Origin of the sequence: Actinoplanes sp. CA-051413 (assembly GCF_050955795.1) — a bacterium.
In the GTDB taxonomy this organism is placed as follows: domain Bacteria; phylum Actinomycetota; class Actinomycetes; order Mycobacteriales; family Micromonosporaceae; genus Actinoplanes.
The window spans coordinates 4,313,745-4,370,294 of record NZ_CP192100.1; the positions used below are offsets into that span (position 1 = coordinate 4,313,745).

50 protein-coding genes and 2 pseudogenes (2 of these 52 running past the window's edge) are annotated in these 56,550 nt (G+C 72.3%); 29 read left to right on the forward strand and 23 right to left on the reverse strand.

Annotated features, from left to right (window positions below):
• From ACQP2Y_RS20060 to ACQP2Y_RS20070, 3 genes are all read right to left on the reverse strand, one after another.
• A protein-coding gene (locus ACQP2Y_RS20060) for an N-acetyltransferase family protein (protein ID WP_433730430.1) crosses the window boundary here: on the reverse strand, positions 1–504 show its 5' portion. The gene continues 21 nt to the left of window position 1, outside the view; only the first 504 of its 525 coding nucleotides appear in the window; its start codon is at positions 502–504; its stop codon lies beyond the left edge, outside the window.
• A gap of 85 nt (positions 505–589) precedes the next feature.
• Positions 590–2,536, reverse strand: a complete 1,947-nt coding sequence (locus ACQP2Y_RS20065) for an ATP-binding protein (protein ID WP_433730432.1) — start codon at positions 2,534–2,536, stop codon at positions 590–592.
• Positions 2,537–2,567: 31 nt separating this feature from the next.
• On the reverse strand, positions 2,568–4,418 hold the full coding sequence (locus tag ACQP2Y_RS20070) for a sensor histidine kinase (RefSeq protein WP_433730434.1): 1,851 nt from the start codon (positions 4,416–4,418) through the stop codon (positions 2,568–2,570).
• A 95-nt stretch (positions 4,419–4,513) separates the two neighbouring features.
• On the opposite strand from ACQP2Y_RS20070, the gene ACQP2Y_RS20075 reads away from it, so the two are divergent.
• The 3 genes from ACQP2Y_RS20075 to ACQP2Y_RS20085 are packed head-to-tail and all read left to right on the forward strand — an operon-like array spanning position 4,514 to position 5,747.
• Entirely contained in the window at positions 4,514–5,062 is a 549-nt protein-coding gene (locus ACQP2Y_RS20075; protein ID WP_433730436.1) for a TetR family transcriptional regulator, read from the forward strand.
• 14 nt (positions 5,063–5,076) lie between these two features.
• On the forward strand, positions 5,077–5,421 hold the full coding sequence (locus ACQP2Y_RS20080; RefSeq protein ID WP_433730438.1) for a DMT family transporter: 345 nt from the start codon (positions 5,077–5,079) through the stop codon (positions 5,419–5,421).
• Positions 5,418–5,747 carry a DMT family transporter gene (locus tag ACQP2Y_RS20085; RefSeq protein WP_433730440.1) on the forward strand — a complete coding sequence of 110 codons (330 nt, stop codon included), beginning with the start codon at positions 5,418–5,420 and terminating at the stop codon, positions 5,745–5,747. The genes ACQP2Y_RS20080 and ACQP2Y_RS20085 overlap by 4 nt, the downstream gene beginning before the upstream one ends.
• Positions 5,748–5,756: 9 nt before the next feature.
• Here the strand turns inward: ACQP2Y_RS20085 and ACQP2Y_RS20090 are convergent, their stop codons facing one another.
• Positions 5,757–7,376: a methyl-accepting chemotaxis protein gene (locus ACQP2Y_RS20090; protein WP_433730442.1), complete on the reverse strand. Its 1,620-nt coding sequence runs from the start codon at positions 7,374–7,376 to the stop codon at positions 5,757–5,759.
• A gap of 129 nt (positions 7,377–7,505) precedes the next feature.
• Here ACQP2Y_RS20090 and ACQP2Y_RS20095 point away from each other — a divergent pair, with 129 nt between their 5' ends.
• Positions 7,506–8,195, forward strand: coding sequence for a DUF4190 domain-containing protein (locus tag ACQP2Y_RS20095; protein WP_433730444.1), 690 nt, complete (start codon positions 7,506–7,508; stop codon positions 8,193–8,195).
• Between the two features lie 40 nt (positions 8,196–8,235).
• Here ACQP2Y_RS20095 and ACQP2Y_RS20100 read toward each other — a convergent pair whose 3' ends face one another.
• The gene (locus tag ACQP2Y_RS20100) at positions 8,236–9,273 is read right to left on the reverse strand and encodes a hypothetical protein (RefSeq protein WP_433730446.1); all 1,038 of its coding nucleotides are present in this window, start codon (positions 9,271–9,273) and stop codon (positions 8,236–8,238) included.
• A gap of 187 nt (positions 9,274–9,460) precedes the next feature.
• Positions 9,461–10,486 (reverse strand): LacI family DNA-binding transcriptional regulator, encoded by a 1,026-nt coding sequence (locus tag ACQP2Y_RS20105; RefSeq protein ID WP_433730448.1) that lies wholly within the window; start codon positions 10,484–10,486, stop codon positions 9,461–9,463.
• A 301-nt stretch (positions 10,487–10,787) separates the two neighbouring features.
• Here ACQP2Y_RS20105 and ACQP2Y_RS20110 point away from each other — a divergent pair, with 301 nt between their 5' ends.
• From ACQP2Y_RS20110 to ACQP2Y_RS20125, 4 genes are all read left to right on the forward strand, one after another.
• On the forward strand, positions 10,788–12,116 hold the full coding sequence (locus ACQP2Y_RS20110) for an ABC transporter substrate-binding protein (RefSeq protein ID WP_433730450.1): 1,329 nt from the start codon (positions 10,788–10,790) through the stop codon (positions 12,114–12,116).
• 92 nt (positions 12,117–12,208) lie between these two features.
• Positions 12,209–13,171, forward strand: coding sequence for a carbohydrate ABC transporter permease (locus ACQP2Y_RS20115; protein ID WP_433730452.1), 963 nt, complete (start codon positions 12,209–12,211; stop codon positions 13,169–13,171).
• Positions 13,168–14,013 carry a carbohydrate ABC transporter permease gene (locus ACQP2Y_RS20120; protein WP_433730454.1) on the forward strand — a complete coding sequence of 282 codons (846 nt, stop codon included), beginning with the start codon at positions 13,168–13,170 and terminating at the stop codon, positions 14,011–14,013. The genes ACQP2Y_RS20115 and ACQP2Y_RS20120 overlap by 4 nt, the downstream gene beginning before the upstream one ends.
• Positions 14,014–14,039: 26 nt before the next feature.
• Positions 14,040–15,548 (forward strand): alpha-N-arabinofuranosidase, encoded by a 1,509-nt coding sequence (locus ACQP2Y_RS20125; RefSeq protein ID WP_433730456.1) that lies wholly within the window; start codon positions 14,040–14,042, stop codon positions 15,546–15,548.
• Here ACQP2Y_RS20125 and ACQP2Y_RS20130 read toward each other — a convergent pair.
• The 3 genes from ACQP2Y_RS20130 to ACQP2Y_RS20140 all read right to left on the reverse strand — a co-directional run bounded on the left by ACQP2Y_RS20130 (position 15,534) and on the right by ACQP2Y_RS20140 (position 17,198).
• Positions 15,534–15,959: an adenylyltransferase/cytidyltransferase family protein gene (locus tag ACQP2Y_RS20130; RefSeq protein WP_433730458.1), complete on the reverse strand. Its 426-nt coding sequence runs from the start codon at positions 15,957–15,959 to the stop codon at positions 15,534–15,536. The genes ACQP2Y_RS20125 and ACQP2Y_RS20130 overlap by 15 nt on opposite strands.
• Positions 15,956–16,657 carry a hypothetical protein gene (locus tag ACQP2Y_RS20135; protein ID WP_433730460.1) on the reverse strand — a complete coding sequence of 234 codons (702 nt, stop codon included), beginning with the start codon at positions 16,655–16,657 and terminating at the stop codon, positions 15,956–15,958. Before ACQP2Y_RS20135 ends, ACQP2Y_RS20130 begins: the two co-directional genes overlap by 4 nt.
• A 76-nt stretch (positions 16,658–16,733) precedes the next feature.
• Positions 16,734–17,198, reverse strand: coding sequence for an Lrp/AsnC family transcriptional regulator (locus ACQP2Y_RS20140; RefSeq protein WP_360553559.1), 465 nt, complete (start codon positions 17,196–17,198; stop codon positions 16,734–16,736).
• Between the two features lie 131 nt (positions 17,199–17,329).
• Between ACQP2Y_RS20140 and pdhA the strand changes: the two genes are divergently transcribed.
• The 6 genes from pdhA to ACQP2Y_RS20170 all read left to right on the forward strand — a co-directional run bounded on the left by pdhA (position 17,330) and on the right by ACQP2Y_RS20170 (position 24,513).
• Positions 17,330–18,424: a pyruvate dehydrogenase (acetyl-transferring) E1 component subunit alpha gene (gene pdhA / locus ACQP2Y_RS20145; RefSeq protein ID WP_433730463.1), complete on the forward strand. Its 1,095-nt coding sequence runs from the start codon at positions 17,330–17,332 to the stop codon at positions 18,422–18,424.
• On the forward strand, positions 18,421–19,422 hold the full coding sequence (locus ACQP2Y_RS20150; RefSeq protein ID WP_433730465.1) for an alpha-ketoacid dehydrogenase subunit beta: 1,002 nt from the start codon (positions 18,421–18,423) through the stop codon (positions 19,420–19,422). Before pdhA ends, ACQP2Y_RS20150 begins: the two co-directional genes overlap by 4 nt.
• On the forward strand, positions 19,419–20,669 hold the full coding sequence (locus ACQP2Y_RS20155) for a dihydrolipoamide acetyltransferase family protein (protein ID WP_433730467.1): 1,251 nt from the start codon (positions 19,419–19,421) through the stop codon (positions 20,667–20,669). The genes ACQP2Y_RS20150 and ACQP2Y_RS20155 overlap by 4 nt, the downstream gene beginning before the upstream one ends.
• A 113-nt stretch (positions 20,670–20,782) precedes the next feature.
• Entirely contained in the window at positions 20,783–23,077 is a 2,295-nt protein-coding gene (locus ACQP2Y_RS20160; protein ID WP_433730469.1) for a rhamnogalacturonan lyase, read from the forward strand.
• A gap of 72 nt (positions 23,078–23,149) precedes the next feature.
• Positions 23,150–23,644, forward strand: coding sequence for a SigE family RNA polymerase sigma factor (locus ACQP2Y_RS20165; RefSeq protein WP_433730471.1), 495 nt, complete (start codon positions 23,150–23,152; stop codon positions 23,642–23,644).
• An 11-nt stretch (positions 23,645–23,655) separates the two neighbouring features.
• Positions 23,656–24,513: a hypothetical protein gene (locus ACQP2Y_RS20170; protein WP_433730473.1), complete on the forward strand. Its 858-nt coding sequence runs from the start codon at positions 23,656–23,658 to the stop codon at positions 24,511–24,513.
• Positions 24,514–24,520: 7 nt separating this feature from the next.
• On the opposite strand, the gene ACQP2Y_RS20175 is transcribed toward ACQP2Y_RS20170, so the two are convergent.
• From ACQP2Y_RS20175 to ACQP2Y_RS20190, 4 genes are read right to left on the reverse strand one after another with little or no spacing between them, the layout of a single operon-like run.
• Positions 24,521–25,984, reverse strand: a complete 1,464-nt coding sequence (locus ACQP2Y_RS20175) for a protein adenylyltransferase SelO (RefSeq protein WP_433730475.1) — start codon at positions 25,982–25,984, stop codon at positions 24,521–24,523.
• 21 nt (positions 25,985–26,005) lie between these two features.
• The gene (locus ACQP2Y_RS20180; protein WP_433730477.1) at positions 26,006–26,881 is read right to left on the reverse strand and encodes a bifunctional helix-turn-helix transcriptional regulator/GNAT family N-acetyltransferase; all 876 of its coding nucleotides are present in this window, start codon (positions 26,879–26,881) and stop codon (positions 26,006–26,008) included.
• 32 nt (positions 26,882–26,913) lie between these two features.
• Positions 26,914–27,135, reverse strand: a complete 222-nt coding sequence (locus tag ACQP2Y_RS20185) for a hypothetical protein (protein WP_433730479.1) — start codon at positions 27,133–27,135, stop codon at positions 26,914–26,916.
• A gap of 9 nt (positions 27,136–27,144) precedes the next feature.
• Complete coding sequence (locus ACQP2Y_RS20190; RefSeq protein WP_433730481.1) at positions 27,145–28,017, reverse strand: LysR substrate-binding domain-containing protein; 873 nt, start codon at positions 28,015–28,017, stop codon at positions 27,145–27,147.
• Positions 28,018–28,115: 98 nt separating this feature from the next.
• Here ACQP2Y_RS20190 and ACQP2Y_RS20195 point away from each other — a divergent pair, with 98 nt between their 5' ends.
• The 5 genes from ACQP2Y_RS20195 (at position 28,116) to ACQP2Y_RS20215 (ending at position 35,033) form a co-directional block, all read left to right on the forward strand.
• Complete coding sequence (locus tag ACQP2Y_RS20195; protein WP_433730483.1) at positions 28,116–29,474, forward strand: NtaA/DmoA family FMN-dependent monooxygenase; 1,359 nt, start codon at positions 28,116–28,118, stop codon at positions 29,472–29,474.
• On the forward strand, positions 29,471–30,475 hold the full coding sequence (locus ACQP2Y_RS20200; RefSeq protein WP_433730485.1) for an LLM class flavin-dependent oxidoreductase: 1,005 nt from the start codon (positions 29,471–29,473) through the stop codon (positions 30,473–30,475). The genes ACQP2Y_RS20195 and ACQP2Y_RS20200 overlap by 4 nt, the downstream gene beginning before the upstream one ends.
• 1 nt (position 30,476) lies before the next feature.
• The gene (locus ACQP2Y_RS20205; RefSeq protein WP_433730487.1) at positions 30,477–31,214 is read left to right on the forward strand and encodes an alpha/beta hydrolase; all 738 of its coding nucleotides are present in this window, start codon (positions 30,477–30,479) and stop codon (positions 31,212–31,214) included.
• Positions 31,215–31,591: 377 nt separating this feature from the next.
• Positions 31,592–32,764, forward strand: coding sequence for an acetamidase/formamidase family protein (locus ACQP2Y_RS20210; protein ID WP_433730489.1), 1,173 nt, complete (start codon positions 31,592–31,594; stop codon positions 32,762–32,764).
• Between the two features lie 202 nt (positions 32,765–32,966).
• Positions 32,967–35,033: a cellulase family glycosylhydrolase gene (locus ACQP2Y_RS20215; protein WP_433730491.1), complete on the forward strand. Its 2,067-nt coding sequence runs from the start codon at positions 32,967–32,969 to the stop codon at positions 35,031–35,033.
• A gap of 338 nt (positions 35,034–35,371) precedes the next feature.
• Here the strand turns inward: ACQP2Y_RS20215 and ACQP2Y_RS20220 are convergent, their stop codons facing one another.
• Complete coding sequence (locus ACQP2Y_RS20220; RefSeq protein WP_433730493.1) at positions 35,372–36,628, reverse strand: M20 metallopeptidase family protein; 1,257 nt, start codon at positions 36,626–36,628, stop codon at positions 35,372–35,374.
• Between the two features lie 266 nt (positions 36,629–36,894).
• On the opposite strand from ACQP2Y_RS20220, the gene ACQP2Y_RS20225 reads away from it, so the two are divergent.
• The gene (locus ACQP2Y_RS20225) at positions 36,895–39,576 is read left to right on the forward strand and encodes a M14 family zinc carboxypeptidase (RefSeq protein ID WP_433730495.1); all 2,682 of its coding nucleotides are present in this window, start codon (positions 36,895–36,897) and stop codon (positions 39,574–39,576) included.
• A gap of 180 nt (positions 39,577–39,756) precedes the next feature.
• Here ACQP2Y_RS20225 and ACQP2Y_RS20230 read toward each other — a convergent pair.
• From ACQP2Y_RS20230 to ACQP2Y_RS20240, 3 genes and pseudogenes are all read right to left on the reverse strand, one after another.
• Positions 39,757–40,092: pseudogene (locus ACQP2Y_RS20230) on the reverse strand (DedA family protein); the annotation flags it as partial.
• Between the two features lie 441 nt (positions 40,093–40,533).
• Positions 40,534–40,779: a PspC domain-containing protein gene (locus ACQP2Y_RS20235; RefSeq protein ID WP_360826075.1), complete on the reverse strand. Its 246-nt coding sequence runs from the start codon at positions 40,777–40,779 to the stop codon at positions 40,534–40,536.
• Between the two features lie 198 nt (positions 40,780–40,977).
• Positions 40,978–42,486, reverse strand: a complete 1,509-nt coding sequence (locus ACQP2Y_RS20240; RefSeq protein ID WP_433730497.1) for an FAD-dependent oxidoreductase — start codon at positions 42,484–42,486, stop codon at positions 40,978–40,980.
• A 245-nt stretch (positions 42,487–42,731) separates the two neighbouring features.
• Between ACQP2Y_RS20240 and ACQP2Y_RS20245 the strand changes: the two genes are divergently transcribed.
• Together ACQP2Y_RS20245 and ACQP2Y_RS20250 are read left to right on the forward strand one after the other, a co-directional pair.
• The gene (locus ACQP2Y_RS20245) at positions 42,732–44,129 is read left to right on the forward strand and encodes a PepSY-associated TM helix domain-containing protein (RefSeq protein ID WP_433730499.1); all 1,398 of its coding nucleotides are present in this window, start codon (positions 42,732–42,734) and stop codon (positions 44,127–44,129) included.
• Positions 44,126–44,971: an aldo/keto reductase gene (locus ACQP2Y_RS20250; protein ID WP_433730501.1), complete on the forward strand. Its 846-nt coding sequence runs from the start codon at positions 44,126–44,128 to the stop codon at positions 44,969–44,971. Before ACQP2Y_RS20245 ends, ACQP2Y_RS20250 begins: the two co-directional genes overlap by 4 nt.
• Here ACQP2Y_RS20250 and ACQP2Y_RS20255 read toward each other — a convergent pair.
• Positions 44,968–45,651, reverse strand: coding sequence for a DivIVA domain-containing protein (locus ACQP2Y_RS20255; RefSeq protein ID WP_433730503.1), 684 nt, complete (start codon positions 45,649–45,651; stop codon positions 44,968–44,970). The two genes, ACQP2Y_RS20250 and ACQP2Y_RS20255, sit on opposite strands and share 4 nt — an antisense overlap.
• A 109-nt stretch (positions 45,652–45,760) precedes the next feature.
• Positions 45,761–47,146 (reverse strand): AI-2E family transporter, encoded by a 1,386-nt coding sequence (locus tag ACQP2Y_RS20260; RefSeq protein WP_433730505.1) that lies wholly within the window; start codon positions 47,144–47,146, stop codon positions 45,761–45,763.
• Between the two features lie 205 nt (positions 47,147–47,351).
• Between ACQP2Y_RS20260 and ACQP2Y_RS20265 the strand changes: the two genes are divergently transcribed.
• The 5 genes from ACQP2Y_RS20265 to ACQP2Y_RS20285 are packed head-to-tail and all read left to right on the forward strand — an operon-like array spanning position 47,352 to position 52,003.
• Positions 47,352–48,053, forward strand: a complete 702-nt coding sequence (locus tag ACQP2Y_RS20265) for a ThuA domain-containing protein (protein ID WP_433730507.1) — start codon at positions 47,352–47,354, stop codon at positions 48,051–48,053.
• Positions 48,038–49,132 carry a Gfo/Idh/MocA family protein gene (locus ACQP2Y_RS20270; RefSeq protein WP_433730509.1) on the forward strand — a complete coding sequence of 365 codons (1,095 nt, stop codon included), beginning with the start codon at positions 48,038–48,040 and terminating at the stop codon, positions 49,130–49,132. The genes ACQP2Y_RS20265 and ACQP2Y_RS20270 overlap by 16 nt, the downstream gene beginning before the upstream one ends.
• Positions 49,132–50,262 carry a hypothetical protein gene (locus ACQP2Y_RS20275; protein ID WP_433730511.1) on the forward strand — a complete coding sequence of 377 codons (1,131 nt, stop codon included), beginning with the start codon at positions 49,132–49,134 and terminating at the stop codon, positions 50,260–50,262. The genes ACQP2Y_RS20270 and ACQP2Y_RS20275 overlap by 1 nt, the downstream gene beginning before the upstream one ends.
• Positions 50,259–51,173 (forward strand): ABC transporter ATP-binding protein, encoded by a 915-nt coding sequence (locus ACQP2Y_RS20280; RefSeq protein ID WP_433730513.1) that lies wholly within the window; start codon positions 50,259–50,261, stop codon positions 51,171–51,173. The genes ACQP2Y_RS20275 and ACQP2Y_RS20280 overlap by 4 nt, the downstream gene beginning before the upstream one ends.
• Positions 51,170–52,003 (forward strand): ABC transporter permease, encoded by an 834-nt coding sequence (locus tag ACQP2Y_RS20285; protein ID WP_433730515.1) that lies wholly within the window; start codon positions 51,170–51,172, stop codon positions 52,001–52,003. Before ACQP2Y_RS20280 ends, ACQP2Y_RS20285 begins: the two co-directional genes overlap by 4 nt.
• On the opposite strand, the gene ACQP2Y_RS20290 is transcribed toward ACQP2Y_RS20285, so the two are convergent.
• Positions 52,000–52,767: an esterase/lipase family protein gene (locus ACQP2Y_RS20290; RefSeq protein ID WP_433730517.1), complete on the reverse strand. Its 768-nt coding sequence runs from the start codon at positions 52,765–52,767 to the stop codon at positions 52,000–52,002. The two genes, ACQP2Y_RS20285 and ACQP2Y_RS20290, sit on opposite strands and share 4 nt — an antisense overlap.
• Positions 52,768–52,813: 46 nt before the next feature.
• On the opposite strand from ACQP2Y_RS20290, the gene ACQP2Y_RS20295 reads away from it, so the two are divergent.
• Positions 52,814–53,851 carry a Gfo/Idh/MocA family protein gene (locus ACQP2Y_RS20295; RefSeq protein WP_433730519.1) on the forward strand — a complete coding sequence of 346 codons (1,038 nt, stop codon included), beginning with the start codon at positions 52,814–52,816 and terminating at the stop codon, positions 53,849–53,851.
• A gap of 7 nt (positions 53,852–53,858) precedes the next feature.
• On the opposite strand, the gene ACQP2Y_RS20300 is transcribed toward ACQP2Y_RS20295, so the two are convergent.
• The 3 genes from ACQP2Y_RS20300 to ACQP2Y_RS20310 are packed head-to-tail and all read right to left on the reverse strand — an operon-like array spanning position 53,859 to position 56,271.
• On the reverse strand, positions 53,859–54,935 hold the full coding sequence (locus ACQP2Y_RS20300) for an amidoligase family protein (RefSeq protein ID WP_433730521.1): 1,077 nt from the start codon (positions 54,933–54,935) through the stop codon (positions 53,859–53,861).
• Positions 54,932–55,756, reverse strand: a complete 825-nt coding sequence (locus tag ACQP2Y_RS20305) for a hypothetical protein (RefSeq protein WP_433730523.1) — start codon at positions 55,754–55,756, stop codon at positions 54,932–54,934. The genes ACQP2Y_RS20300 and ACQP2Y_RS20305 overlap by 4 nt, the downstream gene beginning before the upstream one ends.
• A complete protein-coding gene (locus ACQP2Y_RS20310) occupies positions 55,753–56,271 on the reverse strand; it encodes a SigE family RNA polymerase sigma factor (protein WP_360553526.1) in 519 nt (172 codons plus the stop codon). Before ACQP2Y_RS20310 ends, ACQP2Y_RS20305 begins: the two co-directional genes overlap by 4 nt.
• A gap of 105 nt (positions 56,272–56,376) precedes the next feature.
• Between ACQP2Y_RS20310 and ACQP2Y_RS20315 the strand changes: the two are divergent.
• Positions 56,377–56,550, forward strand: a pseudogene (locus ACQP2Y_RS20315) (HAD family acid phosphatase); its annotated part runs 84 nt beyond the window's last position; the annotation flags it as partial.

Below are 56,550 nucleotides of genomic sequence, written 5' to 3' on the forward strand. Positions count from 1 at the left end.
TGACTCCGGGCTTACGTACACCCAGAGGTCGAGGACCGTGCCGTCGTCGAGGGCGGGATGCAGCTCACCGACCCTGTTCCAGCCCTCCGACTCGTAGAGGGCGATCGGCGGCGCCAGCGTCTGACCGACGTCGAGCACCGCCCGCTGCCCGAACGCCCGCGCCTGTCCGGCCGCGTGCCGCAGCAGCACCCGGCCCAGGCCGTTCCGGCGCAGGTCCGGCGCGATGAACAGCCGCGACACCAGGGCCAGCGCGTCCGTCGGCAGGCCGGTCGCTGCCGCGGCGACGGTCAGCGTCGGGTCCTCCGAAGGGCAGTGCAGGGCGACGTGCCCGACGATCCGGCCGTCCCGCTCGGCCACCCACGCGGCCTCCTCGTGCTCACCGGCGAGGAAGCCGGGGACCTCGTGCGGCCCGAGGTGCAGCGGATAGTTGTCCTGCCGGTGCACCTGCAGCAACAGGTCGACGCAGCCGGCGGTGTCCGCCTCGGTCTTCGCTCGGATCAGCACGGCCAGAATTTTACTGATCACGGCCGGTCGTGGCCTCGGCCGTTACGACCGCGTCCCAGTGTCGCTCACCACGCGGTCGTGGCGGTTACGACCGCGTCGTGGTGCTGCTCAGCACGCTGCTGACCCGCCGGAGCAGGTCGTCCGCCGTGAACGGCTTCTCGATGAACGCGATGTCCGGGTCCAGCACGTGGGTCGACCCGAGCAGCCCGTTGCTGTAGCCCGACATGAACAGCACCGGCAGTCCAGGGTGCCGGGCCGCCAGCAGCTCCGCCAGCCGCGGACCGGACATCCCCGGCATGATCACATCGGTCAGCAGCAGGTCACAGCCCTGATCCCGGTCCAGTTCCAGCGCCTCCGGCCCGGACGCCGCCGACAGCACGCGGTAGCTGCCCTGGCTCAGGATGCGGGCGACGATCCGGCCGAGCGCCGGTTCGTCCTCGACGACCAGCACCGTCTCCTGGTGTCCCTGCGGCACGGCCGCCTCGACGGCGCGGGTGACCATCGTGTCCTGCGCCGTCTCGGCCAGGGGCAGGTACACCCGGAAGGTGGTGCCGACCCCGGGCTCCGAGTACACGTTGATGCTGCCGCCCGCCTCCGTCACGATGCCGTACACGGTGGACAGTCCCAGGCCGGTGCCCTGGCCTCGCGGCTTGGTGGTGTAGAACGGCTCGAAGATGTGCGCGGCGACCTCCGGCTCGATGCCTTCGCCGGTGTCGCTGACCTGCAACCGGGCGTACGCGCCGGGCGCCAGCTCGGGGTGCATGTCGAGCTGGTGCTCGTCCAGCCGGGCCCGGTCCGCCTCGATCACCAGCGTGCCGCCCTGGGGCATCGCGTCGCGGGCGTTGAGGGAGAGGTTCAGCAGCACCTGCTGGATCTGGCCCGCGTCGGCGTGCACCGTCAGCGGCGCCGGGGCCGGCTGGGTCCGCAGGTCGATGTCCTCGCCGATGGTGCGGTGCAGCATCGCCCGGACCTCGTCGATGGACGCGTTCAGGTCGATGTCCTGCGGCTGGATGGTGTCCCCGCGGGTGAAGACCAGCAGCTGGTGGGTGAGGCTGATGGCCCGGTCGGCGGCGATCCGGACGTGTTCCAGGTCGGCGCGTACGGCGGGGTCGGCCGACTGCTCGGCCGCGAAGTCGGTGTAGTTGACGATGATCGCCAGGATGTTGTTGAAGTCGTGGGCGACTCCGCCGGCGAGCTTGCCGAGGCTCTCCATCCGCTGGGCCTGGTGGGTGCGTTCCTCCACCTGCCGGCGGCGCTCGGCCGCCTGTTTCGCGGCGGCGATGTCGCGGGCCACCACGGAGACCCCGATGATCGTGTCGTCGCGGCCCCGGATGGGGGCCACGCTCACCGCGATCTCGAGCGGCGAGCCGTCCTTGTGCACCCGGGTGGCCTCGTAGTGCACGCTGCGCTCGCCCGCGGTGATCCGGGACAGGACGTCGGACTGCTCGCCGAGCCCCGCGCTGTCGGCCAGCATCGACGCCGGGCGCCCGACCACCTCCGCCGCGGTGTAGCCGAAGAGACGTTCCGCGCCGCCGTTCCAGGCGGTGACCGTGCCGGCCGGCGTGACGCCGATGATCGCGTCGTCGCTGTGCTCCACGACGGCGGTGAGCGTGGCGCGGTGGCTCTCGGCCAGGTCCTGAGCCGCTCGCTCGCTGGCGTCGGCCACATCCAGGCGTTGCTGGTCCTGGGGAGCGACGTACATTGCTCCCCGGCGTAGCAGGACGCCATATCCGCGCCGGAGCGTCCAGTAATAGACGCCGACGGCGGCCGTGAACAGATCCCAGGAGGCTGCGGCCCAGGAGCCCGCGACCATCCCCGGGTGGGTCTGCCCGGAGATGAGGGCCCGGTAGGTCATGACCGAGTGGAAACCGTGCCCGACGGCGCAACTGAAGAAGATCAGCGCGGTTGCGGTGGCCAGCCGGTTGGTGCGCAGCTGTCCGGCGCGGGCCACCGGGACGGCGATCGCGACGGAGATCGCCGCGTACGCCACCATGATGACGGTGTTGCCGAGGAGAAAGACCTGGTCCGGCACACCCGTCTGTTCGGACCGGAAGCTGCGGTACTTAGCGGGCGGCGCCGGTCCGTTCGGCGGTGGCGGTGCTCTGCCCGTCCGGGGGAGTGGCCGGCACGGTGAACCAGAACCGGCTGCCGCCGCCCGGGTTCTCCCGTACGCCGACCTCGCCGCCGTGGCGTTCGATGATGCGGTGCACGATGGCGAGCCCCAGCCCGGTGCCGTGGTACGGCTGGCTGCCGTCCGCCCTGATGAACGGGTCGAACACGGTCGCGCGCTGGGCCGCCGGGATGCCGATGCCCCGGTCGGCGATCTCGATGCACCAGCCGCCCGCCTCCAGCGCCGTACCGGTGATCTCGAGGCACGGCTGCTGCCCGGCGGGGGTGTACTTCAAAGCGTTGCCGACGAGGTTGTCGACGACCTGGCGCAGCAGGACCGGGTCCCCGTCGACGCTGGGCAGCAGGCCGACCACGATCGTGGGCTGCTGGCCGCCCGTGCCGCCGACCCGGTCCCGGATCACGTCGGCCACCAGCCGGTTCACATCCACCTCGGTGCGCCGTAACGTCCGATTGTCCGCTGTCGCGTAGTTCAGCAGGTCGTCGATCAGCGACTGCATCCGCTGGGCGCCCCCGTACAGGCGCTCCAGGAACTCGCGGTGCTCCGGCTCGAGCCGGGGCGCGGCCTCCTCACGCAGGAAGTCGGCGTAGCCGGTGATCCGCGCCAGCGGGCTGCGCAGGTCGTGGGCGACGACACCGGCGAAGCCGACCAGTTCCTCCTCGCGCCGGCGCAGCTGCTGCTCGACCGCCTCCCGGCGGTTGATGTCGTCGCGCAGCGCCGCGGTGGCCGCGTCGACCCGGCGCAGCGCGCGGTCGCGGGAGCTGACCACCGTGCCGGTCAGGGCCGCGAGCAGCGCGGTGATCAGCGTGCCGATCAGGGCGGCGACGACGTCCAGGTGCAGCGCGGTGCCGGCCAGCACCAGGCCGGTGGGCGCGACGGTGACCTGCCAGGTGCGCTGGGGCACCGGGATCGGCAAGGTACGGGCGGGCCGGCTCTCGTCGATCGCCGCGCTCGGCAACCGGCGCCCGACCGGGGTGGCGACGCCGTTCGACGCGTCCGAGAGCGTCACGGCGACAGTTTCCCCGGCGATCCGGCTGATCGCGTCCTGGAGGAAGTCGCCGCCGCGCAGCGCCATCACCATCCAGCCGCGGAACTGGCCGGCGTCGCTCGCCGACGGTGAGGTGGAGTAGACCGGCGCGGCCAGCGCGAAGCCCAGCTGCTGGGCCTCCTGGGGTACGGCGGCGTCCTGCAGCAGGCGGTAGCTCGCACTGATGGCGACCTGGTGACCTTCGCGGGCCTGGCTGAGCGCGGCTGCCGCCTCGGGTGCCGCCGCGAGGTCCTGACCCGCGGATGAGCCGCTGCCGTCGATGGCCCGGTTCAGGACCACGAACAGATGCTCGGAGGTGTGCCCTGGCGCCGGCTGCAACCGCAGGTCGGGGCTGCCGGCGCGGCGCCATTGGGCCTGGACCCGGGGAACCTCGGCGCCGGTGGCCGGCACGACCAGCGCCACTCCGGTGGCCCCGGGCAGCCGTTGCCGGTCGGTCGCGGCGGTGATGGCGTCGAACTCCGGTCTCGACAGCTGCCCCTGGGCGCCGACCGCGGCGGCCAGGTCGAGCAGGGAAGTGGTGTAGCGCCGCATCTCGGCGGTCAGGGTGCGCGCGACCATCGTGGTCCGCTGCTCCAGCGCCTGATCGAAGCGGTCCTCGGCGGCCCGCCGGAGCGCGCCCACCGCCAGCACGGTGCCGATCATGCCGAGCGCCACGACGAGGGCGACGATCCGCGACCGACGTCCCCGGGCGCGGGGTGCACCGCCGGCCGGGGTCTGCACCGTCGGCGCGGGTATCACTTGGCTCAGGCTACGCGGCCGGGCGCCTCGGCACGGGCGGATCGGGCGAATCGGCGCCCTGGTTACTTTACCTTCCGGACGGTAAAGTAACGGCCATGAGACCCAGCCAGCGGACCGCCCTGCTCGACGCCTCCCTGCGGCTGATGCGGGGAGCGGACGGCGCCGACATCACCCTGGACGCCGTCGCCCGCGAGGCCGGGGTCACCAAACCCGGCCTGATGTACCACTTCCCGAACCGCGAGGCGCTGATGCTGGCGATCGTCGACCACGCCGCCGCCAGCCTGGAGCGCGCGATGGCGGAGATCATCGGCGGGCCGCTGGAGCAGGCGACGCCGGCCGACCGCATCCGCGCCTATGCCGCCGTCGCCGCCCGGGGCGCGGACTGCCGCGCGGAGTACGCCATCTACACCGAGGCCGCGTACCGTCCCGGCCTGTCCGGGCCCTGGCTGGAGCGGATGGCCCGCTGGTTCGAGCTGCCGGCCGGGCTCGACGGGCGTACCCGGGTCGCCCTGACCGTCGCCCGCCTCGCCGCCGACGGTCTCTGGGCCGCCGAGGCGACCGGGGTCTTCCCGCCCCGGCCCGGGGACCGCGACGCCGTGGTGGCGTTGATCCGTTCCCTCACGGCGGGCGGGGCGGACCGATGAGGCAGGGCCAACCGATGAAGAAGTGGTTCACGCTGGCCGCGGCGATCGGCAGCGAGGTCGCGGCGACCCTCGCGCTCAAGGCCGCCCTCGACCACCCCGCCTGGTACGTCCTCGTCGTCGCCGGATACGTCGCGGCGTTCGCCTTCCTGGCCGTGGGCCTGCGCCTGGGCATGCAGATCGGCGTCGCGTACGGCATCTGGGGCGCCGGCGGTGTCACCGTGACCGCAGTCCTGTCCGCCGTGATCTACGGCGAACCGCTGACCGCCCTGATGGGTCTGGGCATCGCCCTGATCATCGCCGGGGTGCTCACCGTCGAGCTCGGTTCCCAGCACGCGCAGCGCCCGGAGGCGTCGGCATGAGCTGGGTGTTCCTGATCGGCGCCATCCTGTCCGAGGTCGGTGCGACGATGTCGCTGCGCGCCTCGGACGGCCTGGCCCGGCGGCGCTGGATCCTGCCCGTCGCGGCGGGCTACATCCTCGCCTTCATCCTGCTCAGCTTCGCGCTTTCCGCCGGGCTGGCGCTGGGTGTGGCGTACGGCGTCTGGGCCGCCTCGGGCGTGGCCCTGACCGCCGTCCTGGCCCGGCTGATCTTCCACGAACCACTGACCCGCACGATGGCCGTCGGGATCCTGCTGATCTCCGCCGGCGTCCTCGTCGTCGAACTCGGCGCCCAGGCAGCCCGCTGACCGCGGCGGTCAGTAGCGGAAGGTACTGACCAGCCCGTTCAGCGTCGCCGCCGCGTCGACGAGCGACCGGGCGGTCGTCCGGGTGGTCTGCGCGCCCGCGCTGGCCTGCTCGGCGGCCTGGGCCACGCCGACGATGTTGGTGGCGATTTCGCCGGCACCGACGGCCGTCTCGCCGACGTTGCGGGACATCTCCTGAGTCGTCGCGGTCTGCTCCTCGATGGCCGACGCGATGGTCAGCTGGGTGTCGTTGATCTCGGTCACCACGGTGGAGATCCGGGCGATGACGGCCGCCGCCGCGCCGGAGCCCTGGCTGATCGCCTCGACCTTGCGGGCGATCTCCTCGGTGGCCGACGCGGTCTGCTGCGCCAGTTCCTTGACCTCGCCGGCGACCACGGCGAAGCCCTTGCCGACCTCGCCCGCGCGGGCGGCCTCGATGGTGGCGTTCAGGGCGAGCAGGTTGGTCTGCGCGGCGATGTCGGTGATGAGCTTGACCACGGTCCGGATCTCGGCCGACGAGGCGCCGAGGCGGGTCACGGTCTCGTCGGCCTCCCGCGTGGCCTGCACGCCGCCGCGGGCGATGTCGCTGGCCCGGGAGGCGCTGCGCGAGATCTCCGCGATGGAGGCGTTCATCTCCTCCGCGGAGGCGGCCAGCGTCGACACGATGGTGGAGACCTCCTCGGCGCTGGCGCTGACCACCCCGGCCTGCGCGCTGGTCTCCTCGGCGCCCCCGGCGAGCTGGGTGCTGACCGTGCTGAGCTCGTCGGCCGCGTCCGACACCTGCCGCGCCCCGGCGGCGACCGCGGCGACCAGCTCCTGCATCCGGTCGGCGAAGCGGTTGAAGCCGCCCGCCGCCTCGGCGATCTCGTCCCGGGCGTCGTCGTGGATCCGCTGGGTCAGGTCGCCGTCGCCGTCGGCGATCTCGGCGAGCCGGTGGTTGAGGGTGCCGAGCGGCCGGATGATGGACCGGATCAGCACGAAGGCGAGCACGGCGCCGAGCAGGACGGTGAGCGCGCCGGCCGCGACCATGACCACCGAGGAGCGGTCGGCGGCGGCCGAGGCGTCGGTCATCGCGGCGGCGGACCGGGCGTCGATCGAGGACGTGAGCGCGTCCACGTTCGCGGCGATCTCGTTGAAAATCTTGATCTCGTCGACGGCCACCAGCTGGTTGGCCCGCGCGACCTGCGTCGCGGCGCTGCTGCGGTACGCCTCGACGATGGTGCGGTCCAGCGCGGAGAACTCGTCGAAGTGCTGCGTGACGCGGTCGATCAGCTCCGTCTCCGCGGCGGTGATGCGGGCACCGCGGAGGGCCTGCAGCTCCTGGCGGAACGAGGCGGCCGAAGCGAGGAACGCGGCGCGCGCCTCGGCGGTGTCGGCTGCGGCGCCGTCGACCCCGCGGACGATGTCGAACGCGTACGCGGTCTGCCAGCCGTTGAAGTCCGCCGACCGGAACTTGACCTGCTTGGCGAGCTGGTTGGCCGTCGAGTAGTCGGCGAGGGTGGCGGTCGCGCGTGACTGACCGGCGATGGCCGACAGCCCGACGGCCACCACCGCGATCAGCAGGGCCAGCAGCACCACCATCGCGGCGACCAGCCGGCTACTGATCCGGACACTGCGCAGCCCGACCTTCATGGTTCCCTCGCCCCGTTCCTCGACATTGTTCCCAGGCCATGAATCGTCCGCAGCTGGGCCGGTCTGAGGAATCGGCGAAAGAGGCGCACGGGGCGGCGCCACACCGCCCGCCGCTGTACCGTGCCCGCTGTGGATCACCAGCCCCCGCCCGCGCCCGGCCCGCAGTACCCGGCCTACACGCCGCCGCCCCCGCCCCGGCCGGCCTGGAACGGCAAGACCAACGGCTTCTCCATCGCCTCCCTGGCCCTGGCCCTGCTGGGCTGTGCGGGACTGCCGAGCATCATCTTCGGCGTCATCGGCCTGCGGCAGAGCAAGCGCAACGGCGACCGGCGCGGCCGCTTCTACGCGATCGCGGGGCTGGTCGTCTGCGGCTGCTGGGTGCTCGCCATCGCGGTGGCGATCGGCGTGGCCGCCGTACGGGATGCCGCCGACGGCCCGGACCGCGACGCCACCGGCGCGATCAACGGCGCACGCGAGCTCAAGGTGACCGAGTTGCGGGTGGGTGACTGTCTCAAGGACATCAGCTCGCAGACCGGCAGCTATGTGGACGTGGTGCCGTGCTCGACCACGCACTACAGCGAGGTCTTCGCTCTCTTCCCCCTGCCGGAGGGCGAGTGGCCGGGCGACGCACAGGTCAAGGAAGCCGCTCACGCCGGCTGCGACGACCGCTACGCCGACTATGCCGGTGTCAAACTGGACGAGGACTCGTGGACGGTGCTCGCCGTGCCGCCGGAGGAGCTGGACTGGCCGTCGGAGCCCGACGTGCTGTGCCTGGCCCACCACCTGCGGGTGCCCACGACCGGCTCGCTACGCCGCTGATCCCGCTGCCTGGGCAACGGGATCAGCGGATCGGCGGGAGTCAGCGGGCCAGGACCGGGCGGCGCAGCAGCCGGGTGCGCACCGGCGGCAGCCAGCGCACCAGCGCGGCGGTCCGCTCGTTGGAGCCGTAGGCGAGCAGCGTCAGGAAGACGCCGTAGACCGGCAGGTGACCGAGGAGCTCGGTGCCGCCGAAGAGCAGCAGGGTCGCGTTGAACGGGATGCCCGCGACCAGCACGGCCACCTGGGGCAGCGCGCCGGAGATGACCAGCAGGCCGAACAGCAGCTCGGTGGCGCCCGCGACGGCGACGAAGGTGTCCGGGCTCAGGTGGATGCCGACCAGCGAGAAGACGTCGAGCTGCGGGTAGAGGTGCAGGGTCTCGCGGGCCAGCGCGGGGTTGGCCAGCTTCTCCGCGAAGGCGAGCGTGATCAGGGCGCCACCGGCACCCAGCCGCAGGCCGAACAGCGCCCGCCGCAGGGTCGCGGCGTCCGGCTCCACCCGGCCGAAGGTCTCGTCCGACGGCGGTACGAAGGCCAGGAACACCGCCACGCCGAGCAGGTCCATGGCCGACAGCAGCCCGACCGGCCCGGTGAGCAGCAGGGCCAGCGGCCCGATGACGGTGAGGGCCAGTGCCGCGGGGCGCAACCGGATGCCGGTGATGAACCAGATGCCCAGGGCGCCCTCGGCGAGCAGCAACGCCACGCCGCCGGTCAGGTGCTCGACCTCGAGGTCATGGGTGAGGAAGTGGCCCGTGACCGCGGCGGCCAGCAACGAGACGCCCAGGTGGATGGCGAGCAGGCGGGGAACGTACGGGATGATCCGGCCGGCGAACCGCAGCGGCCGCAGCTCCGGCGTGGGCAGGTAGCGCACGGCGACGTACCGCCACACGATGGTGGCCAGGACGACCGCGACGATCAGGCCGAAGGTGACCGGCCGCAGGGCGAACGCCCAGTCGGTGGGGTAGGAGCCGGGCTCGTCGACGAACCACTTCTCGTGCGCCGAGGCCGGGGAGGGCGACGCCAGCAGCGCCACGGCGGCGGTGCCCGCAACGGCGGCACCACGTCCCAGAGTGACCTTCATCGTTCCCGCTCCCTGTGCCCCGGCGCCGCCCTGTCGCGGCGCCTGTCCTGCTGTTCGTCGTCCTTTCTACGGGCGGGTTGAGCTCCGCGGGGCGCCGACGGCCCAGGTCAGGACCAAAGTCCCGCGCATTCAGGACCCTCTGCGGGGCCGAGCCCGCCCAGGCGCGGCGGGTCGGGGCGCGGCGGGGTCAGGGCGCGGCGCGGCCGAGCGTGCTCTGGCGGGGGATCAGGCGGTGCTCGGCCAGCAGCTCCACCCCGGGCACCGGCCCGGAACTGCCGATCCGCATGATCAGCCGCTCGACCGCCAGCTGCGCGATCGCGGTCTTGTCGGGCGAGATGGTGCTGATCGTGGGATGGCTGTAGCGCCCGTCCTCGATGTCGTCGTAGCCGATGATCGCGATGTCCTCGGGGATGCGCAGCCCACGCTCCAGGATGGTGTGGATCGCACCGGAGGCGACCAGGTCGCTGTAGCAGAACACCGCGTCCGGCGGGTCGGTCCGGTCGAGCAGCGCGGCCATCGCGGTCACGCCGTCGATCCGGTTGAACCGGGCGGTGCTGATGATCAGCGACTCGTCGACCGGGAGCCCGGCGGCGGCGTGGGCCGCGCGGAAGCCGCGGGTGCGCAGCTGGGCCGCCTCGCCGGTCGCGTACGGCTGGTCGCCGATGGCCGCGATCCGGCGCCGGCCCAGCGAGATCAGGTGGGTGACGGCGTCGGTCGAGGCGGCGATGTCGTCGATGCCGACGTGGTCGAAGGTGCCGTCGGAGACGCGTTCGCCCAGCACGACCAGCGGCAGGGCAAGATCACGCACGGTGAGATCCTGCTGGGACAGGCCCAGCGGACTGATGATCATGCCGTCGAACAGGAAGCCCCGCGAGCCGCGGCCGATCAGCTCGCCCTCGTGCTGCCGGTCGCCGTCGGTCTGATCGATCAGGACGTTGTAACCGCCCTTGCGGGCGGCCGGGATGATCGCCTGCAGCAGCTCGGCGAAGTACGGCGTGTCCAGGTACGGCACCACGACAGCGATCTGCCCCGACCGCCCGTTGGCCAGGTTGCGGGCGAGCACGTTGGGCCGGTAGCCCAGTTCGGCGATGGCCCGTTCCACCTTTTCCCGGGTCGCGGGCGCCACCTGGGCGTAGCCGTTCACCACGTTGGAGACCGTACGGGGGGAGACCCCGGCGAGCTCGGCAACGTCACGCAGCGTGATGTCCCGCATGAGGCCCCTCCTTGCTGAGACGGGCGACGGTGTGCCCGAGGTGACGATCGTATTTCCGAGAGGTTGCCTCTTGCCAGAGCCGTTGAGCCGGTGCATAGTCCTTTGCAGCGCTGCAATCGTAACTTACAACACACTTCACCGGGGATGGACGCCACGGTCGTCCGGGCTCTTTCCCGCGGTTCCGGTCCCGCCTGCCGACTACGCAGAGCGAGGAGCGGCGATCCCCCATGCGCGAATCCAGCCAGGAGGCCACCCAATGAGTTCCCGGAAGAGCCCGACCATGAGACGTCTCATCATTGCGATGCCCGTACTGTCCCTCGTCCTCGGCGTGGCCGCCTGCTCGGGCGGCGACGAGGGTGGCGGCACCTCGACCAAGCCGACGAACTGCACCAACAAGATCGTTCACCCGGAGGCCAAGGCCGTGTCGGTCTGGGCCTGGTACCCGAACATGGCCAAGGTCGTCGACAACTTCAACAACGCCCACACCGACGTGCAGGTCTGCTGGACCAACGCGGGCCAGGGCGCCCCGGAGTACGCCAAGTTCCAGACGGCGATCTCCGCGAAGAAGGGCGCACCCGACGTGATCATGCTGGAGGCGGACCAGCTGGTCGGCTTCGAGATCCAGGAGGCCCTGGTCGACCTGGCGCCGTTCGGGGCCAACGACGTGAAGGCCAAGTTCAGCGCGGGCGCGTGGAAGGACGTCTCGCAGGGCGACGCCGTCTACGCCATCCCGGTCGACGGCGGCCCGATGGCGATGATCTACCGCACCGACGTCTTCGCGAAGTACGGGATCAAGACCCCGCCGAAGACCTGGGCCGAGTACGCCGAGGCCGCCGCCAAGGTGAAGGGTGCGGGCGGTCCGAACTTCGGCGACTTCGGCAGCAACGTGCCGGCCGTGGCGACCGCGCTGATGATCCAGAAGGGCGCCAACCCGTTCACGTACGACCTGGCCAACAAGCAGAACATCACCATCAAGCTCGACGACCAGGCCACCAAGGACGTGCTCACCTACTGGGGCGGGCTGGCCACGAAGAAGCTCATCGGCACCGAGGACCAGTTCACCACCGACTACATCGCCGGTGTCGTCAACGGCAAGTACGCGACTTACGTCTCCGCCGCCTGGGCGCCCGGCTACCTGACCGGGGCCGGCGTCGGCAGCGGCAAGGAGAAGGGCAAGTTCGCCGTGGCGCCGCTGCCGCAGTGGGACGCGAACGCGCCGGTCTCGGTCAACTGGGGCGGCTCGACCTTCGCGGTGACCTCGCAGGCGTCCGACAAGAAGGCCGCGGCCGAGGTGGCCAAGGGTCTCTACGCGGACGAGGCGTCGCTGACCGACGGCTGGAAGACGCAGACCATCTTCCCGCTCAACCAGGACGTGCTGAAGTCCGACGCCTTCGTCACCAACAAGGTGGACTTCTTCAACGGGCAGACGGCGAACAAGGACATCTACATCCCGGCCGCGAACGCGTACCAGGGTGCGACGTACAGCCCGTTCACCGTCTACTACTACGCCCAGCTCCAGGCCCAGATCGTGAAGATCAACAGCGGTAAGACCACCGGTGACCAGGCCGCCACCGAGCTGCAGGACATCATGGTCAAGTACGCCAAGAGCCAGGGCTTCACCGTCCAGTGACCGCCGGCCGGACGGCCGCCCGGGTCCACCGTGCGGCGGCCGTCCGCCCCCATCCGTGGCTGCGACGACGCCGCAGAGGAGACGTGAACCCCATGGCCGTCATCAGATCGACCCCGCCCGCCGCGCTGCGCGACAGCACCGGCGTACCGCGGGCCACCGCGCCGCCCCGGCGCCGCCGATCGGCGCGCCGCGGCGCCGCCGGCTGGCTCTTCATCTTCCCGTTCCTGGTCGTGTTCGCGGTCTTCCTGGTCGCACCCCTGCTGTACGCGGGTTACCTGAGCCTCTACACCAAGGGACTCGCGACCGGCACCACGTTCGCCGGGATCGACAACTACACCCGGGCCTTCACCGACCCGTCGTTCCTCAAAGGACTGTGGCTGGTGCTGCGGTTCAGCCTCGTGGTGATCCCGCTGCAGATGATCGTCGCGCTGGTCGCGGCGCTGGTGCTGGACGAGGTCACCGGCCGGCTGGCCCGCTTCTCCCGGCTGATGATCTTCCTGCCGTACGCGGTCCCGGCCGTGCTCGGCGCGCTCATGTGGGGCTTCCTCTACAGCCCCAGCTTCGGTCCGCTGGAACAGATCTCGTCGCTGTTCAACGTGCAGGCGCCGTTCCTGCTCAGCCAGGGCAACATCTTCTACGGCCTGCTCAACGTGGTCACCTGGCAGTGGTCCGGCTACTACATGGTGATCATCTACGCCGCGCTGAAGAGCATCGACACGTCCATCTACGAGGCGGCCCGCATCGACGGCGCGAGCTCCCGGCAGATCGCGCTGCGCATCAAGGTGCCGATGGTGTCGTCCGCGTTCGTGCTGATCCTGGTCTTCTCGCTGATCGGCACGCTGCAGTTCTTCGCCGAGCCGCAGATCCTCGGGCCGATCGCCAACGGCTCGGTGACGCCCGACTTCACCCCCAACATCTACGCGTTCAACCTGGCCTTCGCCTACGCCCAGTTCAACTACGCCTCGGCGATCTCGTTCGCGCTGGGTTTTGTGGTCTTCCTGGCCGTCGCCGTCTTCATGGTCGTCACCCGCAAGCGAGGGAGCATCTTCACGTGAGCAACCGCCACCTCGGGGCGAAGCTGTTCCTGCTCGCCCTGGTCTGCTACTTCCTGGTCCCGGTCTGGTGGCTCGTCGTGGCCAGCACCAAGAACGCCGAGGGCCTGTTCTCCGGCACGGGCGCCCTCTGGTTCAACGGCTTCCACCTCGTCGACAACCTGAAGGACCTGGTCACCTTCAACAACGGCGAATACCTGCGCTGGCTGGGCAACTCCGTGCTGTACGCGCTGACCGGCGGGATCGGCTCGACCGTCATCTCGGTGCTGGCCGGCTACGGCTTCGCGAAGTTCAGCTTCCGCGGCCGCAACCTGACCTTCGCCCTGGTGCTCGGCTCGGTCATGGTGCCGCTGACCGCCCTGGTCATCCCGACGTTCGTGATGATGAGCAACGCCGGTCTGACCGACACCGTCTGGGCGGTCATCCTGCCGTCGCTGCTGAGCCCGTTCGGCGTCTACCTGATGCGGGTCTACACCTCGGCGTCGGTGCCCGACGAGCTGCTCGACGCGGCCCGCATCGACGGCGCCGGCGAGCTGCGCACGTTCCTGCGGGTGGCGCTGCCGCTGATGCGTCCCGCGGTGGTCACCGTGCTGCTGCTGTCGGTCGTCGCGACCTGGAACAACTACTTCCTGCCGCTGACCATGCTGTCCGACTCGAAGCTCTACCCGCTGACCGTGGGCATCGGCCTGTGGTCGCAGCTGGCCAGCTCCAACAACGGCGGCGGGCAGTCGCTGTGGAGCCTGATCATCACCGGTTCGCTGGTGTCCATCGTCCCGCTCGTCATCGCCTTCCTCACCCTGCAGAAGTACTGGCAGGGCGGGCTCGCCGTCGGCGGCCTCAAGTGACATCCCCCTCGACCCCCGGGAGACCCGTGCTTTCCGCCAGCTTCACCCTCGATCCCGCGTTCACCGTCGCGCCGGTGTCCCGCCGTACCTTCGGGTCCTTCGTCGAGCACATGGGCCGCTGCGTCTACACCGGGATCTACGAGCCGTCGCACCCGACCGCGGACGCCGACGGTTTCCGCCAGGATGTGCTCGCGCTGACCCGCGAGCTGGGCGTCTCGGTCGTGCGGTACCCCGGGGGCAACTTCGTCTCCGGCTACCGCTGGGAGGACGGCATCGGCCCGGTCGCCGACCGGCCGGTGCGCCGGGACCTGGCCTGGCACAGCCTGGAGACCAACGAGATCGGCATCGACGAATTCATGCGCTGGGCGCGCAAGGCCGGGGTGGAGGTGATGTACGCGGTGAACCTCGGCACCCGCGGCGTGCAGGAGGCGCTGGACGTACAGGAGTACCTGAACCAGCCCGACCGCACCCACCTGGCCCGGCTCCGGCAGGCCAACGGCGCGACGGAACCGTACGGCATCACCATGTTCTGCCTCGGCAACGAGCTCGACGGCCCGTGGCAGACCGGACACAAGACCGCCCACGAGTACGGCCGGCTGGCCATGGAGACCGCCCGGGCGATGCGCAGTGCCGAGCCGGGGCTGGAGCTGGTGGCCTGCGGCAGCTCGTCCTCCTCGATGCCGACGTTCGCCGCATGGGAGGCCGAGGTCCTCGAACTGACCTACGACGCCGTGGACTACATCTCCGCGCACGCCTACTACGAGCCGATCAACGGGGACCTGGGCAGCTTCCTGGCCTCGGCGGTCGACATGGACCACTTCGTCACCAGCGTCGCGGCCACCGCCGACAGCGTCGGGGCCAAGCTCAAGAGCGGCAAGAAGCTCAAGATCTCGTTCGACGAGTGGAACGTCTGGTACCAGAGCGCCTTCCAAGCGACCCAGGAGACCGAGTGGCGGGTGGCCCCGCGGGTCATCGAGGACTCGTACACCGTCACCGACGCCGTGGTGGTCGGCAACCTGCTGATCTCCCTGCTGCGGCACAGCGACCGGGTCACCGCCGCCTGCCAGGCCCAGCTGGTCAACGTGATCGCCCCGATCCGCACCGAGGCGGGAGGCCCGGCGTGGCGCCAGACGATCTTCCATCCGTTCGCACTGACCTCCCGCCTGGCCCGCGGCGAGGTCCTGCGCGTGGAACCGCAGTCCCCGAACTACGACACCGCCCGCTTCGGCTCGGTGCCGTTGTTGGACGCGGTGGCCACCCACGACGCCGAGAGTGGTGACGTCACTGTCTTCGTCGTGAACAGGCACCTCACCGAGAGCCTCGACCTGGCAGTGTCGCTGGCCGGCTTCGGGGCGGCTCTGCGGGTGACGGAGTCGTGGACGCTGGCGGACGAGGACCTCTACGCCATGAACACGGCGGACGACCCGGAACGCGTGGTGCCCGGCCCGGCCAAGGACGCGGACATCACCGACGGCGTCCTGCGGGCGAGCCTGCCCCCGGTGTCATGGACCGCGATCCGGCTAACCACCGGCTGACCGTCGTTGCACGCGGGCGATGAGGTCGGTGGTGGACACCCCGGCGGTGTAGTGCACCAGCCTCAGCCGGCCGGCCGCCGCCACCGGTCCGTAGACCTCGTCGATCGCCTCCGGGGTGATGTCGTCGCCGTGCACGACCAGCGCGATGCCGTGCTCGTCCAGAAACTCGAGCGTCACCCGGAACGGTGCCGCGGGCACCACCTCGTCGACGTACCGGCACGCCGCGATCACGGCGACGCGTTCGGCCAGGGTCATGATCGGCTGCCGCTTGTACGACGCCACCACCTCGTCGGACAGCACGCCGACGATCAGGTGGTCGCCGTGCTGCCGGGCCGCCTTCAGCAGGGCCACGTGGCCGGGGTGGAAGAGGTCGCCGACCATGTCCACGTAGACGCGCGTCGCTGGAGTCATCGGTGGCTGGGTGCGCCCTCGGCCAGGGCCGCCCAGGTGATGGTGTCCTGGCCGTGCGGCAGGAAGCCCCAGCAGCCGGCGACCGCGTTGATCAGGTGAAGTTCCAGGTCGGCCGGGACGTCCGGGGGCATCGTGGCCGGGTGGCCGTGCTGCACCGCCACGTACATCGTGTCCGGGGTCGCGGCCAGGGTCAGTTTCATCAGCGTGCCGGCGTGCCGGGTCGCGTACGAGGTCAGCTCGCTCGCCACCATGGCCGCGGGTCCGACCAGCTCAGGCAACCCCCACCTGGCGCAGGCCTCGGTGGCCACGTCCCGGCTGCGGCGCGCTGCTCCGGCCACCGGTAGCAGCTGCTCGTCGTGGGTTCGCGCTTGCGACGATCCATCCAGCAGGATGGCCCGCGCGGCGCGGAGCGCGCGGGACAGCGGAATTCGGGTCTGCCGGGCGTCGATGCCTTCACTCTGCACCACGAGCGGCACAGCGCGGGCCCCGGACCGGCCGGACAGCGCGGCGATGAGCGCGAACAGCCACGGCTCGGTGGTGGACCGAGCGGAGAGGCTGATCAGCAGCGGGGCGGGCCGCCGGGCGATCCGGTCGGCCAGGCCGGACCGCAACGCCCGGATGGACGCCGGGCAGGGAGACCCCTCGACGGTGACGACGGTGGTCGCCCGCCCGGTGTCGAGATCCCAGGTCAGGGGCATACGGCCGGGTTCCTCCGCGGTGTCGGGGGCGGTGCCGGTCGCACGCATACCCATTGATCCGCCCGCCATGCGAGCGTCACTGCTCCCAGATGGCGGTGGCCGACAGCGGCTCGGCCTCCTCGAAGACCAGCAGGGTCCGGGTGTTCACGATGCCCGGCATGCCCTGGATGACGTCCAGGACCAGCCGGCCCAGGGCGGCGTTGTCCCGCGCCCGGACCAGCAGGATCGCGTCGAACTCGCCGCCGACCAGCGCGATGTGCACGACCCCGGGCAGCGCGCGCAGCTGCTCGCCCACGTCCCGCCACTCCGCCTGGTGCAGGTTCACGGTCACGTAGGCGGAGGTGCCCAGGCCCGCCGCGACGGGGTCGATGTCGGCCCGGAAGCCCTTGATCACGTTCGCGGTGCGGAGCCGTTCCACGCGGGCGTACGCGTTGGCCCGGGAGATGTGCAGGTGCTCGGCGAGGGTACGCATCGACATCCGGCCGTCGCGGGTCAGCTCGGCCAGGATCTGCCGGTCGATGTCGTCGAGGGCGCTGGCCACTTGTCTTGTCCTCCTCGGCTCCGGGCGCCGTTGCCCGGACGTTTGGCCGCCTTAGTGCGGCACGACCATTACATCTTCTCGGTTTTTCCCGGGATGTGGAAACCGATTGGTCGGCGAACGACCATGTCTGCATGACACGTGACCCGCACCACCTTCTGCCGTCGGCCGAGCCGGTCACGCTCATCGACCCGCACGGACGAGCCGTCGACGCCCCCGGTTACCCCGCCCCGGACGACGCGGCGCTGCTGCGGGCCTTCGCGGCCCTGGTCACCGCGCGCCGGCTCAACGATCAGGCGTACGCGCTGGTCCGCCAGGGCCGGCTGGCCGTCTATCCCTCCTCGCACGGGCAGGAGGCCTGCCAGGTCGCCGCCGCCCAGGTGCTGTCCGACGGCGACTGGCTGTTCCCGACGTACCGCGACACCATCGCCGCGGTGGGCCGGGGTGTGGACCCGGTCGAGGCGCTGTCGCTGCTCAAGGGCGACTGGCACTGCGGCTACGACCCGTACGAGCACAACGTCGCGCCGCACGCGACGCCGTTGGCCACCCAGCTCCCGCACGCAGTGGGGGTCGCGCACGCCGCCCGGCTGCGTGGCGAGCCCACCGTCGTCCTGGCGCTCTGCGGTGACGGCGGCACCAGCGAGGGCGACTTCCACGAGGCGCTCAACTTCGCCGCGGTCCTGCGCGCGCCGGTCGTGTTCTTCGTGCAGAACAACGAGTACGCCATCAGCGTCCCGCTCGCCCGCCAGACCGCCGCCCCGTCCCTGGCGCACAAGGGCATCGGCTACGGCGTACCGGGTGAACGCGTCGACGGCAACGACACCGCCGCTCTGCTGGCCGTGCTCGGAGCCGCCGTGCAGCGCGCCCGCGCCGGCGAGGGACCGCAGCTCGTCGAGGCGCACACGTACCGGATGCAGGCTCACACCAACGCCGACGACGCCACCCGCTACCGCCCGGACGCCGAGGTCGCGGCCTGGGTCGAGCGCGACCCGATCACCCGGCTCGAGGCCCACCTGCGCGAGCGGGGCCTGCTGGATGACGGGCAGCTCGCGGACATCACGGCGCAGGCCGAGAAGGTGGCCACCCACCTGCGCGACGGCCTCAACCGCGACGTCGAGCCGGACCCGGCGATGCTCTTCGACCACGTGTACGCGAGTCCCACCCCGCAGCTCACCGAGCAGGCCGCGCTGGTCGCCGACGAGCTCGAGCGCGAAGGAGCGCTGCGATGACGGTCACGGCCACCGACCACGTCAAGCTGACGATGGCTCAGGCGCTCAACCGGGCCCTGCGCGACGCGATGGCCGCGGACCCGGCGGTGGTGGTGTTCGGCGAGGACGTCGGCGCGCTCGGCGGCGTCTTCCGGATCACCGACGGCCTGACCGCCGAGTTCGGCGACAACCGGTGCTTCGACACGCCGCTGGCCGAGTCCGGCATCGTCGGCGTGGCGGTCGGCATGGCGATGAACGGCATGCGCCCGGTGGTGGAGATGCAGTTCGACGCGTTCGCGTACCCGGCGTTCGAGCAGATCGTCAGCCACGTGGCGAAGATGCGGAACCGCACTCGCGGCCGGGTCAAGCTGCCGATGGTGATCCGGGTGCCGTACGCGGGCGGCATCGGCGGGGTCGAGCACCACTGCGACTCCTCCGAGGCGTACTACGCGCACACGCCCGGCCTGCACGTGGTCGCACCGGCGACGCCGGCGGACGCGTACGGGCTGCTGCGCGAGGCGATCGCCTCGGACGACCCGGTGATCTTCCTGGAGCCCAAGAAGCTCTACTGGAGCAAGGAGGAGGTCGAGCTCGGCGCCCCGGTGCCCGGCATCGGCAGGGCTACGGTGCGCCGCGAGGGGACCGACGCCACGCTGATCGCCTACGGCCCGTCCGTACCGGTCGCCCTGGAGGCCGCCGAGGTGGCCGCCGGCGAGGGCCGCAGCCTCCAGGTGGTCGACCTGCGCTCGATCGTGCCGTTCGACGACGAGACCGTGTGCGCCGCCGTGCGCAGCACCGGCCGGGCCGTCGTGGTCGCGGAGGCGGCCGGCTTCGCCAGCGTGTCCTCCGAGATCGTCGCCCGGGTCACCGAGCGCTGCTTCCACGCGCTGGCCGCCCCGATCCGCCGGGTGACCGGCTTCGACATCCCGTACCCGCCGCCGAAGCTCGAGCACTTCCAGCTGCCCGGCGTGGACCGCGTCCTGGACGCCGTGGACGACCTGCAGTGGGAGGACTCGTGAGCACGCAGACCTTCCTGCTGCCCGACCTCGGCGAGGGGCTGACCGAGGCGGAGGTGGTGCGCTGGCTGGTCGAGGAGGGCGACACCGTCGAGGTCGACCAGCCGGTGGTCGAGGTGGAGACCGCGAAGTCGCTGGTCGAGGTGCCGACGCCGTATGCGGGCCGGATCGCGACCCGGCACGCCGCCGAGGGCGTCACGCTCGAGGTCGGCAAGCCGCTGCTCACGGTCGCGGCGCTGGTCCCGGAGGCGGAGACCTACCGCGAGGAAGAGCAGGCCGGATCGGGCAACGTCCTGATCGGGTACGGCACGACGGGCGCGACGGTCACTTCCCGGCGGCGGCGTCCGCGGGGCCGGCAGGCTCCGGCTGTGCTGCCACATCGGGTGCCGCTCGTGGTCTCGCCACTGGTGCGGCGGCTGGCCCGGGAGGCCGGGCTGGACCTGGCCACGGTCGAGGCGACCGGTCCCGGCGGCGTGATCGTCCGGGCCGACGTGGAACGGGCCCTGGCCCGCCCAGCAACTGCGCCCGCGCAACCGGCTGCTGCTCTGGCCACTCCGGCGCCAGCCAATCCGGTTGTGCCGGGGGAGCGTCGCGTTCCTCTGACCGCTTTCCGCAAGGCCGTTTCGGCGGCGCTGACCCGCAGCCGCGCCGAGATCCCCGAGGCCACCGTCTGGGTCGACGTCGACGCCACCAAACTCTGGGAGCTGCGGCAGAGCACCCCCGGCCCGGGCCTGCTCGCCTACATCGCCCGGTTCGTCGTGGCCGGTCTGCGGCAGTACCCGATGCTCAACGCCCGGGTGGACACCGAGCGGCAGGAGATCGTCGAGTTCGACCGGATCAACCTCGGCATCGCCGTGCAGGGGGAGCGCGGCCTGGTCGTGCCCGCGGTCGTCGGCGCCGAGACCATGACCACCGCACAGCTCGACGAGGAGATCCGGCGGGTCACCGCGAGCGCCCGGGAGGGCCGCGTGACGGCGCAGGAGGCCGGGACCTTCACGCTCAACAACTACGGCAGCTTCCGGGTCGACGGCAGCGCCGCGATCATCAACCACCCGCAGGTCGCCATCCTGGGCTTCGGCCGCATCCTGGACCGGCCCTGGGTCGTCGACGGGGAGCTGTGCGTCCGCAAGATCACCCAGATGAGCTTCGTCTTCGACCACCGGGTCTGCGACGGCGGGACGGCGGCGGGCTTCATGCGCAGCGTCGCCGACGCGATCGAGGATCCGGCCTCCGCGATCGCCCGCCTCTGACCAGCGGCCGAAGCCCAGGTATGCGCTTACCGGGGAAACCGCTCGGAAACATTGACATCGGCTGTGGTCAATTCCTAACCTGCGTTGATTCGTTTCAGCCAGGAGGAGTCGCCATGCGGGGTTCGCTGCGTCCGTACCGTCGGTGGGGGATCCTCCTGGCCGCCGGCCTGCTCCTGGTCGGTGGCTCGCCGCCCGCTGTGGCCGCGGCGCAGCGGCCCGGCGGTCCCGCTCTGGAACGTCTCGACCGGGGCCTGGTCGCCGCCGTCACCGCCGACGGCGTGTTCCTGAGCTGGCGGTTGCTCGCGCCCGAGGCGACCGGCGCGACCGCGACCGGCCTGGCCGGGCCGGACTTCCGGGTCTACCGCGACGGCCGGCCCGTCGCGCTGATCAGCGACAGCACCAACTGGCTCGACCCGGACGGCACCCCGGCGTCCCGCTACCGGGTGGCCGCGGTCGTCCGCGGGCGCGAGGCCGGCCGCAGCGCCGCCGTTACCCCGTGGGCCGGCGGCCACCACGACCTGCCGCTGCGCAAGCCCGCCGACGGCGTGACCCCGAGCGGGCAGGCCTACACCTACACGGCCAACGACATGAGCGTCGGCGACGTCGACGGTGACGGGCAGTACGAGTACGTCGTCAAGTGGGACCCGTCCAACTCCAAGGACGTCTCGCTGGTCGGCTACACCGGACCTGTCTACCTGGACACGTACCGGGCCGACGGCACCCTGCTCTACCGGATCGACCTGGGCGTCAACATCCGGGCCGGGGCGCACTACACCCAGTTCCCGGTGTACGACTTCGACGGTGACGGCCGCGCCGAGCTCATGCTCAAGACGGCGCCGGGCACGAGCGTGATCCGGTACGACGCCACGGGCCGCGAGGTCTCCCGGCGTTACGTCACGATGCCCCGCGCCGACGTGCGCGCCGGTTACCGGCACACCGACGACTACCGGCTCAGCGCGGCCGGCTACCGCGAGCACCTGGTGACGATGTTCCAGGGCTGGACCGCGCACCCCGAGGTGGTGGCCGGGCGCTGGCCGGCGACGCTGGAGGCCGCGTTCGGCATCGCGCCGCGGTACGCGTACCCGCTGTCGCGCGCCGACGCCGAGGCCCTGGTCGACTACTTCATCGACGTGTACGCCCCGGCCCGCAGCGCCCGCAACAACCTGCGCGCCTTCGAGGGCTTCATCCTCGACGGCCCGGAGTACATGACGGTGTTCGCCGGTGCGACCGGCCGCGAGCTGCAGACCGTGCGCTACAAGCCCGGACGGCACGACGACGGGCTGATGTGGGGCGACTATGCGCTGCCACGGATCGAGCCGGGCAACCGCGTCGACCGGTTCCTGTCCGGGGTGGCCTATCTCGACGGCCGGCACCCGTCGGCCGTGTTCGCCCGCGGCTACTACACCCGCACCACGCTGGTCGCGTACCGCTGGGACGGCCGCCGGCTGACCGAGAACTGGTACGTGGACAGCGGCTGGACCCCGATGAGCAACCCGTTCAACGACAACCCGCACGGCCGCGACGGCACCGACCCGCGCTACGCCACCCTCACCAACCAGGGCTTCCACTCGCTGAGCGCGGCCGACGTGGACGGCGACGGACGGCAGGAGATCGTGTACGGCGCCGCGACCATCGACGACGACGGCAGCCTGCTGTACTCCTCGTTCGACACCCTCCCCGAGGGCAGCGCGGCGCCGGGGCAGCGGGTCCGGCTCGGCCACGGTGACGCCATGCACGTCACGGACATCAACCCGGACCGGCCCGGCCTGGAGACGTTCACGGTCCACGAGAACGGCACCGGCGCGCCGTACGGCATGGCCCTGCGCGACGCGGCCACCGGCGAGGTGCTCTCCGGCACGTACTCCGGGCGCGACACCGGGCGCGGAATGATCGGCGACGTGCTGCCGGAGGTCCGCGGCATTGAGTCCTGGGCCAGCATGCCCGGCGGCTCGGAGGCGTCCGGCCTGCACACGGCGGCGGGCGCGGTGCTGCCCGGTCCGGTGCCGGGCACCAACCAGAGCATCCGCTGGGCCGGCGACCTGACCACCCAGCTGGTCAACGGCGCGGGCGAGGTCACCCCGACAATCGACGACTGGCGGCGCGGCACCCTGCTGACGGCCACGGGCACGCTGACCAACAACGGCACCAAGGGCAACCCGTCCCTGGTCGCCGACATCCTGGGCGACTGGCGCGAGGAACTGCTGGTCCGCACGGCGGACAGCACGGCGGTACGGATCTACCTGAGCACCGAGCTCACCGGGCACAAGCTCTACACGCTGATGCACGACCCGCAGTACCGGGTCGAGGTGGCCCGCCAGCAGACGACCTACAACCAGCCCTCGTACCCGGGCTTCTATCTGGCCTCGGACACCGACTGGCGGGACGTGCCGCTGCGCCGCGCGTTGTAATTTCCCGCGGTTCGTGCAACCTTCCGCCGGTCCGGTCTCGTGATTGTCCCGACCGAACGGATAGGGGTGGGCATGAGCGATCGCGACGCGGCGTTCGCCGAGTACTTCGCGGCCCGGTCGGGGGCCATGCGGGGGACGGCGTTCCTGCTCTGCGGGGACTGGCATCGGGCCGAGGATCTGGTGCAGACCGCGTTCACCAAGCTGTACACGCACTGGCACCGGGTGGCGCGGCACGAGGCGCTGGATCCGTACGTCCGGCAGGTGCTGATCCGCACCTTCATCGACGACGGCCGCCGGGGCTGGTGGCGGCGGGAGCGGCCGCGGGAGACGCCGATCGAGCAGGCGGCCGCACCGGGGTCGGCTGATGACCGGCTGATGCTGTTGCAGGCGCTCGCCGGGGTGCCGCCCCGGCAGCGGGCCGTGCTGGTCCTGCGCTACTGGGAGGACATGTCGGTCGACGAGACCGCGGCTGTCCTCGGCTGCACGGCCGGCACGGTCAAGAGCCAGGCGGCGCGTGGCCTGGACGCCCTCCGGACGTTGATGTCCCACCCCGTCGCCGCCGAATGAGAAGAGGCATCGTGAACGAGAACGACCTGCGCGAAGCCATGCGCGCCAGCATGACCCTCACCCCGCCGCCCCCGATGGAGTCGGCCGCGGCCCTGACCGCCGGCCGCCGGGCCGTACGCCGGCGCGCGACGCTCGCCGGTGCCGGGGCGACCGCGGCGCTGATCGCGGTGACCGCCGTGGCCGTGCCGCAGGGCCTGCGGCTCGCCTCGGACGGCGAGGGCGCGCCGTGGGCCGGCGGCGGGGTGCCGTCGGCCATGCCGACCCCCTCGGCGGGTAGCGACAGCACCAAGCCGGCCTGGCCGATCGACGGCAACGGCGAGCCGCAGGAGGATGCCACCGCCCGCTCGGGTGAGCGCTACGAGCAGGGCAAGAAGCTCCTCGACGAACTGCTGGCCGTTGTCCCCGACGGCTGGACCGCGCCGACCGGCGAGTCGGCCGACGGCATCCCGCTGCGCGACCACCAGGCCCAGGTCGAGGGTGACAACACGGGCTCGACCTGGGGTTACCTGGCCCAGGCGGCGATCGCCAAGGGTGGCCGGGCGGGGTCGCTGCTGGCCGAGGTGCACACCAAGGACAACGGCCTGCCCAAGGAGCCGTGCGCCCTGGCCCGGCAGTTCTGGGGGCTGAAGGGTGACTGCGACGTGGTCACCGTCGGGAAGGCGAAGGTGGGCGTGTCGCGGGTTCCGAGCGGGACCGGCGGGGTGGAGCAGTGGGCGGCCTACCGGCACCCGGACGGCGTCGTGGTCTACGTGGCGCAGAGCCGCACAGCCACCAACGGCGAGAACGTCCAGCCGCCGCTGAAGAAGCTGCCGCTGACGGCGTCGCAGCTGGCCGCGCTGGCCACAGACGACCGTTTCCACCTCAACTGACGGGGACTCAGGTGCCGCAGAACGTCTGGTAGGCACCGAAGTCCTGCGGCGCGGGCGCGGCGTACCGCTCGAGGCCCGGGCGCTCGTCGTAGGGCTCGCTCACAGCCGCGACCAGCCGCTCCAGCGGATCCAGGTCGCCGTCCGTCGCCGCGGCCAGGGCCTCCTCAACGAGGTGGTTGCGCGGGATGTAGACGGGGTTGACCCGCTGCATCGCGTCGGCGTCCGGGCCCAGGGCGCGCCAGCGCGCCACCCAGGCGTCGACCGCGGCCAGGTCGATGAAGAGGCGGCGGGCCGGCTCGGCGTCACCGCGGGCGGCGCCGGCCAGGGTACGGAAGAACGACGTGAAGTCGACGTGGTCCTCGTGCAGCAAGGCGAGCAGGTCGTCCACCAGCGGCGACACCACAGTGGCATCAACGCCGTCCGGCAGCCCCAGCTTGGCGCGCATGCCGGCCGACCAGGCGACGTTGTACGCGGGCCGGAAGCCGCCGAGGGACTCGACCGCGAGGGCGACCGCCTGCTCCTGGTCGTCGTGCAGGAGCGGGAGCAGGGCCTCGGCGAGCCGGGCCAGATTCCATTCGGCGATGGCCGGCTGGTTCCCGTACGCGTAACGCCCGCCCTGGTCGATGGAGCTGTAGACCGTCGCCGGGTCGAAGGCCTCCATGAACGCGCACGGCCCGTAGTCGATGGTCTCGCCGGAGATCGTCATGTTGTCGGTGTTCATGACGCCGTGCACGAAGCCGACGAGCATCCACTGCGCCACCAGTGCTGCCTGCGCGGCGACGACCGCCTCGAACAGGGCGAGATACGGCTGCTCGGCCTCGGCGGCGTGCGGGTGGTGCCGGGCGATCGCGTGGTCGGCGAGCCGGCGCAGCAACTCGGCGTCGCCGGTGGCCCGGGCGAACTGGAACGTGCCGACCCGCAGGTGGCTGGCGGCGACCCGGGCCAGCACGGCTCCCGGCAGCGGAGTCTCGCGGTACACCGTGCGCCCGGTCGCCACCACGGCCAGGGCGCGGGTCGTCGGGATGCCCAGGGCGTGCATGGCCCGGCTGACCACGTACTCGCGGAGCATCGGGCCGATCGCGGCCAGGCCGTCACCGCCGCGGGCGAACGGGGTGCGCCCGGAGCCCTTGAGATGAAGGTCACGAACGGTGCCGTCGGCGTCCACGAGCTCGCCGAGCAGCAACGCGCGCCCGTCGCCGAGGCGCGGGGAGTAGCCGCCGAACTGGTGCCCGGCGTAGGCCTGCGCCACCGGGGTGGCGCCGTCGGGGACGGCGGTGCCGGTCAGCAGCCGGACACCCTCGGGGCTGCGCAGCTGAGCGGGGTCGAGGCCCAGCTCGGCGGCGAGCGCCTCGTCGAGCACGAGCAGCCGCGGCTCCGGCGTCTCCTCGGCCTGCCAGGGGATCGCCAGGCCGGCGAGCTCACGGGCGAAACGGTTGTCCAGAACGACGGTCGACGGCGGTGCGATGCTCACGCCTTCGAGCGTACGTCGGAGCTACTTCTCGAAGGCGAGCTGGTTGTACGGCGACCGGTCGTAGGGCGCGATCTCCCGATACCCGGCGGCCCGGTACAGGGCGATGGCCTCGGTGAGAGCGGTGTGCGTGCCGAGCCGCAGCGTCGTCGCGCCGTGCGCGGACGCGTCGGCCTCCACCCGTTCCAGCAGCCGCCGCCCGAGCCCCAGCCCTCGCGCCTGCCCGTCGACCCACAGGTGGCGGATCTCCGCGATCCCGTCACCGAGGCGGCGCCACGCGCCACAACCCACAGACCGGTCCTCCTCGTACGCGACCAGCAGCGCCCCGTCTTCGCCGGTCAGGTCGCCGGGGTCCACGAGCGCCGCGTCGTCGTACCCCTCCGGGAAGCGGACGGCCAGTTCCGAGGCGTACGCGCGCAGGCACTGCTGGGCGTCGGGGGAGCCGGCGTCGACCGGCCGCACCGTGACCGTGGCCAGCCGCAGCAGGCGCCGGATCTGCTCCTGGGCGTCGACGAGTTGCCGGCGCTGGGCGGCGGAGAGCGGTTCCAGCAGGTCACTGATGCCCGCCCGGGAGCGCGCGTCGAGGTCGGCGCGTTCGCGTACCCCGGCTTCGGTCAGCTCGGCGACGCGGACCCGCCGGTCCGCCGGGTGCGCGCGGGTCCGGACCAGGCCCTGCTCCTGCAGTGAGCGCAGCAGCCGGCTGAGGTAGCCGGAGTCCAGGCCGAGCCGGGACCGCAGGTCGCGGACGTCGGCCTGCTCGCCGATCTCGTAGAGCAGCCGGGCCTCGCTGAGCGGGCGGTCCTGGCCGAGATAACGGTCGGTCAGCACGCCCAGGCGGCGGGTGTAGTAGCGATTGAAGTCGCGGACCGTCTCGACCTGAGCGAGGGCAGCAGCGTCCATCGGGCGATGCTAGCGCGGAACTCTGACTCAGGTCAGAGATTATCGTCCGCAGCGGGCCGGGCCACCATGCGCTGCTCGTGCGTCCTCGTCTCGGCGTTGATCTGGTGCGTGTGCGGACGGTAGATGAGGTCGACCGGTCCCATCAGCTCTTGACCGACGCCTCGCCGCCGAGTGCGGGCCGCGAGCCACACGAGGGCGCCGAGAACTGCCGCGAGCACGGCGGCGGACACCAGCCACGGCACGATTTCTCCCATCCGGGCAGATTACGCCCGGCTGCGCGGCCGGGAAAGCTCGCCACGGGTACGGGCGAGCAGCTCGACCAGCGCAACGGCCGCGCCCTCGGCGACCGTCGGGGACAGTCCTCGCCGCGGCCAGACGGCGAGGGCGACCGGCTCCGGGACGGGCAGGTCGGGGCGGGCCACCAGCCCCTCGAGGACCTGTCCGAGGGTGGCCATCAGTCCCACGCCCAGCCCGGCCCGTACCGCCGCCTGCATCCCGGCCAGGTGGGCGGCCTCGCAGCCGACCTCCGCCGGCACCCCGTGCGCGGCCAGCGTCTCCAGCGCGCGATTGCGGATGGCGCACGGCGCGTCGAAGGCCACCAGCGGGACCGGGTCACCGGCTGCCGGTGGCGTCCAGCCCGGGGCGGCGTACCAGGTGAGCTCGAGCTCGCCGACCGCCCGGGCGTCCGGCTCGTCGGCCGGGCCGAGCAGCAGGGCCAGGTCGATCCGGCCCTCGGCGAGGGCGGTCCGCAGCTGGGCGCCGCGGTCGATCCGGAACCGGACCCGGTGGTCCGGGAAGCAGGCGGCCAGCTCCGGCAGCAGCTGGGCGGCGGCGTGCTCGGTCGAGCCGATCACCAGCGTGGGCTCGGCCTCCACGCCGAACTCGCGCAGTGTCTCGTCGTGCAGGGCGAGGATCCGGCGGGCCCGGGCCAGCAGCACCTCGCCGTCGGCGGTGAACCGCGAGCCGCGGCCGTCCCGCTCGACCAGCGTGCGGTCCAGCGCCGCCTCCAGCCGGCGCACGTGCTGGCTCACCGCGCCCTGGGTCAGGTGCAGCGAGGCCGCGGCCCGCTGGAAGCCGCCGCAGTCCGCGACCGCCACGAAACTGCGCAACGGCGCTATCCCCAGCATCCTACTCATCCCATGAGCTTACTAGGAATTGGATGAGCTGCCGTGATGGGTTCCCATCACGTTCTTTCGTTGGACGGCGCGCCGCGAACCTGCCGATACTCCTCACCATGCCCCGGAGAAACCTCAAGCTCGGCGCCGTCCTCATGGGGGTCGGTGGACCGGGCCAGCACGACACCTGGCTCAGCCCCGAGATCCCCGGCGACGCCAGCGTCGACATCCGCTGGTACATCGCCCGGGCCCAGCAGGCGGAGGCGGCGAAGTTCGACCACGTCTTCATCGTGGACAGCCAGTTCATCACCCCGGACTCGCCGCACCACTACCTCAACCGCCTCGAACCGCTCACGCTGCTGTCGGCGGTCGCCGTGCACACCTCGCACATCGGGCTGGTCGGCACGCTGACCACCTCGTACAACGACCCGTTCAACGTGGCCCGGCGGCTCGCCTCGCTCGACCTGATCAGCGGCGGCCGGGCAGGCTGGAACGTGGTGGCCACCGGCGACGGCGGCACGGCCGGCAACTACGGGCGCGCCGAGCACTACGACTACGCCACCCGCTACGGCCGGGCCCTGGAACACGTGCGGGTGGTCCAGGGACTGTGGGACTCGTACGAGGACGGCGCGTTCCCCCGGGACAAGCAGGGCGGCGTCTTCTTCGACCGGTCCCGGCAGCACGCGCTGGACCATCGGGGAGAGCACTTCTCGGTCGCCGGGCCGCTGAACATCCAGCGCTCGCCGCAGGGCCAGCCGGTCATCTTCCAGGCCGGCGACTCCGACGAGGGTCGCGACCTGGGTGCGGGCATCGCCGACGCCATCTTCACCCACGCGCAGACCGTCGAGCAGGGCCGGGCGTTCGCCACCGACATCCGGGCCCGCGCCGCCGCCCAGGGCCGCGACCCCGAGAATGTGCTCATCGTTCCCGGCATCAGCCTGATCATCGGCGACACCGACGAGCAGGCCCGCGAGAAGGAACGCCAGTCGCTGGCCGGCAAGGACTTCCACCGCGCGCTCAAGGAACTGGGCCGCCCGTTCGGCTGGCACGACTTCACCCAGTACGACCTCGACGCGCCGTTCCCGGAGGTCGGCCACCTCGGCGCGCTCAGCTTCAAGACCCAGGCCGAGCAGATCACCCGGCTGGCCCGGGAGAACGGCTTCACCCTGCGCCAGACGGTGCAGCACTCCCTGGAGTCGCGGCGCTCGCCGTTCGTCGGCTCCGCGCTGACGGTCGCGAACGAGATCCAGCGCTGGTACGAGGCCGGGGCCTTTGACGGCATCAACGTGACGGTGACCGTACCCAGCGAATTCGCCCTGTTCACCGACCGGGTACTGCCGATCCTGCGGGAGCGTGGGGTGGTCCGCCGCGAGTACGAGGCCACCACCCTGCGCGGCAACCTCGGCCTGCCGATCCCGGAGAACGTGCACACGGCGGCCCGTCGCGCCGAGCCCGACCTGGTTCGGGGCCGGGCGTGACCACCACTCCGCACTTCCGGCTCGGCTTCCTCACCCACGTGCAGGGCCGCGGCGACCTGGCCACCACCTACCGCGACGCCCAGGAGCTGTTCGTCGTCGCTGACGAGCTGGGCTTCGACGTCGGCTGGGTGGCCCAGCACCACATTCCGCTGGGCGGTGGGGGACTGTCGTCGCCGTGGCCGTTCCTCGCCCACGCGGCCGCCCGGACCCGCCGGATCCGGCTCTCCACCGCGATCACCATCCTGCCGCTGGAGAACCCGATCCGCCTGGCCGAGGACGTAGCGGTGGTGGACGCGCTCAGCGGCGGACGGGCCGAGATCGGCGTGGGCAGCGGCGCCGGCCCGGAGGAGTACGCGGCCTTCGGCGCCGACTTCGACCAGAAACGCGAGCTGACCACCGTCGGCCTGGCCACCCTGCGCCGGGCCCTGTCCAACGAAGAGCTGGGAACGTCCGGCTTCTCGATCCAGCCACCGGCGGGCGACTTCACCGACCGCATCTGGCAGGGCGTGTTCAGCGCCGCCGGAGCCCGGCACGCGGCCGCGGCCGGCACCAACCTGCTGCTCAACCGGGCCACCTACGGCTACGAGGAACCGACCGACGTGATCCAGCGGCCCTGGGCGGACGAGTTCCTGGCCGCCTGGGACCGCCCGCACCAACCCCGGATCGGCCTGTCCCGCTTCATCTTCCCGGCGCGGGACAAGCGCACCGCCCTGGCCCAGATCGGCGACGGCGTCCAGCGGGCCACCGAAGGCTTCGTCCGGCGCGGCGCCTTCCCGGCCGGGCTCGGCACAGAAGAGCAGCTGCGGCGCTTCCACGCCTTCCACGGCCACCCCGACGAGATCATCGCGGGGCTGCAGGCGGAACGGGTGCTGCCGGTGGCCACCGACCTGATCGCCCAGTTCAACCCCGGCATCCCGGACCGCGACGCCGCGATCCGCGCCCTGGAACTCATCGCGACCGAGGTGGCGCCCGCCCTCGGCTGGAAACCGAAGGTGGACTGACATGACCGGCTACCGCGACTTCGCCGCGCCCGAGGGGGTCCGGATCCGTGGCACGGTGCTCGTGCTGCCCGGGCGGGGCGAGAGCCAGGCGGGGTACGGGCGTTTCGGTGCCCGGCTGGCTGCCGACGCTTACCAGGTGCGGGTGCTGCCGCCCTCGACCGACCTCTCGGTGGCTGACGCTGCACTGAAGGAGGCGGTGAGCAGCATCGATCTCGTTCGCCCGCTGGTGCTGGCCGGGGCCGACACGGGTGCGGCGGTGATCGCCGCGCTGGTGGCACAGTCGTCGCCCGAGAAGGCGTGGTGGCCGGACGCTGTTGTGCTGGCCGGGTTGCCGGGCTACGACGGGCGGCAGGGTGGGGGACGGGACGAGGAGCTCGACCTCCGTACCCACTGCCCGGTGCACCGCGGTGTGCTCACCGACGATCCGGCCGTGGTGCCCGGTTCTCTGGCCGAAGCGGCGCCGGCGGCTCTGCTCGACGCCGCCTACGGCAGCACGGCCGACGTGCCGCACCTGCTGCTGACCGGCGACGCGGACCCGCTCGCCGATCACGCGGAGTTGAACCGCCTGGCCAAGTCGCTCCCGCAGGCCCGGCTGGCCGTCGTGCGCGGCGGCCACCATGACGTGCTCAACGACCTGCAGCACCGCTCGGTGGCCGCGGAGATCGTGACGTTCCTGGAGGCGGTACGCGGCGGGGTGCCGCCGGTGCCGCTGGTCGAGGTCGTCGCCACTGCCTGGTGACCACCGTGGCGCTCGGTGGCTTCATCAGGCGGACATCGGCCCGCGACGGCGCCGACACCCGGTGTGCCTACAACTGGGCGGCATGGACATCGACGAATTCGCCGCTTCTGGTCGGCCGCTCCGTGGTGGCGGTGGCAGGGCACGGGACATCCTGGTGGCGGCGCTGGGACGGCGTACCTTCCTGCGGGCGGCCGCCGCGATCGGCGCCGGCGGCGTTGTCACCGGCGCGGCCACGCCCGCGCAGGCCCGCGCCGGCGGCGTTGTCACCGGCGCGGCCACCCCCGCGCACGCCCGCGCCCGCGGCGTTGTCACGTGCGCGGCTACGCCCGCGCATGCCCGCGCCGGCGGCGTTGTCACGTGCGCGGCTACGCCCGCGCATGCCCGCACGCCTGCGGCTCGGCCGGCCGGCCGGCATCCTGCAGCCCGGCCAGGGGCCCATCCCGGGCCGGCACTATCTGCCGTCGCGACCGGACGAGGTGCGGTGGGGCTACGTCCCGTCGGTGACCAGCGAGCCGGTGCTGCGGATGCGCTCGGGGCAGACCGTCACCGTCGACACCGTCTCGCACGAGGGCATCCTCGAGGACCAGGGCCGCGACCCGGTGCGCTGGTTCGCCGGCCACGGTGTGCCCGCCCGCCAGGTGCTGACCGACGCCGTCGCCGTGGCCCGCGACTACGACCGCACCACCCGCAACTTCGACGTCGACGGCCCGCACGTGGTGACGGGGCCGATCCACGTGGACGGCGCGGAGCCCGGCGACGTCCTCAAGGTGGAGATCCTCGCGGCGGTGCCCCGGGTCCCGTACGGGGTGGTGTCGAGCCGGCACGGCAAGGGCGCACTGCCCCGGCTGGCCGGTGGCGCCGTCCCGGCGGGCATCACCGAGGTGGAGATCATGCCGCCGGTGGCGACCGACGGCCGGCCCACCGGCGACCCCCGGCGGTACGGCAACGTCTCCGTCTTCACACCCGTCCGCGCGGCCCGGGGCGGCCGGCTCACCGGCGTCCTGCCCCGGCCCGGGCACCGCGACGTGGCGTTCCCGCTGCACCCGTTCATGGGCATGATGGGGGTCGCGTTCGCCGACGCCGGCTCGCTGACCGACCCGGCGCTCAACTCCATCCCGCCGACGCTGGGCGGCGGCAACATCGACATCAGCCTGCTGGGCCCGGGAGCCACCTTCTATCTGCCGGTCTTCGCGACCGGTGCGCTCTTCTACGTCGGCGACCCGCACCTGGCGATGGGGGACGGCGAGGTGGCGCTGACCGCGCTGGAGGGGTCGCTGCGGGCCACCTACCGGCTGACCGTGGTCAAGAAGGGTGCGAAGGGAGCGCCGTCGGTCGCCTTCGGCTACCCGTTCGCCGAGACGCCGCAGGCCTGGGTGCCGATCGGGTTGTCCGACCCGGACGGTGCGCCGGGCGGGCAGGGCAACGACCTCGACGTCGCGATGCGCCGGGCGGTGGTCAACGCCCTCGACTTCCTCCAGCACGATCTGGGCATGGACCGGGCGATCGCGTACGCCTACCTGTCGGCGGCCGCGGACTTCGCCGTGTCCTAGGTCGTCGACCGCACGGTGGGCGTGCACGGCGTGATTCCGAAGAGCCACTTCTGACCCCGGAGATACAGTTTGGTCGATTGACATAGTTTGGACTCCAGACTTAATCTGCGCTGGTCATTCGCGTGGACTGTCCGGATCTAGGAGTGTCATGATCGGCTTGCAAAGGTCCCTCCGTAGGCACCGGTGGCGAGCCGGTCTCCTCGTGGGGGCGGTCGCCACGCTGGTGGCCGGGCTCGGCGTCGCCACCGCAACCAGCGCGAACGCGGCCGCGGGCTGCCGGGTCACCTACGCCAACGCGGGGCAGTGGCCCGGCGGCTTCACCGCCAACGTGACGGTCACCAACCTTGGCGACCGGATCGACGGCTGGCGGCTGGGCTGGACCTTCGCCACCGGACAGGCGGTCAGCCAGGCCTGGAACGCGACGGTGACCGCGGCCGGCACCCAGGTCACCGCGGTGAACGTGGGGCACAACGCGGTGCTGGCGACCAACGGCTCGGCCTCGTTCGGCTTCAACGGCACCTGGACCGGCAGCAACCCGGCGCCGACGGAGTTCACCCTCAACGGTGTCGCCTGCACCGGCAGCGTCGGCCAGCCCAGCCAGTCGCCGAGCGCACCCGGCCCCGGCCCGTCGGCAAGCAGCTCGCCCTCCACGCCACCGACCACCCCGCCGCCGGCCGGCAACGCGATGGCCACGGTCGCCGCCATGCAGCCCGGCTGGAACCTCGGGAACTCGCTGGACGCCACCGGCGCCGACGAGACCTCCTGGGGCAATCCGCGGATCACCGAGGCTCTGCTGGAGGGGCTCAAGGCGCAGGGTTTCAAGAGCATCCGGATCCCGGTGACCTGGGGCCAGCACCAGAGTGGCGCGCCGGACTACACCATCGACGCCGCCTACCTGGCCCGGGTCAAGGAGGTGGTCGGCTGGGCCCTGGACGACGGCTTCTACGTCATGGTCAACATCCACCACGACTCCTGGCAGTGGATCAACACGATGCCGACCGACCGGACCACCGTGCTGGCCCGCTACAACGCGACCTGGACCCAGCTCGCCGCCGCATTCCGTGACTCCCCGGCGAAGCTGGTGCTGGAAAGCGTCAACGAGCCGCAGTTCACCGGCAGCTCCGGTGACGCCCAGAACGCGGACCTGCTCAACGAGCTGAACACGTCCTTCCACACGATCGTCCGCGACTCCGGCGGCGGCAACGCGACCCGGCTGCTGGTGCTGCCAACCCTGCACACCTCGGCCGACCAGGCCCGCCTCGACGAGCTGACCGCGACGTTCACCGCGATGAACGACCCGAACCTGATCGCCACGGTCCACTACTACGGCTACTGGCCGTTCAGCGTGAACATCGCCGGCGGCTACCGCTTCGACGCCACGGCGCAGAAGGACCTGACCGACATGTTCGACCGGATCTCGACCACCTTCGTGGCCCGGGGCATCCCGGTGATCATCGGCGAGTACGGCCTGCTCGGCTTCGACCGGCACGTCGGCACCATCGAGCAGGGCGAGAAGCTCAAGTTCTTCGAGCTGTTCGGCGCCCAGGCGCGGGCGAAGAACGTGACCACCATGCTGTGGGACAACGGTCAGCACTTCGGCCGCACCTCGCTGCAGTGGTCCGATCCGGAACTGATCGCCCAGATCAAGTCGAGCTGGACCACCCGCTCCGGCACGGCCGCGAGCGACCTGGTCTTCAGCGCCCGCTCGGCCGCCATCACGAGCAAGACGGTGACGCTGAACCTCAACGGCACCACCTTCACCGGGCTGCGCCAGGGCAGCACCGAACTGGTCCGCGACACCGACTACACCATCTCCGGCGACCAGCTGACGCTCACGGCCGCGCTGCTCACCCGCCTGTCCGGCTCCCGGGCGTACGGCGTCAACGCGACCCTGCACGTTCACTTCTCCACCGGCGTGCCGTGGCGCCTCAACCTGATCACCCACGACACTCCGACCCTGTCGGCCGCAACGGGCACCACCAGTGCGTTCACCATCCCCACCACCTTCCGTGGCGACCAGCTCGCCACCATGGAGGCCACCTACGCCGACGGCAGCAACGCCGGCCCGCAGAACTGGACCCCGTTCAAGGAGTTCGACTACACCTTCGCCCCGGACTACCCGGCCAACGTCATCACCCTGAAGCCGGAGCTCTTCGCCGAGGTCAACGACGGCTCCCGGGTAACCCTGAAGTTTCACTTCTGGAGCGGCGCCGTGGTGACCTACTACGTCACCAAGTCCGGCACGACGGTGACCGGCACCGTGGCATAACGAACCCCCTCAGAACCGGACCGGGGACGACGCAGCCCGCGAATTGCGTTCGCACGGGCGTCGTCCCCGGTCCACCTCTCATCCCGGCCCGGGTCGGGCCGCTGGTCCTGGCTCGGTCCATTGCGCGTCTCCGGTCCCGCATCGGGGCCGGTTCCGGCCGCGTCTTGGTCCGGGCCATTAAGCGTTGCTGCGGCGGCTCGTCCCGCATCCCGGCTTCGCCCGGCATCCCGGCTCGTTCCGCATGCGGGCTCGCCCGGCATCCCGGCTCGTTCCGCATCCGGGCTCGCCCGGCATCCCGGCTCGTTCCGCATCCGGGCTCGCCCGGCATCCCGGCTCGGTCATGCCTCCGGGTTGACTGCGCGCTTGGCCAGCCAGCCTGCCATCGCGCGGACGCCGTGGCCGATGGCCCGCTCGTCCGGGTTGAAGGCGCCGAAGTGCGGATAGCTCGTCTCGATCGCGGCCCCGGGCGATCGGACACCGAGGAAGGTGTACGTGCCGGGAATCCGGTTCAGGAACAGCGCGAAATCCTCACCGCTGAACGGGATCGCGGCATACGCCGTCCCCACCCGGCCACGACCGGCCGTGTGCTGCAAGTGCCGCTTGAGTGCCAGGGCTTCCTTCGGCGGACACACCATGGCCGGGAAGGGGTCCTTCGGGAAATCCACCGTGGCCGGGCCGGCAGACCGGGCCAGCCGTCGGATGTCGTCGCGGACCCCGGCATACCGCTCCTCGGGCCAGCAGCGGTAGGACACCCGAACTTCCGCCCGATCCCCGGCCGGGACGCCGGCCTGCATGGCGACGAACTCGGCCAGCGGTCCGTCCGGCGTCTGGAAGTCGGCCACGAGTCGTTCGAGGTCCGCGCCGGTGCTCGGCCGCGACACCGTGCCCAGCGCGCTGATCTCCGCGGCGAGCTGCCGTGCCCGTGCCACTGCGTCGGGTCCGGTGAGGGTGATGACGCCGCGATCCTGGCCGGGCAGGCCATACCCGGGCGTGACAACGAACTGGCCGACCGGGAACGGGCCGCAATGCAGGGCGTGGATCTCGGCCGGACGCACCCGCCCGAGCACATCCGCGTCGAGCATCGCGGCGGCACCGGCGAGCGTCTCCTCGGCGGGCTGGAAGAAGAAGGCCACGGTGCCGGCGAGGCGGTGTCTCAGGCGTGCCAGCACCTCCGCGACCCCTACGCCCACTGTGGTGTGCAGGTCGTGCCCGCACAGATGGGCTGCCTGGGGGCCACCGCCCACCTGGTCACCTGGCGCGACCGCGTCCATGTCCGCCCGATAGGCGACCGTCCGGCCGCGCCGTGAGCCGGTCAGCAGACCCACGACGCCGTGCCCGCCGACGCCCGTGGTGACGTGGAGCCCGGCCGCCCGCAGGCGTTGGGCGACCACTTCGGCGGTTCGCTTCTCCTGACCCGAGGTCTCGGGATGACTGTGTAGCTGGCGGCGCAGATCGATCAGACTGCCGTCTAACCTGGCCGCCACTGCGTCCACCGCGTGCTGGTCCACCGGGCCTCGCCGGGGGCCGCCGCTGGCGTGCGCCGCCCCCGCGGGCGCCAGCCCTGCTCCAATGAGGCCGGCGGCGCTGCCGAGCACAAGCCGCCGGCTGACGATGCGGTCCCCCGAATCCGACATGGTCCCTCCTCCAAGAGCGCGGCTGCCCCGCGGCGAGCCGGTCGACAAGAGCCTGTCGCACCCGACCGGGGCGGCACATTGCAGCCAGCCCCCTTGTCTACCGGGGGTTAACCCCACTGTCCGCCGGACGGTGTGATGGGAGGATCGGTATGGCGAGGATTCACCGTCGTCATTGCGATGTCGCGGGTCCCCGCGAGAAGGTCAGGGGCACGTCAAGGAGGTGCTTTGTGGACGCGTCACGGGCGTTGACCGGACTCTGTGCCCTGCTGCTCGCCGTCGGAGCCGGCGCCGGTCCGGCTTCGGCCGCACCGGGCGATCCCGCGCCGGCCAATCCTGCACCGGCCCAAGCCGCGCCGGCCAATCCCGCACCAGCTCAAGCCGCGCTCGCCGATCCCGCGCTCGCCGATCCCGCGCTCGCCGATCCCGCGCTGGCGGATCCGGCGCCGGCCGATCCCGCGCCGGGAAGCTCGACGACCAGGGAATTCGGCAACGGCCCGGAGCGCCACGAGGTAGCCGCGACGGCCCCCGAGATCCGTGGCTCGGCCGCCACGCCGCTGAGCGCCACCCCGGACCAGCGATGGACCCCGAAGCGCCAGGGCTACCCCCGCCAGACCGACCTGCGCGTCTACCCACAGGACCCGACCGACAAGTCGATCAAGCTCGGCCTGGTGCCGTACCACGAGATCGCGCCCCGGCTCAACGCCCTGCAGGATGCCTCCGACCGGGTCTCCGCCGAGGTGGTCGGCCATTCCGCCCTCGGCCGCGACCTCTACCTCGTCACCGTGACCGCCCCGGAGTCGGCCGCCGAGGCGGCCCGGCAGGACCGCTGGCGGGCGCTGATCGAGGACGACCCGCGGGCCGCCGCCCGCGACCGGGCCCTGCACCGCGGCTACAAGACCCCGGTCTGGATCAACGCGAACATCCACGGCGACGAGTGGGAGGGCACCGACGGCGCCCTGCGGGTCATCGAACGCCTCGCCACCGCCACCGACCGAGCCACCGCCTCCTTGTTGCGGCGGACCAGGTTCTACGTGACGGTCACCAACAATCCGGACGGCCGCATCGCCGGGACCCGGGTCAACGGCGCCGGCTTCGACATCAACCGCGACCATGCGACCAGTTCGCAGCCGGAGTCGCGGGCCGTGCGCGACGTTGTCATCGGCACCCAGCCGCTCGTGATGCTCGACGAGCACGGCTACACCGGCGCGACCCTGATCGAGCCGGCCACGCCGCCGCACGGGCAGAACTACGAATACGACCTCTACATCAAGCACGCGCTGCCGAACGCTCTGGGCATGGAGGCCGCGGTCAAGCAGCTGGGCCTGCCCGGGACCGAGAGCGTCGACATCCCGTTCCGGGACTACGCGCCGGGGGACTGGGACGACTGGCCGCCGATCTTCACCCCGATGTACGCGATCTACCAGGGCGCCGTCGGGCACACCGTGGAGATCCCGTGGCAGGTCAACCGTGGTGTCTACGCCAGCCTGCCGGTCGAGGAGCTGCGCCGCCGTTCCGCGGTCAACACCGCCGTGGCCACCGCCACCATCGAGGCCGCCCTGACCTACGCCGACACGCATCGGGCGTCGCTGCTCGCCGGTCAGATCGAGCAGTTCCGCCGGGGCTGGGCCGGTGCGCCTTCGCCGCGCATCCCGGACGGTTTCGTGCCCGGCTTCGGACCTGAGGACCGGTATTCGACCGAGTTCCCGCGCGCCTACGTCATCCCGGTCGGTGCGGGCCAGCGCTCGGCTCCCGCGGCTGCCCGGCTCGTCGACCACCTGGTGGCCCACGACGTGCGGGTGACCAAGGCCCGCCGGGCCTTCTCACTCAACGGCCGGCGCTACCCCGCCGGGTCCTACCTCGTCGACATGCACCAGCCCAAGCGCGGCCTGGCCAACGTGCTGCTCGAGGCGGGCCGGGACATCTCGGCGCTGGTTCCGCAGATGTACGACATCTCAGGCTGGAGCCACCGCCTGCTGTGGGGCGCCTCGGTCGACATCAGCCGCACGGCCGCCCCGAGGGTGAGCACCACGCCGGTCAAGGCCGCCTCCGCGGTCGGGTCAGTCACCGCCGGCAAGCGCCGCGACCTGGCGCTGCAACTGCGCGATCCGGCCGACGTCCGAGCCACGAACGCTCTGCTCGACCTGGGCATCAAGCTCCGGCACACCGACGCGGGCACCGTCGTGGTCCCGGCCGCTGCGCGCCCCGAGGCCGCAGCTCTGGCCAGGCGTTTCGGGGTACGTTTCAGCGCCGCGCCCCGCGGCTCCGCCGGCACCCCGTTCAGCCGTCCGGTGCTGGCCGCCGCGGTCGCCGCGGACGAGCTGTTCGCGTTGCGTGAGATGGGCTTCGAAGTACGCCCCGTCTCCACGGCCCTGCTGAACGCCGGCGCCGACCTGTCCGGCGTGGACACCCTGGTTGTCTCCTCCGGGTTGTCGTACGCGCAGCTCACGCCGACCGGCAAGGCGTCGGTCGACGACCTGCTCAGCCGCGGTGGCGTGGTGACGCGGGGCGCGACCGGCGCGGCCTTCAACGCGGCGGCGGGCCTGCTGCCGGCGACGGCGGTGCCCGGCCGCGGTGACGCGAACGGGGTCGTCGCGGTCACCAACACCGGAGCGGTAATCGGCCTCGACGCGCTGCCGCACGCGTTCGTCTACTCGCCGATCTGGTTCGCCGGCTCCGGCTTCACGGTCGAGCAGCGCTACGCCGCCGATCCACTGGTGGCCGGTCACTGGCTGCCGACCGGGCCCGGTGTAGGCGGGCCGGACCAGGCGGCCGGGCAGGCCTCGGTCGTCTCGGGCCGGACGGCGCGCGGGGGCCGGGCGGTGCTCTTCGGCACCGAGCCGCTGTTCCGCGCCCACCCGAAGGGCCTGTACGCCGAGTTCGCCCGAGCCCTCTACTGGTCCGCCGGCTAGCGCGGCAGCCGGCGAACGGCGGAACAACCGCACAGCGAAAGGAACCACACCCAGGCAGGTAGCCGCGACGGCGGTGAGCACGACGCCGACCCCACCGGTCGAGTCGGCGCTCGCCGTCGCCGCGCCGACCCCGGCGAACGTGCCGACCCACAGCACCGTGCCCAGCGCCGACCAGCCCAGGAAACGGCCGAACGGCATCCGGGCCACGCCGGCCACGATCGGCACGATCGCGTGGATCACCGCGACGAAGCGCACCGCCACCAGCGCCGAGGCGCCACGTTCGCGCAGGTAGTCCTCGGCGCGGTCGAAGCGTTCGGCGCCGATGCGGCGGCCCAGGCGGGTGCTGCGCAGGCGGGTGCCGAAGACGCGGCCGATCGCGTACCCGCAGATCTGCCCGGTCAGGGCACCCGCCGTGCCCGCCGCGACCGCCAGGGCGAAGCCGCCCGGGCCGTGCAGCGAGGCGGCCAGCATGACCACGGACTCGCCCGGCACGAGCAGCCCGAGCAGGAACGTCATCTCGACGGTGGCCGAGAGGTACGTGAAGAGCAGGACCGACCACTCATCGAGCGTGGTCAGCCGGTCGACGAGAACGGTCGCGGCGTTGAGCAGGTCTGCGAGCACAGGATCAGCCTGGTCGATCGATGTCACCGGGGATATCGGTTTTAGCCCCGAGAAACCCCTGATCCCGCCTCAGGGTGACCAGGCACACGCGACGAGGTGGCCGGGGACGAGCGGAAAGCTGGGCGGGGAGGCGCGGAAAGCTGGGCGGGGACGCGCGCGGGGGTGGCCGGGACAGGCGAAGAGGTGGGCGAGGACGCGCGAGGGGGTGACCGGTGGCACGCGAGCAGGCGGCCGGGACAGGCGAAGGGGTAGGCGGGGACGCGCGAACAAGCAACCAAGGGCACGCGAAAGGCCCGGCCGCGAACGGCCGGGCCTTGCTCGACGGGGCGGGGGCGGTCAGGCCGCCGGCGGGTACGTCGAAGCGTAGGAGTGCTCCTCGGACGGCATCAGGATCCACAGCACCGGGTAGATCAGGATCTGGCTACCGGGGATCACGAACAGGGTCAGGACGAACAGCACCCGCGTCAGCCACGGGTCGAGCCCGAACCGTCGGGCCAGTCCCGCACACACGCCGGCGAGCATCCGGCCCTCGCGCGGGCGGACCAGTCCCTGGCGGGCCATGGAGTCGTGGACGGTGTTCATGGTGTCTCGCTTTCCTTGCCGGTGGCGTCGAACTTGACCCTTGAACAGTCCCATCCGCCCGGCCCCAGACACATCGGGGAACGCCCCTGGCCGAGCCCTGAGCCACCGTCTCGGGGTCACACCGCCGAGCGGTCAGCGCCGGGAGGGGTCAGAAAGGCGAGCGGTCAGAAAAGGCGAGCGGTCAGCCGAGGCGAGCGGTCAGCGCCCCCGAGCGAGCAGACCGCGCGGAGCCACCGACCACACCTGATTCGGCCCCACCCCGTACCGCTCCAGGATCGCGTTGACAGCCAGGATCGCCGAGGCGGCCGCGCGTTCCATCAGCGCCGACGGGAACGGCATCCGGACCCAGTCGCCCGCCAGATACAACCCGTCGGCGTCGGTGACCACACCCGGGCGGCCCGCGTCGCTGCCCACGTTGAAGGCGGGCGCGTCCTGGCCCACTCGTTCCTCGACGTGCAGGATCGTCATGTCGACCGTCTCCGGCCAGAGGCCGCCCAGTTCCGTCCACATCCGCTTGGTCAGCTCGGCCGCCTCCAGGCCGGTCGGCGCCGCGTACGCGTGCAGTTCGATGACCGACCCGCCGATCCGCCGCGCCCATTGGCCGGCGCCGCGTTCGATGCGGTGGTACAGCGTGACCGAGTCCAGCGTCGCCTCCCGGGAGACGCTGCTGAAGACCGCCCGCTCCGGCCGGCAGTCGCGGTCGGTCCAGAGGCGGCTGACCGCGTACGGGGCCGTGGTCTCGATCGCGGCGAGCTGGGCGGCCAGCTCCGGCGCGTGCCCCGCCAGGCCGGGGGAGGCTGCCGCGATGGTACGGGCGGCGCCGGGGTCAGCGGCGAGCACGACGTGGTCCGCGGTGAGCCGTTCGCCGTCGTCGAGGGTGACCGTCCAGCCCGGCTCGACGCTCTCGACGGTAGCGCCGGTGCGGATCTCTCCGCCCAGCGCCTCGAACTGGCGGGCCAGCGGCGTCCAGATCGCCGTCTCGTAGTCCTGGGTGGGCGCGTCGAAGTCCAGGCCTTCCGGGTTGCGCAGAAAGTAGAAGTGGAACTGCATCAGCATCTCGGCCGCCGACATGTCCTCCTGGTGGTTGAAGAACGAGTGGGCGAACACGTCGAAGAGCATGGCCCGGGCCCGTGGCGGCATGCCCAGCGAGTCGAGGAAGTCCTTGGCCGAGACGTCGTCGAAGTTCCGGTACGTCTCGTCGCGGTCGTAGCTGAGCAGCGGCAGAGCAGCCGTGCCGTCGAGTCCGCGCAGCTCGCGCAGCCGCATGCTGGGGGAGCGGGCCAGCAGCGCGAGCAGGTTGGCCGGCGGGGTCTTGGGCAGCCCGGCGAAGCTCTCCTCGGGCCACTCCTGCGAGATGATCGGGTAGCGCCCGGCCGGCTGCAGGAACGACAGAGTCGGGTCGATGCGGCGCAGCACGTTGCGCCAGTTGTAGTACTGCCGGAAGAAGCCGTGGAAGCCGTGCTCGACCATGTGCCGGGTGCCGTCGGGCAGCGTGCTCGGCCAGGCGGCCAGCCGGCCACCGAGCTGGGCGGCCCGTTCCAGCAGGGTCACCCGGACGCCGCGTTCGGCGAGCAGCAGGGCCGCCGTCACGCCGGCGATCCCGCCGCCGACGACCACCGCGGTCACCGGCGTGGCCACGGTGCGGGGCAGGTCCGGGCGGGACCGTACGACACGGTGGGCGCGCTCGCCGCCAAGACGTCGGATCACGGTGTCAGGTCCCCCATCAGAAGTGCGAATGCGGGCCTATGCCCGTCCGCCGACCTTACAACCGCACTTCGCCCGCTTTTCCGGGCGCGGGCGGGAAATGGGCGCCGCGTGGCGGGAACTGATCGGCCCCGCCGGCCGACCTGTCTGCCGGACGCCGAACGCCTCGGCGGCCACCCCGCCGCCGACCCCCGAGGACAGCCGATGACGATCCCCGCAGCCGTGCCGCCGAACTCCGAGGACCGCTGATGACCATCACGGAAGAGGCCGTGCCGGGTGCCGGCACCCGCGACACCACGGTACGGCGCCAGTCCGCGTTCGGGGCGCTGCTGCTGCGCCTGCACTTCTACGCCGGCGTCCTGGTCGCGCCGTTCCTGCTCGTCGCGGCGGTGACCGGACTGCTCTACACGATCACCCCGCAGCTCGACGCGAGTCTCTACCGCGACCAGCTGACCGCCGCATCCGCCGGGGACGGCCCGGCGCTGCCCCTGGCGGACCAGATCGCCGCCGCCCGCGCCGCGCACCCCGCCGGCACACTGTCGGCGGTCCAGCCGGGCACGGGCGATGCCACCACCCGGATCGTGTTCTCCCTGCCCGAACTCGGCGAGAAGCAGCACACCGTCCACGTCGACCCGGGCACCGGCCGCGTGCAGGGCACGCTCACCACCTGGTACGGCTCCACCCCGGTCACCACCTGGCTCGACGACCTGCACCGCAACCTGCACCTCGGGGCGGCCGGCCGGTTCTACTCCGAGCTGGCCGCCAGCTGGCTCTGGGTGATCGCGCTCGGTGGCGTCGTCCTGTGGTGGCGGCGGTCGCGTGGACGCCGGCTGCTCGTGCCCGAGTTGTCCGCGAAGAAGGGGGTGCGGCGTACCCGGAGCTGGCACGCGGCGACCGGCCTGTGGCTGGCGGTGGGCCTGCTCATCCTGTCCGCCACCGGACTGACCTGGTCCCGGTACGCCGGCGGCAACTTCACCGCGGTCCTCGACACCTTCGACGCCCACCAGCCGGAGCTGGCTACCGCCGTCGCTGCCGAGCCGGCCGGCGGGCACCACGGTGGCGCGGCGGGACCGGCCGGGGCCGTCGATCCGGCCGCCGCCGACACCGTGTGGAGTGTGGCGCGGCAGCACGGGATGACCGGGCCGGTCGAGCTGACCGTGCCCGAGGAGGCGAACGCGGCCTGGACCGTGGCGGGCATCGACAACACCTGGCCCGTGGGGCTGGACCGGGTCGCCGTGGATCCGCAGACCTCGGCGGTGGTGGCCCGCAGCGACTTCGCCGACTGGCCGGTGCTCTCCCAGCTCAGCAAGCTCGGCGTGCAGGCCCACATGGGCAAGCTGTTCGGCGTGTTCAACCAGGTGCTGCTGGCGGCGCTGGCCGTCGGGCTGATCTGCGTGATCGTCTGGGGCTACCGGATGTGGTGGCAGCGGCGGCCGACCCGGGCCGAACGCCGGGCGGTCGTGGGTGCGCCGCCGGCCCGCGGTGCGTGGCTGGGGTTGCCGGCCTGGGCCGTCGCGGTCGGTGTGCCGGTGGTGTTCGCCCTAGGCTGGGCGTTGCCGCTGTTCGGCGTACCCCTGGCGGGTTTTCTGTTGGTGGACGCGATCGTCGGTGGCCTTCGGGCGAGAAGGGTGGCACCGCGCACATGACAGTGAGCACCTACCGCATCGGTGACCGGGTGGTCCGGCGCCTGGGCTTCGGGGCCATGCACCTGCCCACGGCGCCCGCGGCGGCCCGGCGCAACGCCGTCGCGGTGGCTCGCCGGGCCGTCGAGCTGGGCGTGACCCTGATCGACACCGCGCACCTCTACGGCTGGGGTGCCAACGAGGAGCTGCTCGCCGAGGCGCTCTACCCGTACCCGGAAGATCTGCTCATCGCCACGAAGGTCGGGGTCGCCCCGCCGGATCCGCCGCGCGAGGCGGCCGTGTGCGGGCGCCCCGAGCTGTTGCGCGACCAGGTCGAGCAGGCCCTGCGCCGGCTCCGCGTGCCCCGGCTGGAGCTGCTCCAGCTGCACCGGGTGGACCCGGACGTGCCGCTGGCCGACCAGCTCGGGGCGTTGCGGGAGATGCAGGTCGCCGGCAAGATCGGCCACATCGGGCTCTCCGAGGTCACCGTCGGCCAGCTCGCGGAGGCCCGGCGGATCGTCGACGTGGTCAGCGTGCAGAACCGCTACAACCTGCTGGACCGGGAGCACGAGCCGGTGCTGGAGGCGTGCGCCGCGGCCGGCATCGCCTTCCTGCCCTGGCGGCCCGTGCATCCGGCGGTGTCGGCGGTGACCACCGGGATCACCGCCGTCGCGGCCGAGCTGGGCGCCACCGCGGCGCAGGTCTCCCTGGCCTGGCTGCTGGCCCGCGCGCCGGTCGTGCTGCCGATCCCGGGCACGGCCTCGCTCGCCCACCTGGCCGAGAACGTCGCCGCGGCGGAGCTGGAGCTGACCGGCGAGCACCTGCGGCGCCTCGACGCCCGGCGACCGGCCGGCGGAACGGGCTAGCTCGCTCCCGGGGAGCTGTTCAGCTCCTGGAGCTGCTGGCTGATGTGGCTGTCCAGCGCCGCCTGGTAGCTCTGCGCGAGCTGGCCCAGCCGCTCGATCTCGTCCAGCAGGGCGGCGCGCTTGGTGCCCAGGCTGTTCATCGCCTCGCTGTGATTGCGACGTGCGTCACCCTCGATCGTGCCGGCCTTGAGCTGGGCCTCGCTGGTGATCTGCTCCGACTTGTTGCGGGCGTTGGCCAGCAGCGTCTCCGACTCCTGGCGGGCGTCGCGCATGTGGTCGTCGGCCGTGCGCTGGGCCATCATCAGGACCCGGGCGTTGCGGTCCTCACTGTCCGGGGAGTGCGACGGGGCGGCCGGGGCCTGGTTGCGGGCCTGCTCGAGCTGGGCCTGCACGCTGCGGGCGTTCTGCTCGGCCCGGGCCCGGGCCTCCTGCATGCGCTCCAGCTGGGCCGTGATGTCGGAGAACTCCGAGCTGAGCACCATGGTCGAGGCCGCCGGGCCGGGACCACCCGGGCCGCGCTGGACCTGACCGTGCAGGGCGCCGTTCTCCTCCAGCAGACGGATCAGCTCCTGCTCGACCTCGTCCAGGAAGGCGTCGACCTCCTCCTCGTCGTAGCCGCGCTTGCCGATCGGCGGCTTCTTGAAGGCCATGTTGTGGATGTCAGCGGGAGTTAACGGCATCGTGCTCCTTGGCGGGATCATTTCGGTTCAGGTTCTGCGCATCGATCCTACGCACGATGTCACGGCCCGCGACGTGGGTGTGATCACCCAGGCCGCGACGGCGTGCCACTCAGGGGGTCCGGGCGGCCGGCGCCGGCTCCTCGTGGTTGACCGAGCTGTCCGCCGGCGGGGGCTCGGCCGGGTCGGTCCGGCGTTCGGCGTCCTCGGCCCGGTCCTCCGCCTCGGCGGTGCCGTCGTCGGTGGCTTCGGTGCCCGGCGGCTTGCGGTCCGGGGTGGGGTCGCCGCTGGGGTGCCGGACCAGGTAGCGGATGGCGGTGTTCAGCACGGCCAGCAGCGGGACGGCGATGAGGCCGCCGACGATGCCGGCGACGACGATGCCGGTCGCGATGGCCAGGATCACCGCCAGCGGGTGCAGGGCGACCGCCCGGCCCATGATCAGCGGCTGCAGCACGTGGCCCTCGAGCTGCTGGACGGCGATGACCACGGCCAGCACGATCAGGGCGGTGACCGGGCCGTTGGCGACCAGGGCGACCAGGATCGCGACCACGCCGGTGACCGTCGCGCCGACCACCGGGATGAACGCGCCGAGGAAGACGAGCGCGGCCAGCGGCAGCGCCAGCGGCACCCGGAGCACGAACAGGCCGATGCCGATGCCGACCGCGTCCACGAAGGCCACCAGCACAGTGGCGTGCACGTACGACACCAGGGTGTGCCAGGAGTAGTGCCCGGCCCGGGCGGTCGGCACGCGGGCCTCGCGGGGCAGCAACCGGCACAGGAAGGACCAGATCTGGCCGCCGTCGCGCAGGAAGAAGAACAGCGTGAACAGCACCAGGAAGAAGCCGGTGACGACCTCGCCCAGGGTGGTGGCGGTGCTCAGCGCGCCAGAGGTCAGCGCGCCCTGGTTCTGGGTGACCGCCTGCTGGACGCGGTCGACGTACTGGCTGACCTCGGCGTTGGTCAGGTGCAGCGGGCCGCGTGACAGCCAGTCCTGCACCTCGTTGATGCCGTCGCTGACCTGCGACGACAGGCTGTCGATCTGGGAGATGAAGGTCCGCACGATGAGGCTGAGCCCGCCGAAGACCAGCAGCAGCGCGGCCACGAGGACCAGGCCGGCGGCCAGCGAGCGCTTCATCCCGCGGCGGGTCAGGGCGGCGGCGGCCGGCTGGAACAGCGCGGCCAGCAGCAGCGCGACCACCACGGGGATGATGACCACCCGCAACAGCCCGACGACCCGGAGGAAGAGGTACGCGGCCGCGACGAACAGGATGAACCGCAGGGCCCAGGCGCCGGCCGTACGGACGCTGCGGGGCAGGACGTCGTCGGTGCCCGGGCGCTGTTCCTGCACGACCAGCACCGGCGTGGCGGGCTCCTGGAGGTCACCCGGCACGAACGGCGGGGGAGCGTTCCGAGCCTCGGCCGCCGCGAGCCGTTCCCGTGCCCGGGACCGCAGGGTCTGGGCCCAGGTACCTCTCCCCGCGCTGGGCGTACCTGTCATCGGATCCTCCAGATGGTGCTGAACCACTCCGGCCGAACCGGCCGGGCAGCCTCTAACTGCCCGCATCCGGGCTGATTCACGCGTACGGCGCAGGGGTTTCGTCCGCACCGGGAATGACCGTCCCCGGGGCGGGCATTCCGCGGCTCCGGGCCGGGCCGGCAGCGGTGGTTAGGCTGGCTGTGGATCGTGGCAGGAGAGGGGACAGATGACATCTCAGCGGCGCGCACTCGTCGTCCGGGGTGGATGGGCCGGGCACGAGCCGGTCAAGGCCACCGACTTGTTCATTCCGTACCTGCGCGAGCGGGGTTTCGCCGTGGAGGTGGCGGACTCGCCGGCCCCGTACGCCGACGCCGAGCTGATGGCGGCCACCGACCTGGTGGTGCAGTGCATGACCATGGCGACGATCTCCGGCGAGGAGGTCGCCGGCCTGGTGTCCGCGGTGGAGGCCGGCACCGGCCTGGCCGGCTGGCACGGCGGGATCGCCGACGCCTTCCGGGCCAGCGCCGACTATCTGCAGCTCATCGGCGGTCAGTTCGCCGCGCACGCCGCCCGGGAGGCCCCGGGTGAGCGCACCGGCGACCAGTCCGACAACTACGTCCGGCACCGGATCACCATGACGCCGGCCGCCGCGGGACACCCGGTCACCGAGGGCATCGCCGACTTCGACCTCGACACCGAGCAGTACTGGGTGCTGACCGACGACTACATCGACGTGCTGGCGACCACGACCACCGCTGTCCGCCCGTGGGCGCCCTGGCAGCGGCCGGTGACCTGCCCGGCGGTGTGGACCAGGCAGTGGGGGCGTGGCCGGGTGTTCGTCGCCACGCCGGGGCACACCGTCGAGATCCTGCAGGATCCGAACGTGCGGACCATCGTGGAGAGAGGAATGCTGTGGGCGAGTCGTTGAGAGCCGGCATCGTCGGCGCCGGCAAGATCAGCGGCCAGTACAGCGCCACCCTCTCCCGGCTGTCGCAGGTGACGGTCACCGCGGTGGCCGACCTGGACCCGGGCCGGGCGCAGCTGCTGGCCGATCAGCACCCGGGCGCCCGGGTGGTCGCCCTGCCCGACCTGTACGCCGCACCCGACGTCGACGTGGTCCTGAACCTGACGACACCCAACCAGCACGCCGTCGTGGCCCTCGCCGCCATCGCCGCCGGCAAGCACGTCTACGGCGAGAAGCCGCTGGCCGCGACCGGTGCCGACGGGCTCGCCGTGGTCGAGGCAGCCGGCGCGGCCGGGGTGCGCCTCGCCTGTGCCCCCGACACCGTGCTCGGCACGGGCGTGCAGACCGCCCGGGCGGCCGTGGACGCGGGCGAGATCGGCGTCCCGCACGCGGCGACCGCTTTCATGACCGTGGCCGGCCACGAGCGGTGGCACCCCGACCCCGAGTTCTACTACCAGCAGGGCGGCGGACCGCTGTTCGACATGGGCCCCTACTACCTGACCACGCTGGTGCACCTGCTCGGCCCGGTCCGCCGGGTGGTCGCCATGTCCTCGCGGCCCCGGCACGAGCGGACCATCGGCGACGGCCCGCGCGCCGGCACGGCCTTCCCGGTCGACATCGACACCCACGTCACCGGGATCCTCGAGCACGAGGGCGGCGCCCTGACCACGCTGATGATGAGCTTCGACATCTGGGCCACCCATCTGCCGTTCATCGAGCTGTACGGGTCCCGCGGCTCCCTGTCGGTGCCGGATCCCAATTACTTCGCCGGTGACGTACGCCTGTTCACCGCGGGCGGCGACGCCTGGCGAGTGCTGCCACCGACGGCTGGCTACGCCGACGGGGGACGCGGGGTGGGGCTGCTGGACCTGGCCGAGGCGCTGGTCGAGGACCGGCCGCACCGCGCCGCCGCCGACGTCGCGCTGCACGTGCTGGACGTCATGGAGTCGATGGAGGTCAGCGCCCGCGGCGGTGCCTCGGTGGCCGTACGGACGACCTGCCGGCGTCCGGACCGTATCCCCGGTGTGCTCGACCTCGGCTGATGAGGCAGCTGACGGGCGCCGGGCGGACGGTGGTGGCGGGGCAGGCCCGGCGCCGGTGGAGCGTCGTGCTTGCGGTTGTGGTCGTGCTCACCGCCGTACCGGTGCTGCTGGCCCACCGGCCGGTGCCGGCGACCGGGATCGCGCCCGCCGCGCTGCGGGACCGGATCGCGGCCTCGGCCGCCCAGGTCTATCAGGGGTACGCGCAGAGCGCGGGTGCCCTCGGCCTGCCCGCGCTGCCCAACCTGGAACAGGTCACCGCCCTGGTCAGCGGCACCACCGAGATGCGCGTCTGGCGTGGCGCCTCGGACCGGTGGCGGGTGGACGTCCTCGGGCCTGGCACCGAGCAGGGCCTCTACCAGCTGCCCGGCGAGCAGTACCTCTGGTACTACGGCGAGAGTCAGCTCACCCGGATCGTCGGTGAGCAGCCGCTGCGCCTGCCCCGGGCGGCCGACCTGACGCCGCCCGAGCTGGTCCGCCGGCTGCTGAGCCTGGCCGCGGGTGATCGCCTGGAGCAGCTGCCCGGCCAGCGGATCGCCGGGGTGGTCGCGGCCGGGCTGCGGATCGTCCCGGTCACGCCGGGCACCACCGTCGCGCACATCGACGTGTGGGCCGACCCGGTCAGCGGGCTGCCCCTGCAGGCGGAGATCACCGCCCGGGGCGCCCGGCGGCCGGTGTTCGTCACCCGCTTCCTGGAGGTCTCGCTGACCGCCCCGGCCGCCGCGGTGCTGGTCCCGCCGGCTCCCGGGCCGGGCATCGGGTCGGCCACCACCTCCGCGGCCGACGTGCTGGCCGCCCTGGACCGCTGGGACTCGCTGACCCCGCCGGACAGCCTCGCCGGCTTCCCCCGGCAGGACAGCGTCGCCGGCGTGCCGGTCGTCGGCGTCTACGGCAACGGCCTGGCCCGGTTCGTGGCGCTGGGCCTGCCCGGCCGGCTCGGCGACGACGTGTTCCGCAACGCGGCCCGGTGGGGACGCCGGCTGACCGTGCCCGGCGGGGAGGCCGTGCTCATCACGGCCGGCCTGCTCAACGTCCTGGCGGTGCGGGCGGAGCGGACGTATCTGGTCACCGGCTTCGTGGACGCGCCGCTCCTGGAACGGGTGGCCGCCGATCTCGCCGGAGGGACCGCATGATCATCACCAGGGACCTGACCAAACGCTACGGCCACACCACGGCCGTACGCGGGGTCGATCTGGAGGTCCGCGAGGGCGACCGCTACGGCCTGCTCGGGCCGAACGGCTCCGGCAAGACCACCCTGATCCGGATGCTGCTGGGGCTGGTCTTCGCCACCCGCGGCGAGATCGAGGTGCTGGGCCTGCCCGTCCCTAAGCGGGTGCGGGAGGTGCTGCCGCAGGTCGGCGCCCTGGTCGAGGGCCCGGGCATGTATCCGCACCTGCCCGGGCGCACCAACCTCAACCTCTTCGACGCGGCCGGGCCGGGCGGCGGGCGCCGCGACCGGCGGCAGCGGGTCGACCAGGCCCTGGAACGGGTCGGGCTGGCCGGCATCGACCGGCGGCCGGTCCGGGCGTACTCGCTGGGCATGCGGCAGCGGCTGGGCCTGGCCGCGGCGCTGCTGCGCACGCCCCGGCTGCTGATCCTCGACGAGCCCACCAACGGGCTGGACCCGCGGGGCATCCGGGAGATCCGCGACCTGCTGACCGAGCTCAACAAAGAAGGCACGACGGTCCTGCTCTCCAGCCACCTGCTGACCGAGATCGAGGCGTTCTGCAGCCGGGTGGGCGTCATGGACAGCGGCCGGCTGGTCCTGCAGGACGACCTGGCCGCGCTGCGCGCGCCGACCGGCCGGGTGGTGCTGCACACCCCGGACGCGGACCGGGTGGTCGCGCTGCTCGACGGCCGGGTCGAGGCCCGCGACGGAGACCGGCTGACGGTACGCCACCAGGCGCCCGACGACCTCAACGCCGAGCTGGTCACCGCGGGCATCCGGGTCGTGGAACTGGCCGGTGAACGGCGCTCGCTGGAACAGGTCGTGCTGGAGGCCACCACCACGAGCTCGGACCGCGTCGAAGGGGCCACGGCATGATCCGGGTCGAACTGGCCAAGCTGTTCCGCCGCCCGCGCACGTACGTGATCGCGGCGCTGCTGTGCGCGCTGCCGTTCATCGTCGCGGTGTTCCTGGCCACCACCCGGATCCCGCCGCCACCGGGGCAGGGCGGCGCCTTCCTGTCCGCCGTGCTCAGCAACGGCGCGCTGTATCCGGCCGCCGCGATGGCCCTGGTCCTGCCGGTGCTGCTGCCGGTGTCCGTCGCCGTGCTCGCCGGTGACGCGGTGGCCGGCGAGGCATCCGCGGGCACGCTGCGCTACCTGCTGATCCGCCCGGTGGGCCGGACCCGGTTGCTGGTGGCCAAGCTGGTCTCGCTGGTGGTGTTCGTGCTCTTCGCCATCGCGACCGTGCTGGTCACGTCCTACGTCACCGGGCTGACGTTGTTCGGCGCCGAGGCCGACAGCACCGGGGTGACGCTGCCCGCAGATGTCACCTCCCTGTCCGGCGTCACGATCACCCCGGCCGGGCTGGCCTGGCGGTTGCTCGCCACGGTCGCCTACATCACGGTGTCCATGCTGGGCGTGGCGGCGATCGCGCTGTTCCTGTCCACCGTCACCGACTCGGCGCTGGGTGCGGCGATGGGGGCGCTGGCCGTGCTGGTCGTGAGCCAGGTGCTGGTGACTCTGGACGCGGCCGCCGCCGTGCGGCCGTACCTGCCGACCCGCTACTGGCTGGCCTGGATCGACTTCTTCCGCGAACCGGTGCTGTGGCGCGACATCGAACGCGGCGCCGCCCTGCAGCTGGTCTACCTGGTGGTGCTGCTCGGGGCCGCGTGGGCGAACTTCATGACCCGGGACGTGACCGACTAGGCGGGACAGGTTGCGGGCGCCGACCAGGGGGTTGTGCCGAGGGCGGCCAGCACCAGGGCGGTGACGATCGGGTCGGTTGGTAGCGCGCTGTGCGAGATGCGGGCGTCCGGGCACAGCGTCTGCACCGCCAGGTTGGTGGCGCCGTCCAGGCGGGCCGAGTCGGGTGGTTGCACGGTCTCGTCGTTGGTCGTCCAGAGCGACAGCCACGGCAGGCCGTCGGGCACCGGTTCCTCGTCGACGTCGTCGAGCAGTGCACTGCCGGGGGCGAGCTGGCGGCACGCCGCCGGGCAGGAGCCGGGGGCCAGTGCGGAGCCGGCGCCGGCGATCCGGGTGCCGTGCAGGGGTGAGCCGAGGGTGACGATCCGCCGGGCCGAGTCGGCGCTGCGGTGCCGGTCCACCCACAGTTTGACGGCGACACCACCGGCTGAGTAGCCGACGACGTCGACCGAGGGCGCCCCTTCGGCCAGGGCCGCGCGGACGGCGGCGTCGACCGTGCCGGCCTGGACGAGCAGGTCGCCGGTGCCGTCGCCGGGCAGGGTCAGCACCGTCGCGGTGCGGCCCTCGGCGCGCAGCCGGGCCGCCAGCTGCGACAGGCCGGTCCGGCTGCCGCCGTACCCGGGGACCAGCAGGACCGGTCCGGGCCTGGCCTGATCCGGGCGGGCGACCGGATCCTCGCGGTTGATCAGGCGTACGCCCACCGTCACCAGCACCGCCAGCAGGACGGCGAGGGCGGCACCGAGCATCAGGCGGCGGCGAGGAGACACTCTTCATCATGACTCGCCGGCCGTGGCACCGTACTAGGATCGGGCGGTGACGTCGTTCGCGGTCGTCGGGGCGGGTTTCCGGGCCGCGGCGTACTGGCGGCTCGCCGCCCGGCTCGACGGTCTGTCCTGTGTGGGCGCGGTGGTTCGCACGCCACGCCGGCTGCCCGTCCCGGCGTACGGGTCGGTGGAGGAGTGTCTCGCCGAGGCGCGGCCCGACTTCCTGGTGACCGCCCTGCCCCGCACGGTCAATCCGGACGTCATCATCGCCGCCGTGCAGCGCGAGGTGCCGGTGCTCGCCGAGACGCCGCCCGCCTCCGACGCCGCGGGTCTGCGTGAGCTGTGGGCCGCCGTCGGCGAGTCGGGCCTGGTGCAGGTCGCCGAGCAGTATCTGCTCATGCCCACCCACGCGGCGCGGGCGGCGGTCGTGGACCGTGGTCTGATCGGCGTGCCGAGCCAGGTGCACGTCTCGTCGACGCAGCTCTACCACGCCGTGTCGCTGATGCGGGGGCTGCTCGGCGCCGGCCGCGAGCCTGTCACCGTCCGGGCGACCCGGCATCGGGCCCCATTGCTCGATCCGTTGAACCGGGCGGGCTGGACGGGCGCCACCGAGCCGCGCCTGGCCACCACGACCATCGCCACGCTCGACTTCGGGGCCGGCCGCCGCGGCCTCTACGACTTCACCGACAACCAGACCCGCAACCAGCTGCGCTTCCGGCGCCTGCTGCTGCGGGGCAGCCACGGCGAGCTGCGCGACGACGAGGTCGTCCGGCTCGCCGGGCCGCGCACAATCGTGCGGACGCCGCTGGTGCGGGGCCGCGGCGCGCACGATCCGGACACCGGGAACATCACCCTGGGTGATGAGGTGCTCTTCCGCAACCCGTACGCGGGGCTGCGGTTCAACGATGACGAGATCGCCACCGCCGCGCTGCTCGAGGCGACCGCCGCATGGGTCCGCGGGGACGGGCCGCAGCCATATCCGCTGGCCGAGGGCGCTCAGGACCACCTGATCGGACTGGCGATCGAGGAAGCGGCCGACACCGGCCGTACCGTCACGACCAGCACGCCGCCCTGGGACGCCGGCTGATCCGCGGTCAGTGCGGAGCGTCCTCCCGATCGGCCAGCACGCGCGCCGCCAGGTGCAGCAGCTCCTCGACCGCCGCGCCCGGGTCGGACGGGGGAGCGGGCACCGGCTCCGGGTCCACGCAGCGGTCCAGCAGCAGCTCCACCAGGGCGGCGCGGTTCATGACGTCGTCGGCGGTCAGGGCGCCGGGCAGGATCCGGATCTCGATCGTGTCCCGGATCGGGGTGTCGGTGAGCAGCTGGGTCAGGTTCACGTCGAAGAACTTGGTGAGCTTGCCGTCGGCCGCGGCCTTGCGCAGGTCGTCGTACGAGGGCAGGCCGGCGACCGCCTCGACCAGCGGCTCCGGCAGCGGGGCGAGCCTGCGGCAGGCCGGGTTGGTCTGCAACAGCAGCCGCAGCGGCTCGCGCCAGTGGGCGAACAGCCGGACGACGTTGGCCAGGGCGTGCGGCTCCCGGAACGGCGCGCCGTCGACGTGCAGGTGCACGGCGGCCTCGCTCGGAACGGTGAAGCCCAGCTCACGGGCCGGACCGAGGAGCTCCTCCAGCGCGGCGCCGTGGTCGGCGCTCAGCGGTGGCGTGACGATCTCGCACGGCCGTTCCCGCTCACCGCCGTGCGGCGCGGCCAGGGCGATGGTGGCGCCGGAGACGTCGTCCAGCCGGTACACGTCGCCGTACCGGTGGACCTTGCTGCCCCAGAGCTGGGCGGTCGCGTCCAGAGCGGCCCCCAGCGTGCCGCCCGGGTCGCTGTGGTTCGCGAGCAGGTTCAGCAGGCGGGGGTCGTCGCTGAGGATGCGGAACCAGCCCGGCGGCGCGGGGGTGCGCGGGTCGAGGCCCGCCATCAGGGTGACGTCGTCCACCAGCGTGCACAGCGGTGAGCCGTCGGCCCGGCGTACCTCGAAGCCCTGGGTCAGGTGCAGGAACCGGCCCAGGCCCGGGACCAGGGACGGTTCGCTGTCGTGATGCCACACCGGGTGGACCCGGCCGCCGCAGCGGTCGGCCAGGTCCCGCGCGAGAGTCCGCCGGCTGCGGCCCGGCGGGGCCATCAGCTCGATCTCGAATCCCGTACGCCGGTGCAGCGTGGCGGTCACGGCTTGAAGGGCAGGGTGTCGCCGGCCAGCAGCCGCTTGCCACCTTCGACCTTGGCCGCGTACGGGTCGGCGAGCTTCCACAGCTTGGCCAGCTTGACCGCGTCGTTGTAGTCGTACCCGGCGGCGAAGAACTTGTTCACCCGGGCCGCCTCCTTGGCCTCGGCGACGGCGCTGGGCTTGACCGGCAGCTTCTGCTTCGCCAGCAGCCGCTTGCCGCCCTCGACCTTGGCCGAGTACGGGTCGGCGAGCTTCCACAGCTTGGCCAGCTTGACCGCGTCGTCGTAGTTGAAACCGGCGGCGAAGTACGCGTCCAGCTGCTTCTGTTCCTTCGGGTTGATCTCCTCGTCCGGCGCGGGGTCGTCCGGCGTGGCCGTGATCGGCAGCTTCTCGCCGGCCAGCAGCCGGCGTCCGGCCTCGGCCTTGATCATGCCGATGTCGTCCTTCGACCGCCAGATGGCGGCCAGCTTGACCGCGTCCTCGTAGTCGTAGCCCGCGGCGAAGAAGGCGTCGTACTGCTTCTCCAGCTCAGCCCCGGACGACGGCGTGGAGGGCGCGGCCGACGGGGCCATGTTCGGCATCGTGGCGGCGCCGGCGTTGACGGACTCCTGCTTGTGCTGGCCCGGCAGCAGCCCGGGCAGGCTGATCGCCCCGGCGATCAGGCTGACGCCCAGCACGGCGCCACCGGCGGCCTGCACACCCCAGCGGCGGCGCTGGTACGAACGGGACAGCTCCTGCACCCGGCTGTAGACCGCAGCAGCGTCGGGTGCCAGATGTTCATGGGTCTCAAAGGCGTTGCGGAGCTGGTCTCCGTGCTCGGTCACGACTTCTCCTCGGCGTGGATCCTGTGCTGTCGCTCCGACGAGAGCCGGAGCGTCTTGAGCGCCCTCGAAGCGTGGCTGCGCACCGTCGCCGGTGAACAGCCGATCAGATCGGCGATGGCATCGTCGTCGAGCTGCTCGTAATAGCGCAGCACGAGCACCGCCCGCTGCTTGCGCCCGAGCGTCGCCAGGCGGTTCCACAGCTCGTCGGCCTCGACGACGTCGTGGGCGTGGTCGCGTACCCCGCCCCTCGCGTCGTCGATGTCGACCAGCCGTTCCCCCACGGCGTGCACGTTGCGCGCCGCCCAGCTGCGCCGCCACGACAGATACTCGTTGAGCACCATGCGGCGGACGTAGGCCTCGGGGGAGTCGGCCACGTTGATCCGACGCCACCGGACCTGCGCTCTGGCCAGCACCTCCTGGACGACGTCCTGTGCCAGGTCACGGTCGCCGGTGAGGACGACCGCATACCGCAGCAGACTGGGAAGCCGGGCCACCGCGAACTGCTCGAAGGTCACACCCTCTAGGACGGGTGCCGGGTGGTCGGTTGTGCACTCATGATCCGAACTTTTTCCCATGATCCTGGGCTCCCCGCGCCGGCGATGAATTGGTTACGCACGGTGATGGCGGTGCACCGCGCCGCCGACTCTAGAGGTGCGCCGCACCCCCGGGGCCGATCCGCGGGAATCAATCAGGCACGCTCGGCCGGCGCCGCGGTCTTCTTCGTGACCGCCCGGCCGGAGATCGCCGAGGTCGTCACCGAGCTCAACCTGCGGTTGGTCGGCTACCGCACGGCT

Bases quoted from the DNA above. Each gene is read 5' to 3' on its own strand.
- ACQP2Y_RS20075 (WP_433730436.1), top strand. From the start codon at position 4,514: ATGAGACCCAGCCAGCGGACCGCCCTGCTCGACGCCTCCCTGCGGCTG.
- ACQP2Y_RS20080 (WP_433730438.1), top strand. From the start codon at position 5,077: ATGAAGAAGTGGTTCACGCTGGCCGCGGCGATCGGCAGCGAGGTCGCG.
- ACQP2Y_RS20085 (WP_433730440.1), top strand. From the start codon at position 5,418: ATGAGCTGGGTGTTCCTGATCGGCGCCATCCTGTCCGAGGTCGGTGCG.
- ACQP2Y_RS20090 (WP_433730442.1), bottom strand. From the start codon at position 7,376: ATGAAGGTCGGGCTGCGCAGTGTCCGGATCAGTAGCCGGCTGGTCGCC.
- ACQP2Y_RS20100 (WP_433730446.1), bottom strand. From the start codon at position 9,273: ATGAAGGTCACTCTGGGACGTGGTGCCGCCGTTGCGGGCACCGCCGCC.
- ACQP2Y_RS20105 (WP_433730448.1), bottom strand. From the start codon at position 10,486: ATGCGGGACATCACGCTGCGTGACGTTGCCGAGCTCGCCGGGGTCTCC.
- ACQP2Y_RS20110 (WP_433730450.1), top strand. From the start codon at position 10,788: ATGCCCGTACTGTCCCTCGTCCTCGGCGTGGCCGCCTGCTCGGGCGGC.
- ACQP2Y_RS20115 (WP_433730452.1), top strand. From the start codon at position 12,209: ATGGCCGTCATCAGATCGACCCCGCCCGCCGCGCTGCGCGACAGCACC.
- ACQP2Y_RS20130 (WP_433730458.1), bottom strand. From the start codon at position 15,959: ATGACTCCAGCGACGCGCGTCTACGTGGACATGGTCGGCGACCTCTTC.
- ACQP2Y_RS20135 (WP_433730460.1), bottom strand. From the start codon at position 16,657: ATGCCCCTGACCTGGGATCTCGACACCGGGCGGGCGACCACCGTCGTC.
- pdhA (WP_433730463.1), top strand. From the start codon at position 17,330: ATGACACGTGACCCGCACCACCTTCTGCCGTCGGCCGAGCCGGTCACG.
- ACQP2Y_RS20150 (WP_433730465.1), top strand. From the start codon at position 18,421: ATGACGGTCACGGCCACCGACCACGTCAAGCTGACGATGGCTCAGGCG.
- ACQP2Y_RS20160 (WP_433730469.1), top strand. From the start codon at position 20,783: ATGCGGGGTTCGCTGCGTCCGTACCGTCGGTGGGGGATCCTCCTGGCC.
- ACQP2Y_RS20165 (WP_433730471.1), top strand. From the start codon at position 23,150: ATGAGCGATCGCGACGCGGCGTTCGCCGAGTACTTCGCGGCCCGGTCG.
- ACQP2Y_RS20180 (WP_433730477.1), bottom strand. From the start codon at position 26,881: ATGGACGCTGCTGCCCTCGCTCAGGTCGAGACGGTCCGCGACTTCAAT.
- ACQP2Y_RS20185 (WP_433730479.1), bottom strand. From the start codon at position 27,135: ATGGGAGAAATCGTGCCGTGGCTGGTGTCCGCCGCCGTGCTCGCGGCA.
- ACQP2Y_RS20190 (WP_433730481.1), bottom strand. From the start codon at position 28,017: ATGAGTAGGATGCTGGGGATAGCGCCGTTGCGCAGTTTCGTGGCGGTC.
- ACQP2Y_RS20195 (WP_433730483.1), top strand. From the start codon at position 28,116: ATGCCCCGGAGAAACCTCAAGCTCGGCGCCGTCCTCATGGGGGTCGGT.
- ACQP2Y_RS20205 (WP_433730487.1), top strand. From the start codon at position 30,477: ATGACCGGCTACCGCGACTTCGCCGCGCCCGAGGGGGTCCGGATCCGT.
- ACQP2Y_RS20210 (WP_433730489.1), top strand. From the start codon at position 31,592: ATGCCCGCACGCCTGCGGCTCGGCCGGCCGGCCGGCATCCTGCAGCCC.
- ACQP2Y_RS20235 (WP_360826075.1), bottom strand. From the start codon at position 40,779: ATGAACACCGTCCACGACTCCATGGCCCGCCAGGGACTGGTCCGCCCG.
- ACQP2Y_RS20245 (WP_433730499.1), top strand. From the start codon at position 42,732: ATGACCATCACGGAAGAGGCCGTGCCGGGTGCCGGCACCCGCGACACC.
- ACQP2Y_RS20250 (WP_433730501.1), top strand. From the start codon at position 44,126: ATGACAGTGAGCACCTACCGCATCGGTGACCGGGTGGTCCGGCGCCTG.
- ACQP2Y_RS20255 (WP_433730503.1), bottom strand. From the start codon at position 45,651: ATGCCGTTAACTCCCGCTGACATCCACAACATGGCCTTCAAGAAGCCG.
- ACQP2Y_RS20260 (WP_433730505.1), bottom strand. From the start codon at position 47,146: ATGACAGGTACGCCCAGCGCGGGGAGAGGTACCTGGGCCCAGACCCTG.
- ACQP2Y_RS20265 (WP_433730507.1), top strand. From the start codon at position 47,352: ATGACATCTCAGCGGCGCGCACTCGTCGTCCGGGGTGGATGGGCCGGG.
- ACQP2Y_RS20275 (WP_433730511.1), top strand. From the start codon at position 49,132: ATGAGGCAGCTGACGGGCGCCGGGCGGACGGTGGTGGCGGGGCAGGCC.
- ACQP2Y_RS20280 (WP_433730513.1), top strand. From the start codon at position 50,259: ATGATCATCACCAGGGACCTGACCAAACGCTACGGCCACACCACGGCC.
- ACQP2Y_RS20285 (WP_433730515.1), top strand. From the start codon at position 51,170: ATGATCCGGGTCGAACTGGCCAAGCTGTTCCGCCGCCCGCGCACGTAC.